This window comes from Haloferula helveola, from assembly GCF_037076345.1.
Taxonomy (GTDB): domain Bacteria; phylum Verrucomicrobiota; class Verrucomicrobiia; order Verrucomicrobiales; family Akkermansiaceae; genus Haloferula; species Haloferula helveola.
Genome location: NZ_AP024702.1, coordinates 115343 through 173013, shown reverse-complemented (window position 1 = coordinate 173013; position 57671 = coordinate 115343). Strand labels below are relative to the sequence as shown.

The following is a 57671-nucleotide window of genomic DNA, read 5'->3' as shown; positions in this document are numbered from 1 at the left end:
TGCTGGACTGGCTGAGCCGGGACTTCATGGACCACGGATGGAACGTGAAGCGGTTGCTGCGGATGATGGTGCTCTCCGCCACCTATCGCCAGAGCACCGAGGCAACTCCGGAGATGCGACACAAGGATCCCGAGAATCTCTATCTTGCCCGGAGCCACACGACCCGTCTTGCGGCGGAGATGATCCGCGACAATGCTCTCGCGGTCAGCGGGCTCCTCGTGGACAAGTGGGGCGGACCGACGGCCAAGCCCTATCAGGTCGAGGTGTCCTTCAAGCCGGTGAAGCCGGACAAGGGCGACGGGCTCTACCGCCGGAGCGTCTATACCTGGTGGAAACGCAATGCCGCGGCCCCAGTGCTGACCACCTTCGGCGCACCCAAGCGGGACGTCTGCACGGTCAAGCGGGAGGTCACTACGTCACCTCTCCAATCCCTCATCCTGCTGAATGATCCCCAGTTTCTCGAAGCTTCGCGCGTCCTCGCGGCCGATCTTTGCAAACGCCACGGAGAAGATGGGCGAGGGCTCGTTGCCGAGGCTTTCAGGCGCTTGACGAGTCGTCCCCCCACCGAGGAAGAGGGCAAGGTCCTGCTCGATCTCTTCAAGCTCCAACTGGAGAGCTATGCCTCCGATTCCGACGCCGCGCTGAAGCTGCTGCAGGTCGGCGCAGCACCCCGGGAGGAGAACATTCCGCTTCCCCGCTTGGCGGCGGCCACCTTGGTCGTCAACGCCATCATGAACCTCGACGAGTCCCTGATCGAACGATGAAGACACCCCTTTGCACCGGACACGCCAGCCCTGTCGGATTGAGCAGACGGGACTTCCTGAACTCCACCGGAGTCGGCCTCGGCGGGATCGCATTGGCCCACATGATGGGCCGCGCCGAGGCGGCGGGTCTCGATGGTGGCGCTCTCGAGGGACTGCACTTTCCTGCGAAGGTGAAGCGGGTCATCTATCTGTTCCAGTCAGGCGGGCCGTCGCAGATGGACCTCTTCGATCACAAGCCGCGGCTTGAGAAGGAGCACGGTCAGGAGCTTCCGGCATCGGTCCGTATGGGACAGCGGCTGACCGGGATGTCGACGAATCAGGCGAGTTTCCCGTTGGTCGGATCGCCCTTCAAGTTCGCACGACACGGTGACAGCGGAGCCACGGTTTCGGAACTGCTGCCGCACACGGCAGGGGTGGTCGACGACCTCTGCTTCATCAAGTCGATGTACACCGAGGCCATCAACCATGGTCCCGGGGTGACAATGATGCAGACGGGATCCCAGTTTCCCGGAAGACCGTCGATCGGTTCGTGGCTTTCTTATGGTCTGGGCACGATGAACAGCAATCTGCCGGATTTCGTGGTCCTGACGACGCATGGCGCTGGCGGCCAGCCGCTGACGTCCCGCTATTGGGGCAGCGGATTCCTGCCCGGGAAACATGACGGAGTCCGGTTCGCGCCGAACAAGGACGCGGTGCTCTATCTCAACAGTCCCGAAGGGGTAAGCCGGGCCAACCGCCGGGCGGTGATCGAGCACATTAACCGCCTCCACCAGCTCCAGCTCGAGAAGACGGCGGATCCGTATCTGGAGACCCAGATCGCCCAATACGAGATGGCGTTCCGGATGCAGGCTTCGGTTCCGGAGGTGACCGACATTCATACCGAGTCGAAGGCGACTCTCGAGATGTATGGCGACGATGTGACGACACCCGGAACGTATGCCCACAACTGCCTGCTCGCCCGGCGTCTTGCCGAACGTGGCGTCCGCTTCATCCAGCTCTATCACAAGGATTGGGACGCCCATGCCTCTCTGCCCGGTGCGATCCGGAACCAGTGCCGGCTTACCGACCAGCCGTCGGCCGCTCTGATCAAGGACCTCAAGTCCCGGGGGATGCTGGAAGATACGCTCGTCATCTGGGGTGGGGAGTTCGGGCGGACCAACTACTGCCAGGGCAAACTGACTCCGAACGGATTCGGTCGCGACCATCACCCGCGCTGCTTCACGATGTGGATGGCGGGCGGTGGAGTAAAAGGCGGCCTTACCCATGGCGAGACCGATGACTACAGCTACAATATCGTGAAGGATGGAGTGCACGTGCATGACCTGCACGCGACCATTCTCCATCTGCTGGGGATCGATCACGAACGCCTGACCTTCAAATACCAAGGGCGGCATTTCCGACTGACCGATGTGCATGGCAAGCTGGTGAAGGGGCTCCTCGCCTGAATGGGCAACCTCCGGGGGATTTCTGCATGGAGCACCCTCGTCCACACATTCCCCGTCCGACTTTCATGACCCGTATCCCACGACTCCTGATTCTGTTGCTGGTGCCCGCGTTTGCGGACGAACGTCCGAACGTCCTGTTCATCATGTCGGACGACCACACCCGGCAGGCGATCAGCGCATATGGATCCCGGTTGGCGGAAATCGCGCCGACTCCGACGATTGACCGGTTGGCGAAGGAGGGGATCATGTTTGAAAACGCCTGCTGCACCAACGCCATCTGCACGCCATCGAGAGCCTGCATCATTACCGGGCAGTACAACCACACGAATGGCGTGTTCGATCTGGGTGGGCGGATCGAGCCGTCGAGGCAAACGCTCGCGATCGAAATGGGGAAGGCCGGCTACGAGACCGCCATGATCGGCAAGTGGCACCTGAAGGCCGAGCCGGCTGCCTTTGACTACTACTGCGTGCTCCCGGGACAGGGCAGCTACTTCAATCCCGAGTTCCGGGTGCGGGGTGAGAAGCCATGGCCTGGCAATGTCGAGTCCGCCGAAGGCCACTCGACCGACATCATCACCGACCGCACGCTGGCGTGGCTGAAGAGCAGGAAGCACAAGGATCGGCCCTTCTTCCTGATGCACCACTACAAGGCGCCGCACGACTATTTCGAGAACGCCCCTCGGTATAAGAGCTATCTCTCCGACACGGACATTCCCGCTCCGGATACGCTATGGGATTCGCATCCCGAGGGATTCGGGTCGATCGCGACCCGGGGTGCCGATGATGAGCTCATCCCGCACATCGGCACTTCGATCGGCCTGCGCAACCCCCGACGAAACTACGTCCTCGACCTTTCCCGATTGTATCCGGACGAGTTCCCGGAGAACTACGATCCTGCCGATCACAGCGAGCGGGAGAACAAGCGTCTGGCCTACAACGCCTACCTCCGGAAATACCTGCGATGCGTCCGGGGTATCGACGACAATCTTGCTCGACTCTTCGCCTATCTCGAGGAGAGCGGACAGATGGACAATACGGTGATTCTCTATACCGGCGACCAGGGATTCATGCTTGGAGAGCATGACTACCAGGACAAACGGTGGATGTTTGACGAGACCCAGCGAATGCCGTTCCTGGTCCGATATCCCAAGTCAATCAGGGCGGGGACGGTCAGCGACGCGATCGTGGAGAATGTGGATTTCGGACCAACCATGCTTGCGTTCGCAGGGATCGGAACGCCCGGGTCGATGCAGGGAAAGTCGTTCAAAGAAATCTGTGAAACGGGCGAGGAACCGGCCGGTTGGAAGCAGGAGGCGTACTACCGGTACTGGATGCACATGGCCCACCACGACAATCCCGGCCAGGTCGGAATCCGGACCAAGACCCACAAGCTGATCTTCTACTACGGGGCCGACTACAAGGGTGGCTATCGGACGCCACCGGGATGGGAGCTTTATGATCTGGCCAAGGATCCGGAGGAAACGGTGAACCGCTATGGCGATCCTGCCTACGCCGCGGTTGCCAGCGAGTTGAAGACAAGGCTGGCGGCCCTTCGGAAAAGGGTGGGAGACGATGGCTCGCATTACCCTGAAACGGAGGCTGTGCTGCGGGAGTTCTGGGGCGACAGCGAGGCCAACCGGGCCGAGGCCGTCGAGATCTCGCACGAATTTCTCAAGCTTCGCGAAGCCGAGCTGAAGAAGGCGGCCGAGAAGCGAAAGCGGTAGAGTCCGTCCGATCAAGATACCCATGAAACCCATCCTCTGCCTCGCTCTGTTCCTCTGTAGCGCTACCCTTCCGGTGCTCGCGAAGGACGACCGACCGAACATCATCGTCATCATGGCCGACGACATGGGCTATGCGGATGCCGGTTTCACCGGGGCCACCGACATCAAGACTCCGCATCTCGATGCGCTTGCTGCATCGGGTGTGGTGTTCCGCCAGGGTTACGTCACCCATCCATTTTGCGGACCGAGTCGGGCCGGGCTGCTGTCGGGCCGCTACCAGCATCGCTTCGGCTTCGAGACGAACCCGGCCTACGATGCGTCCAACCCCTACATGGGAATCGACCCTGCCGAGGTGCTTTTCCCCAAGCACCTTCAGGATGCCGGCTACCGCACCGGCGTGATCGGGAAGTGGCATCTGGGCTCGGCACCCGCGTTTCATCCGAACCACCGCGGATTCGACTACTTCTACGGATTTCTCGGCGGTGGACATGACTACATCAGCATCGATCTCCGGAAACCGGTGGCCGAGGGCTATCTCCAGGCGCTCGAGCGCAACGGAATGCCAGCCGCCTTCGATGGCTACCTGACCACTGCGCTGAGCGAAGACGCGGCAGGGTTCGTCAGGGACTCCGGCGACCGGCCTTTCTTCCTCTATCTGGCCTACAACGCACCCCACGCGCCTCTGCAGGCGCCGAAGGAGGCGATCGGGAAGTATGCACACATCGAAGACCGGAACCGGCGCATCTATGCCGCGATGGTGGATGTGATGGATGCCGGGATCGGGAAGGTGGTTTCGGCCCTCGAGGATGCCGGCCACCGCGATAACACGCTCATCTTCTTCCTGAGCGACAACGGTGGTCCTCAGGCAGGTCCCGACTCGCCATCGAAGGGGAACGGATCATCGAACAAGCCGTTCCGGGGTGGCAAGGGTGACGTCTACGACGGAGGCATCCACGTGCCGTTCATCGCCAGTTGGCCGGCGAGGATTCCTGCGGGATCATCCTTCGAACATCCGGTGATCGCCCTCGACATCGCGAAGACCGCTCTGGCCTGCGCGGGCACGGGCAGGGGTGTCGGGTCAGGACTCGAAGGCGTCGACCTGGTTCCGCACCTGACCGGCGAGACCGATTCGCCTCCGCATGACATGCTGTTCTGGAAAAACGGTCCACGCTGGGCGGTGCTCTCTTCGAAAGGCGACAAGCTGCTATCGCAAGGCAAAGGAAAGGCCGAACTCTACCGGCTTCCCGAGGATGTTTCCGAAAGCCGGAACCTCGCCCGGGAGGAAACGGAGCAGGCGGACCGTCTCAAGACGGATTGGATGGGATGGAATGAAGGGAACGTCCCGTGCCGTCTGATGCCTTACAAGGCCTACCACCGGGATCGGGATGCTTTCTTCCTCGAAGCGATTCCGGGCGATGCCACCAAGGCGGGCTACCGGCCCGGGAAGGTTTCGACCTTCAAGTGATCAAACTCCACCCGACCGATCCATCTCGCTCCATGAAATCCCAATCCCGCCGGAAGAGGACCGGTATGCTGGCACTGCTCGTTGCAGGAGTTTCCGCACACGCCACACCGCCGGAGATCGCCGGAGAACTCAAGCAGTGGCACAAGGTGACCCTCACCTTCGAGGGGCCGCAGTCGGCCGAGACCGCGACACCCAATCCGTTTGCCGACTATCGCTTCGAGGTTCGCTTCAAGAATGGAAACACCGAGATGCGGGTCCCCGGCTACTTCGCCGCGGATGGCGACAGCGCCAATACATCCGCGGAGGCGGGCAATCGGTGGCGGGTTCACTTTTCACCGCCGTTCACCGGCGAGTGGACTTGGAAAGCATCGCTTAGAAAAGGGCCGGGAGTCGCGGTCGAAGCAGGGCCGGATGCCGGAATGCCGGGCGGACACTTCGACGGCGACACCGGCAGTTTGACGATCGGAGCGAGCGACAAGCATTCACCCGACATGCGGGCGCTTGGACGTCTCGCCTACGTCGGTGACCGTTATCCCCGGACCTTGGGTGACGGAAGGGTCTTCCTGAAAACCGGCGTGGATGCCCCGGAGAACCTCCTCGCTTACGCCGATTTCGATGGCGATTTCGCCTCCGACGGAATCAAGGACAAGTTGATCAAGACGTGGCAGCCCCACGTTCGGGATTGGCGTCAAGGTGATCCGGTCTGGAGCGGGGGGAAGGGCAAGGGGCTGATCGGTGCGGTCAACTACCTTGCTGGCAAGGGGCTGAACTCGATCTCCTTTCTTACGATGAATATCGGAGGGGACGACGCGAATGTCTTCCCTTACAGGAGTCCGGACGAACTCGACCGGATCGACGTCTCGCGAATGGACCAGTGGGAAGTGGTCTTCGCCCACGCGACGGCCAAGGGGATGTTCCTGCACTTCAAGACCCAGGAGAGCGAGAACGAGACCTTGTTGGACAAAGGGGATACGGGACCGTTGCGCAAGCTGTACTACCGGGAACTGGTGGCCCGCTTTTCGCATCATCCCGCCCTCAACTGGAACATGGGTGAGGAAAACGGGAAGTGGAAGAATCCGGCTCACCGGAAGCTGGCCCAGACGACCGGGCAGAGGCTGGAGATGGGGCGATTCATCCAGCGCATCGATCCCTATGATCATCCGATCGTGATCCACAACGGGCAATGGTTCGACGACGTTTATGGCGACAATTCTCCGTACTGCGGGGCGTCGCTTCAGACATCGAAGCCTGACTTTTCCCAGGTTCACAAAGCGACGCTCAATATCTTGCGAAGTAGCGCGCGAAAAGGAAAGCAGTGGATGGTGGCCTGTGATGAACCGGGCGACGCCGAGCATTCCTTGCTGCCCGATGCGGAGGATCCGGACCACGACAATGCGCGGCAGGGTGCGCTATGGGGGAATCTCCTGGCGGGCGGATGGGGAGTCGAGTGGTACTTCGGCTACAAGCACCCGCATTCCGATCTGACCTGTCAGGATTTCCGGAGTCGGGACCGCATGTGGGACCAGTGCCGGCACGCCCGAGACTTCTTCCGCATGATAGACGTGCCATTGACGGAAATGACGAACGAGGACGGTTTGCTTGCTGGAGCGGACGGCTACTGCCTCGCGAAACGCGGCGAGGTGTATCTGATTCTCCTTCGCGACGGATCAAGCGAACCCAGCCTCGATCTGACGGACTCCGACGACCGACTCGATGTCCGCTGGTTTGATCCGCGGCACGGAGGTGGTCTGAAGAAAGGCTCGGTTGAAAGCGTCAGTGGCCCGGGAGCGCAGTTGCTGGGCAAGCCACCGGGTTCAGCGGAAAAGGACTGGGTTGTGATCGTGCGGCACAACATCGATCCCTAATGGCTGCGAGGGTAGGACCGTCGTTCCCTACCCTTGTTGCCCTCTAGCTCCAAGAGACATCGGGAGATGGCTAACGTGGCGGCTGTCTGATCGGGATCAGCGGTGCGGTGTCGCGTTTGCGGCCTCTCCCGAGGGTGCCGATTCGGCGGCCAGATCACCGGCGGCAAACTGGATGCCGTCGAGGAGATGTTTGAGGATGCGTCCGTCCCAGAAGGTCGAGGCGTTGTGGCCGAAGTTGGTGTAGAAGATCCGGCCCTTGCCGAGTTGATGGATCCACGAGACCGGGTGGTGCCCGTCGGTTGTCGCGAACTGGCGGACGTTCGGATAGAGGTCGGGCGATGTGCTGTTCTCCGGTTCCCGCATGTCGAGGCTGACGAGCGTGCTGGAGCGCGATTCCGAGAAACTACCAGGCTGGTAGTAGTAGATTTCGTCGCGGTGCCGGAAGCCCAAGCCGCCGAAGGCGCTGTTGATCGGGTGTCCGGGTTCGTCGAGTTTGAACGCCCACGTTCCCTTCGGTGACCAAGGGTGACACTTGAACACGCCGCCCATGACGCCGATTCCTTCCTTCCATTCGCGGCAGCTGTCCGACGCGGCGTGGATGCCGACGACTCCTCCGCCGCGCTTGAGGTAGTCGAGCAATGCTGCCCGACCTTGCTCGCCGAGCGTGACGTCGTAACTGGTGGTATTGTTGAAAATGACAACGTCGAATTTGGAGAGGTTCTCCGGAGTGAAGTCGGCCGGGTCGTCGCTGAGCGTGACACGGTAGGCACCGGTAGAGTCCGCCATCCGTTCGAGGGCATGGTTGCCCGTGGCGATGCTGACGTGGGGATACTGACAGCGCCAGAAGAGGAGGGCCTCGGCGGGTTCGTCCGTCGTGACGGTTGCCTTTCGCGGTACCGCTTCCTCGATCCGCTGCTTGTCCGCCGGGGTCGGCGCAAAGATGCCGGTCAGGAGTTCGCGTTTCTCCGGCCACGGGAGTTTTGGCCAGTTGTTCGGAGGCCGGGGCGGGCTCATCACGCTGGGAGCGGGCGGCTCCGGAATGCGGTTGAGCGTGTAGTAGGCGGCGGGGTGCCAGAGGCTGCGACCTTCGGCAGAACGAAGCCCGGCGCAATCGAGCAGATGCACGTGCCCTTGAACCAGTCCGCGGACTTCCAATGTCAGAGTCTTGCCGTGGTCCGAGACGATGGCCCGGACGACTTCCGGGACGGTCTTGTCGACCTCGGGGCTGCCGTAGCTAGACTGGTAGATGTAGGTCCACGATTCCATCTTGTAGCTCGACAGGTCGGTCGCGGTTTCCGGGTCGAGAGCCTCGGTGAATTTCAACTCGAAGCCATTGTGGAGGGCCTTCATTCGGGTCGCCTCAAAGGGAGTCCGACCTGTCCATCGGATCCGTTCGAGACTGAAGCCGCGGGTGCCGCGCGAGCCCCAACCGCGATTGGTCCCACCCACGAACATGGTCCCGTCGGCTGCCATTTTGCCCGGCACGATTCCGCACTGGAAGTCCTTCAGAAAGTGCCACGCGGCTCCTTGGTAAACCCCGTCGACCTGCTCGGTGAAAACCCGCTGGATCTGGGAGTGGCTCTGTTCGCCGATGAACAGCGAGTCGGCGAAGGGTCCGAACTTTCCGCCGCTGTCGTCGAGGACGATCGCGGTCGGTGATGCACCCATCCTGCCGTGCGGCAGGATGACGGCAGGGGGAACCAGTGTCGGACTGCGCTTCAACTCGTCAGTGATCCGGCTTTCATTGACCGGGGTCGGGGGTGCATCGAGGCCGGGGATCCGGTCGTAGTGATGGAGACTGCTCGGCATGCCTTGAAAGGATCCCGGTTTCAGGTGCCGCAGGGAGGACGAGCCGTTCCATGTTCCCTGATTGTCGGTGCAGAATGCGTCGCCCTTGGCGTTGAATCCGAGCCCTCCCGGGGATCGCAAGCCCGAAGCCATCGGGAGTGTGGTTCCGTCGGGTTTCACCATGACGGCCCAACCGCGCCACTTGGATTTTCCTCCGAGCTCGCAGAGCGCAACCCAGACGTTGCCGTCGTGATCGGGATTGGAGCCGAAGGCGAACTGGTGGTAGTCTCCGTCGAATCCCCAGTCCTGGCTGATGACTTCGAAGCGGTCCGCCTCGCCGTCACCGTCGCGATCCTGGAGGCGGCTCAGATCCGTGCGCTGGGTGACATACAGCCATCCATCCTTCCAGAACATCCCGAAGGAGCTTTCCAGTCCGTAGGCGAAGCGGGTCCATCGGACTTTCGACAGGTCATCGGCAAAGGCACCTTCGGCAATCCAGATCTCGCCACGCCTTGTGGAAATGGCGAGACGTTGGTCGGGAAGCAGTGCGATGCTGCCGACCTCCGGCACGCTGTCGCCGGGTAGCGGAATCGACTCCCGGGTGTAGAACTCCTCGGCTGCCGGAAGCGGGACAATCAGCGCTGCCGCTGCGAGGAAGATGAGTTTCGAAATGGCGGGGAGGGTCATGGCTGGATCCAGCGGTATTCAATCGTGAAGCGGGAGGTCTCTGCTGGCAGCTTCAGCGGAAACATCAGTGTGCCGCCATGGAGTGCCGGAGGCACAGGGCCATCGATCCGGATCTCAAGTCCGTCCCCGAGGGTGAAACGGTTGGGTGCTTCCGTCGCCGTCGTACCGGTGGCGAGCCGCAGCCAAGGTGGGGGATCGGACTTGTCCGCCGGTGGGGTGACTTCGATTCGACGCTCAAGCGCCGGAGCTGTCGGGCTCTGGATTGTTTGGTCGACGAATCCATAGCCGAACGCCTCGTAGCGGAACGTCGGCCGGTTCGAATCGTCGAGGTCGTAGCCGACGAATCGGAAAGAGCCGTCCAGAAACGCTGCAGGCCACGCGTCGTCCGGGTTGGCGAGCAGTGTGACGGACGGGCCATTGAACAGGGTGACGATGTTCTCACCGGCCGGCGGTTCCTCACCGGCGCCGCGCATCGTCCAGTGGCGGCCCGCATTCATGAACTTGCCGGTCCAGACCCGTTCGAGTGCGGCCGTGGACGCGCTGAACGCGTAATTTACTCCACCTGCCAGACCGATTCCGATCGCGCGCGGGCTGACACCTTTGATGGTATTGCGATAGAGGGCGGCCTTGCCGTTCTCCGGAGACAACAGGATGTCCGGATACTCCTGGGCACCTGAGCCGCGTGTCACATCGGTAAACGCATGTTCGCCGCCAAGGCCGCCTCCGGCGCGCGAGAGAGCGATGCCTCCTCCGGGTTCATGCTGGGCGTACTCAAGGCGGAACCGGTTCATGCCCTTGTTCACCTTGAGCCGGACAACGGTCGTCCGAAAGTCATCGGCTTGGCCTTTGAGATGGGCGGCCTCGCGACCGTTGACCGTCAACCGGGCCTCGCCGACCGATGACAGCCAGAAGAGGTTGTCGAACTCGTCGGGAGACTCGAATTCTCCTTCCCAAACGACGGCGAAGTCTTCGCTCCTTCCGCCGGCGTGGCGCAGGCTGATCAGCCCCGGTTCCTTTTCCTCCGAGACCGGATCGAGTTCGGCGAAGTCGGGGAGGGTTTTCCAGCGTCCCTCGAATACTTTCGCAACCACGTTGCGGGCACTCCAGCGGTGTGCCTTGTCCGTAAAGGGAAGGGGATAGCGCCCGAGGATCTCGGAGGCCCGCCACGGTTTGCTGCGAGACGACGTCTCCGCGCGGATCGAGGCGACGAATGCTTCGTTGACCGCTTTCTCGCGGTTGCCCCAGTTCGAGCGGACGAACGTTGAGATCGAAGCGATCTGCGCATCGTTGAGCACGGCACCTTGGGGTGGCATCAGCAGGTTGTATGGTTTGCCCGAGACCGGGATCGGCCCCTCGAGTCCATGGAGGATCACCGCGGTCATCCGTGCTCCGTCGCCTTGGACCCAGTTGCTTCGGGCCAGCGGGGGAAAGGGCTGCCCGGCCGCTCCCTTGCCGTCAGCTCCGTGGCATGCGGAGCAATAGGTGGTGTAGAGTTCCTTGCCGGACGGCTCTGCCGCCGCGGAGGGCAGAATCGGGACGAGTAGCAGGGGCAGGACGCGGGTCATGGGTTCTGGCGTTCGGTCACGGACTTCGGAAGAGGGAAGCGTCGCCGTAGGCGCTCCTACTGCCGGTATCCGCGGAATTGACCTTTGCCGGACCGACTCAGGTTTGCGGTCGCCGCGATGGGTTGGGGCCGGCCAGGAAACCCAAAACCTGGCCGGCCCCTCGGTCGGTCGAAACGCGACCGGACTCTTCAACGCGGCACGGCTCCGATGGAGATGCGCCGATTCCGTAGTTCGCCCTAATGCTACGGAGCTTCTAGTGGTAGTAGGGGTTGATCGATAACGCGGGTCGACCGCGTCGGTAAGGAAAGTCTCATCCCGTACTGCCGCTGGATCGCGAATCTGGACGCGAATTCGGCGGGCCGTTGCAGTCGACGTTCGAAAGAAGGGTTTCCTGAGCAAGTGGGTCCGCTCATCCGTCCGGGCTGACAAAAAAAGTTGGCGAACATCCGGTCAAATCCCGACCCGGGCAGCAGTGATGTAACTGCAATGTATTTTGCGCCTTTTGCCAAAGGGGCTGCCCGTCCCCTGAAAACCCACTGCCCGTTTATGAATCGATCGGAAACCGTCCGTCGGCCGCATGGTCGTCCGGCCAAAAGCTCTCCTGCGGGATTCGCGCTGGTGATCACCGTCAGCCTGATGGTGCTGCTGTCGCTGCTTGCCGTCGGATTGCTCAGTCTCTCCACCGTCTCGCTCAGAGGCAGTCGCGCCCTCGGTGCCCAGGCGGAAGCCCGCTCGAATGCGCGGATGGCGCTCGTGATGGCCATTGGTGAGCTTCAGCGTGCCGCCGGTCCCGACCAGAAGATCACCGCGCCGGCCGGCATTCTTGCCGGCAATGGTGCGCAACCGCCGCACTACACGGGGGCTTGGGAAGCCCGGGGAAATCCGCGCGATTCGAATGCCTCCGACGGTCTCGGCCGGACACCCGGTTACGAGAGCTCCGCCTCGTTCGACCGTTGGCTGGTTTCGAACAGCAACTGGGAAGCGACCCGCGGCGAGAACTTCGCCGCGGCGGCAAACATCCAGGATCCGGTCAGGATCATCGATGACGGGACGGTCGGTGACAATCCGGAGGACGAGGTCGTTGCCGGTGGAATCGCGGTGGAGGGAAAGCAGGCCGATCAGCGCGGGCGGCTCGCGTGGTGGGTCGGGGAGAATGCGACGAAGGCCTCGGTGCGCGTGCGCGACGAGTCGATCCGGGATCGTGAGCCGACCCGTGCGGAGGCGCTGGCTTCGGCGGCCACGCCCGGGCCGTACGGGCTTGAGGCTCTCTCGGAACTTTCGGTTGAGGCGAACACCACCGATACCGACAAGGTGGTGAGTATTGAAGAGGCCGCTCTGCTCCCGACCCGTGATGGAGGCCTGATTCCCGCCGACGTTCTCGCGTCGCACTACCATGATCTGACCTCCGACGCCTCGTCCCTCCTCGTCAACGTGACCCAGGGTGGTCTCAGGAAGGATCTGAGTCTTTTCTTCGAGGGGGATCCCGAAGAGGGCAGTTGGGAAGGGAGCATCAAGAGTGGTGATGCTCCGGTCGGGCCGTACGGCGAAACCGCATTGAGTCCCCACAACGAATTCGACACCGGTGATTGGAAGCAGCTTCGCCAGCACTACGCGCTTCACAAGTTCCGCCGTTCGGACAGGGACGGGCTGCTTACCGGAACGATGGGTGATACCCTCAGGGCGGTCGACGACTACAATCCGCCGAGCCGTTTCCGTGCGCCTTATCCGAGCTGGAACTACCAGCGGACGCGGGTCAGTCCGGTGATCCTGCGTTTCGCCTTCGTGCTCTCGCTTGGAGTGGAGGACGCCAGCCGGGGTCGGGTGTCGGCCGACAAACTGAACCAGATCTCCCCGAAGACACGGACCTATGATCCGGAGCTCAACAAGTACATGGTCACCTTCCACGCCTATCCGGTGGCCGCCTTGTGGAATCCCTACAACCTCCCGATGGAGTGCCCGGGTTTCTCAATCGGGAGCATGGGGATGTCGATCGAGAACACCGTGACCATCGGCGGCAAGAGTCTCGACTATCAGTGGATCAACCACAACTACTCGACCGAAGGTGGCCAATGGCACGTTACCGGAATGACCGTGGACAACTCGTTCACCCTGGCACCGGGTGAGGTGAAGATGTTCTTCGGCTCGAAGGAAGTCCACCGTGACCAGGCCCAGTCGTACGCGAGAGGCAGTGTGGTCCGGAGCCTGCGCGACGTCTCGTTCGACGCCTCTCCGCTGGGAGGGGACTTCGGGGCGGGTGTCGTCAAAAACGGCGTGATGCCGAACACCTTCAATCCGGGTGACGGGAACTTCCCGGGCGACAAGCTGCTTTACGGCTTCTTCGCCAACCGCACTGACCAGATCCGTCTTTCGACCAACATCTTCACCCCCCAGGGTTCCCGTGCCGCCGGCCCCCGGGAAGACTTCAACGGCCTCATTTACTACGGCACCTATTCCTCATTCGACGTCCGGATGATCAGCCGATCCTTCGGCGGCGGCAACGGTTGGCGCTATCCGGCGTTGTGGTGGATCAACTGGGGCGGCGACCGCGCGAAGGCGTCCCAGGCGTCCAAGTGGTCGGGGAAAGTCGGCTGGCGCAATGACGATGAGAATCCGGTGAGGCTCAATCAGCCGATCAACGCCTTCTTCAATGTCGCGGACCTTGTCGGTGGCCGGCGCCAGCCGTTCATGGTGGTCGATCTGCGGCTGAAGTCGACCGAGGCGGACGACGACCAGCGGAACCCGAACGTCACGTGGCTGCACAACATTCCTGCCCACGGCTACGCGGGTTGCTCGGGCCAAGGAACGCCGGGTGTGCAGGTTTCCGGAGCGGGCAACGTGGTAACCGCCGCCCACTCGAATCCCTACACGATGCACTACGCGCCGGTCCAGTCGGCGGGTGCCGCGTGGAACGAGCTTCAGTTGGACTCGATCGACGGAGAGGTGCGGCCGTTCATGGGCAACAGCTACTATCCGGGCGGCCAGCACAAGGCTGTGGCCATGGAAATGCCGCTGGTGCCACTGCAGTCGATCGCCCAGTTGCAGCATGTGCCGCAGGTTCCGATCGATGCCACGCGGTGGTCGGGCCTCGGTATGCAGAACTACGCCATCGCCAATTCGTTCGCCAGCCCCCACCTGCCGAGTGACCAGATCACCTCGGAAGGGTGGCTCGTGTGGTTGGACAACCGGGTCGACAACGCCGATAGCCGGTCCAATCAGGAAGCGGATCTCGACGGCAAGAAGTGGTATGTGACGGTCAACGGAACGGGCCCGCCATCCGAGCACTTCAAGCCGACGCGACATCTCGACCGGAGCTACGTCGCGAACTCCCTGCTGTGGGATGACTTCTTCTTCTCCGGCCTGACCGAATACACCGGCGACTTCTATGCGAGGGCCGGGGGGCAGCGTCGGCGTCTCGATGACGTCGTGGACGGATTCTTTGGCGACGGTGAAACGCTCCCGAATTCCCGGCACCGGCCGAGTCTCGGTGGCAGGACTGCGGACGAGGTGTCCAGCGATGTGCTGAAGGCCGGTGGCTACCGCAGGGCCGCCGCCTACATCACAGTGGATGGCGGCTTCAACGTGAACTCCGTTTCGAAGCAGGCCTGGAAGGCTTTCCTCGCCAGCAATCTGCGGAAGAACCAGGTGGCCTTCGATTCACGCGGCCGGCTCAGGACCGAGGTCGAGAAGTCGGATCTCGAGGAGTACGTGATCAGCCGCTGCACGCTTGCGAATGGCGAGTCGTTCGAAGTCGGGGAGTCGTCCGGCGAGAAGTGGCTCGGTTACCGGGTCGTTTCCGAGGAGGACCTCGATGATCTTGCCGAAAAGATGGTCGAGGAAGTGAAGGAACGCGGCCCGTTCCGTTCGATCGGCGAGTTCGTCAACCGACGCCTCGAACCCGGTGGCGGTGATCTCTCGCTGCGGGGCGCGTTGCAGGCCGCGCTCGACCGCTCATCCGTCAATGCGGATCTGGCAAGCGACACGATCCGCTCGTCGGAGATCTTCGGGACCGACTATGCCAACGAATCCGCGGCCTTGCTTTCGCGCCACGCCGGCAGCCCGGAGTATGTGATGCAAGGCGATCTGCTCCAGTCGATCGGGCCACTCGTTCAGGTGCGCTCGGATACCTTTACGGTTCGCGCTTACGGCGAGTCGTCTGACGGTTCCGCCCAAGCGTGGTGCGAGGCGACCGTGCAACGGGTCGCCGACTGGGTCGACCCGGGTGACGATCCGGCCGGGGAGTTCGTGGACCTGACGGATGTCAGCCAGTCCTTCGGTCGTCGTCTGGAAATCGTCGCCTTCCGCTGGCTCACGCCGTCGGAAGTGTAAGTGAGAGTTTCGCACGACCAAGCTTCCGCAACTCTTACGATCATGACTCTTCCCGACCGCATCATTCGAACGCTCTCCGCTGTTCCGCTGGGAGCTTTGCTCGCGATGGGCTGGCTGACCGCGCAGGAATCGCCATCCGCCACCTACAGGATCACCTCGTTCGGGACAGGAGAGGCCGCCGAACACCGCTACTCGAACACGCCGGGAGGTGATGCGGTGGAGGTTTTCCGGGCCCATGTGAGCAATCCGGTGAAGGCGAAACTGCGCGAGGGCGAGTTTCTTGATTTCTTCGAAGAGGGTGGCGAGGAGCCCGTGTTTTCACTGAGTGTTCCGGCAGGGAACCGCAGCGATCTTCTCGTGCTTCTGATCGAGGAGGAAGGAAAGGTGAAGCCGGTGCTGCTTGATCTGAAGGAGCTGCGCCTCGAGCCGGGCGGGCAGTTCGTCTACAACCTGCTGTCGGTTCCCGTCGCGGTCCAATGTGGTGAGAAATCCCGACCGGTCTTCGTTCGCCCGGGCAAGTCCGCGAGCATCCCTCCGCCGAAGGAGGACAAGGTGGTCCAGTCGGTCTTTTACGAGGGATCCGAAGGCAAGCCGGTCGAGTTCAGCAGCAGTCTCTATTTCAAGGACGAGGGCGCGCGACACCTGCTCTTCTGCCACGGCAAGGCGGGCGACAAGCGTCCGAAGCTGACTCCTGTGGCGATCTATCAGCAGCAGGAGGAGAAGAACGATGGTCGCTGAGGCCGGCCGTCACCTGAGATAGGAGGGCGTCGGGTAACGGGCGTTGACCTTCTCGGGTTGATATCTCCCGCCACGGTCTTTCTCGAATTTCTCGTAGGTGGCCGAGCGATACGTCGTTCGGTCAGGAACGCTGGTCCGGAATGAGTCCTTGCGGAGGCCGATCCTGTCGAAGGGTATCGGCGCGAAACCTTCCATGGGCGAGAAGCCCGCGGCGAACCTGAAGTCGAGTGCTTCAATATCGCGGAAGGCATCGAGCGTGATCGGGTGGGGGAGTTCGAACACCCCTTCCTTCGGAAGGTCGGCGAAGGTGCCTGTCCGTTTGTCTTCCATGCCGCGGACCGTTCCGTCGCCGCCGTGGATGTGGAACGGTTCGCGGCAGCCGGAGGCGTAGTTGCGTTCGACGCAGCACAGCGTCTGCGCGAAAGGATTCGAGCGGATGAATCGCCGTAGTTCGGGGTACTGGTCCTGCCACGGGCTGCGGTTCCATGCGTCCTCGCCGATCCGGCTTTCGAGGTTATGGAGGAAGTCTCCTTTGTCGCCTTTCGGCAGGTCGCGGCCGAAGCGTGCGAGGTCGTCCCACTCCCGGCTGACACCGGCCTCGGTGATCGGCCGCTTGAGGGTCCACCAGAACACCGGTGCTTCCAGTGAGATGTTGTTCTGCAGCGTGTTCGCCGGTCCGTGGAACTGGGCGGCGCAGCGGCCGGCCCGGTAGAAGACATTTCCGAAGATCTTCAGTCCGGCGCCGCCATCGTCGTTGCGGAACGGACAGACCGGGTGGCCCCCGGGTTCGAGCAAGTGGTGGACAAAGTTGTAGCGCAGCACGTTGCCCATCGTGTGCCACTGGGCTCCGGTGTAGGCCACGTTGAAGTCGCCCATCTCGTAACCGATGTTGAAGAACTCGTTGTACTCCATCAGGAGGTCCGCCGTCTTGAACGAGACCGCGCCGTTCATGTCGTGCAGCAGGTTGTGCGCGAAACGGAGGCCGACGCCGTCCAGTCCGACCACGCCGTAGCCCCGGAGCCGGCAATCATGGATCCGGTTGTTGGTGGCGAAGTGATAGCAGCGCTCGAGGGACTTGAAATCGCCGCCGCGGATCGAGAACGCGCTGAACAGGTCGTGAAAGTCGCATCCGGTGATTCCGTTCCGGGTGCCGCCTTCGATGCGGACTCCCCGGCCGAGACCGTTGCGGATCGTCGAAGCCGCGATGAGATTCTGATGGCCTCCGTCAATCGTGATGGCGACATCCCCGGTATTTTCGAAGGTGAGGTCTCTGAGTGTGAGATGGCTCGTATTCCGAAGTGCCACAAGCGGTGGGCCTTCTGGAATCGTGACGCGGGACTTCGAGGGGTCAAAGCCGGGTGTCGGCCAGACGATCAAGCGTCCGCCCTTCTCGTCGAAGTACCATTCTCCGGGTTGGTCGAGTTCGGCGAGAACGTTCACCAACCGGACGCGGCGGGGCATCGACTTGATGTGGTCTTCAACGCAGTAGCGGGTATGGCGGAGCAGCTGGACGGTGCCATCCTCGATTCGTCCCACCGGTTCGCGCTGGAAATACCAATCGTTGTGCGGATAGCCCTCGACCCACATGCGGCCGGTCCGGAGGAATTCATCGTTCACCGCGGTTGAGAGAGTCTCCCGGAACCGGAAGCGACCTCCGGTTGGATTCTCGCGGCTGTACTCCGGCGGTTTCTTGCCGGGCGGGAGGTGACGGGTCGCCGGTCCGGGGTCGAGGATCTCGCCGATGTGGTGGTAGCCGGTGTTCGGCCAGCGGGCGACGCCGAGCATGTGGCCGTCCATCGAGATGAAACGGCTCTTTCCATCCGTGGAGCGAAGATCGTCGCCGGCTTTGCCGGTCACCACGATCGACCAAAGTTTTCCCCGTGCATCAGGGTGGAGTTGCGGGTCGAGTTCGGCTGAGTCCGCCTTTTGGAAATCTGTTGAATCGAGCAGGGTGCCGCCGCTCAAGATCACCTTGGAGCGATCGGCTCCACGCCAGACGATCGGCGCCTCTCTTGTTCCCGAATCCTCCGGTCCAAAGGTAAGTGACTTCGAAAGCCGATAGATCCCGGGGCCGATACGGACTTCGATCCCGCCTGAAGGAAGCTTGCCGTGGTGAAGTCGGACCGCGTCACGCGCCGCGTCGAGACTTCTCAAGGGCGCGTCAGCCGTGCCGGGATTGCTGTCCTTCCCGCTTTCCGCCGACACGTGAATCACTTTGCCCGGCGCGACCAGCGGGGTCATCGAACCGCGAACGAAACGGGAACTGTAGCCCGGCTTGGCGTAATCGGCATCCTCGAGCCGTTGTGCCAATGAGGTCGAAGGGAGCAGGGAACCAATCAGGGCAATGGAGAAGTGGATACGGGCAACAAACATGGATGGAATCGCGCCTACACGGGTTTGCATGGCGGCACGCTCCGGATTACTGCCGATCCACCGTTTGATGACCGGTTGGAGCCGCGCTTTGTGCAGGAATGTCGAGCTTCGCGAAGTATCGGGCGGCCACCTTCCGACCCCATTCCTTCCCGCCCGCCTGCCGATCAATTCCGGGCCCGGCGGCAGTATCCTCCACAGCCCATGATTTTCCGCTGTCTGCCCGTTCTCCTGTTCGCGGCGGGCCCGGCCTTTGCCGGGTCCGGGATTAGCTTCAATTACGACGTGCGGCCGATCCTTTCGGCCAACTGCATCGGCTGCCACGGCCCGGACGAGGAGGAAAGGGGCGGGGATTTCCGCGTCGATACCTTCGAGGGCGCAACCGAGCTTCGTGACGGCGCGGCGGGCATTGTTCCGGGCGATCCGGATTCGAGCGAGGTGATGAAACGGATCACCAGTGACGATCCGGAGTTCAGGATGCCACCGGCCGACCATGGCCATTCCCTGAACGACAAGCAGATCGGGATCCTGCGCAAGTGGATCCAGGAAGGCGCGGAGTATGAGACCCACTGGGCTTTCGTCCCTCCGGTCATGCCGGAGGTTCCGGAGGTCGAGGATGCGGGTCGTGTCCGCAGCCCGATTGATGCCTTCGTTGCGACGCGCTTGCGGACCCTCGGCCTCCAGCTCTCTGCGGATGCCGATCCGCGAATTCTCGTGCGCCGGGTCGCGCTCGATCTCACCGGGCTGCCGCCTTCGGCGGAAATGGTCGACCGTTTTGCGACGGATCCGAGCGACCGGAACTTCGAGCAGATTGTCGACGAACTTCTGGCATCGCCCGCCTACGGCGAACGCTGGGCGGCCGTGTGGCTCGATGTCGCGCGCTACGCCGATACGATCGGCTACGCGGTCGACGGGCATCGTGACATCTGGCCGTGGCGGGACTGGGTGATCGATGCCTACAACCGGAACCTGCCGTTCGACCGATTCACCATCGAGCAGCTCGCCGGTGACCTGCTTCCCGATGCGACCGAGTCCCAGATCCTGGCGACCGCTTTCCATCGCAACACGCCGTCGAATACCGAAGGCGGAACCAATGACGAGGAATTCCGGACGATTGCCGTCAAGGACCGTGCCGGTGTCACCTTCAATGCCTGGATGGGCGTGACGATGCGCTGCGCCGAGTGCCACACGCACAAGTACGATCCGATCAGCCACACCGAGTACTACGCCTTCCTCGATTTCTTCAACCAGACTGCCGACCGGGACGCGCAGGACGATTCCCCGCACATGCAGTGGAAGGCTCAGGACGGAAAGACCCGGAAAGTGCCCGTGATGGTCGCGCTTCCGGAGAGCAAGCGTCGCGAGACGCACATCAACATTCGCGGCAACTTCATGCAGCTGGGCGACCGGGTCACGGCGGGTGTCCCGGAGGCGTTCAACCCGTTTCCGGAGGATCTGCCGCGGAACCGGCTCGGTGTTGCGAAGTGGCTGATGGCCGATGACAACCCGCTGACGGCGCGTGTCACCGTCAACCGCTTCTGGGGGCGCCTGTTCGGTCTCGGAATCGTCGAGACCGAGGAGGATTTCGGCATTCAGGGCACGCTGCCGAGCCATCCGGAGCTGCTCGACTGGCTCGCCCTTCGATTCCGGGACAGCGGTTGGGACCAGAAGGCGTTGCTGAAGACGATTGTCCTGTCTTCGACCTACCGGCAGTCATCGGTGGCCGATTCGGAGCGGCTCGAGAAAGATCCTCGCAACCAGTTCCTTTCGCGGGGATCGCGCTTCCGCCTCAGCGCCGAGATGGTGCGCGATCAGGCGCTGGCCGTGTCGGGACTCCTCGATCGGAAGCTCCACGGGCCGCCGGTTTACCCGCCGAACCCGATCAAGGAGTTTGTCGCGGCCTTCACCGCGCCGGTCGTTTGGAAGGAAAGCGCGGGTGGCGATCGCTACCGGCGGGCGATTTACACCTACATGCGACGGACCCAGCCGCATCCCTTGTTCGACACCTTCGACACTGCGACCCGTGAGGTCACGAGCCTGCGTCGTTTCCGGACCAATACGCCGCTGCAGTCGTTCATGACCCTCAACGATCCAGCCTTCATCGAGGCCGCGCAGGCCTTGGCGGTCGAGATGCTCCGGAACGGCGACGATGATGCCTCGCGCATCGCTTACGGCTACCGCCGGGTCATGCTTCGCGATGCCAGCCGCGAGCAAATCGAGACCTTTGCGGGTCTGCTCGACGACACGCTCGCGGAATACCGCGCGTCTCCGGAAACAGCGAAGAAGATGGCAGGCGCGTTCGGTCGCGATGGAATCGCGCCACCGCCCGATGATGCCACCGTGGCGGCCTTCGCAGTGGTCGCGAACGTGATGCTCAACCTCGACGGATTCCTGACCAAGTCCTGACCCCATGGCCCGAATTCCACTTCAAGACGAGCTTCGGCTCCGCCAGGCACAGACGATCACCCGCCGCCATTTCCTGCGCCGCTGCAATGCCGGTCTCGGCGGTCTTGCATTGGCCCAGCTCTCGGGTGGCGTCGCGTCAGGCGCGTCCGGTTTCCCGCAGATCGGGTCCGACCCGATGTCGCCCCGCGCTTCGATGGTCGCACCCAAGGCGAAGCGGGTGATCTACATGCACATGGCGGGCTCGCCGCCGCAGCACGAGCTGTTCGATCACAAGCCGAAACTCAAGGAGTTTCACATGAAGGAGTGCCCGCAGGAACTGCTCGAGGGCAAGACCTTCGCCTTCATCAAGGGGACGCCGAAGCTCTTGGGCTCGGTGCACGAACTCCGGCAGCACGGCCACTCCGGTGCCTGGATCGGAGATACGCTGCCGGAGCTGGCGAAGCATGCCGACGACCTGTGCTTCATCAAGTCGATGACGACCGACCAGTTCAATCACGCGCCCGCACAACTCCTGCTGCACACCGGCAACCAGCAGTTCGGTGGCGCGTCGATGGGAGCTTGGGTGACTTACGGCCTCGGTTCGCCGAACTCGGATCTGCCAGGCTACATGGTCATGGTTTCCGGCGGGAAGATGCCGTCGGGCGGCAAGTCGCTGTGGGGGAGCTCGTTCCTTCCTTCGATCTACCAAGGCGTCCAGTGCCGGGCGAAAGGGGATCCGATCCTTTATGTGAGCAATCCCGACGGCATGTCGCGGAGCATCCGCCGCCGCAGTCTCGATGCGCTGAACCAACTCAACCGCATGGAGCTTGAACAGTTCCGCGATCCCGAAACCGAGACCCGGATCTCGCAGTATGAGCTGGCCTTCCGCATGCAAACGGCGGTGCCGGGCGTGATGGATATCTCGAAGGAACCGCAGGCGGTGCTGGAGGAATACGGCGCCAAGCCGGGCGAGGCATCGTTCGCGAACAACTGCCTGCTCGCGCGTCGGCTGGCCGAGCAGGGCGTGCGCTTCATCCAGCTCTTTGATTGGGGCTGGGACATGCACGGAACTTCGGCGGAGAACGACATGGAGGCAGGGCTGCCGGCGAAGTGTCGTGAGATCGATCGGCCGATTTCCGCGCTGCTCACGGATCTGAAGCGGCGCGGCATGCTAGAGGATACCCTTGTCGTGTGGGGTGGGGAATTTGGTCGCACCCCTATGAACGAGGCTCGCAACGGCTCGAAGTTCCTGGGTCGCGATCATCACCCGGACTGCTTCACGGTGTGGATGGCCGGTGGAGGAGTGAAGCCCGGACTGAGCTACGGAACGACCGACGAGCTCGGCTACCGGGTCGTTGAGAATCCGGTGACGGTCCGGGATTTCCAGGCCACCCTGATGCAGGCCCTGGGGATCGAGCCGCACCGCTTCAGCTTTCCCTATCAGGGGCTGAACCAGCGGTTGATCGGGCCGGCCAACCACCCGAAGGTAATGCACGATCTCTTTGCCTGATCCAGTGAGGCAAGACCCATGAAGCCGATCTCCAACCGTCGATCCTTTCTCCAGACCGCCGCACTCGGAGCGGGTGTGTTTCTCGGTTCACCTGGCCGGGTTGCCGCCGCCACCGACCCCTATGTGCGACCAGGTGGCAGCCGGCTCCGCTTGAGTCTGGCGGCTTACTCGTTCCTCAAGTATTTCCCGGCGGTTCGCGGGAAGCCAAATGCGAAGGTGCCGGAGGAGATGGCGATGGACTTCCCGAAGTTCATCCGCCTCTGCGCGGAGAATGGCTGCGATGCCGAACTGACGAGCTACGTTTTCGACGACGACGTGCCCGACCGGGAGCTGGCGGATTGCCGTTTGCTTGGACATCAGATGGCCGTGGAAGTTTCCGGTACTTCGATCGGGAACAATTTCACCTTCGCCAAAGGCACTCCCGAGCGGGACGAGCAGATGGCCTACACCAAGCAGTGGATCGACCGTGCGATGGTGATGGGGGCTCCCCATATCCGTGTCTTCGCTGGCGTGCAGCCGAAAGGGATGAGCCTCGATGAGGCGGAGCGGAATGTCTGCGAAGCCTTGGAAGAGGCGGCCGACTATGGAGCGAGCCGCGGCGTGATGCTCGGAGTCGAGAATCACGACGAACTGAGCAGCACCGCGGAACGCCTCCTGCGAGTGGTAAAGGCGGTCAAGAGTCCGTGGCTCGGAGTGAATCTGGATACCGCGAACTTCCGGGTCGATGACCCTTATCCCGAGATCGAGGCCTGTGTGCCCTACGCGCTCAATGTGCAGGTTAAGGCTTTCATGCGGCACGGTGGTAGGCGCGAGACCGACTTCGCCAAGTTCGGCAAGATCCTCCGCGACGGAGGTTACCGTGGATACGTGGTTCTCGAATACGAGGAGAAGGAAGACCCCTACGTCGAGGTCCCGAAGCTGCTCAATCGCCTGCGCGAGCTTTGAAGCTCTCGGCGTCTCATCGGCCGCCGTCGAGCGCCCGCTGGGAGAGGTAGCGGTCGTGGAGGCGTTTCAACTCGTCCGGGTGCTTTTTCGCGAGGTCGTTCTGTTCCTTGGGATCGTCCGAAAGCCGGAACAATTTCCAGTCCGATGGCTGTTTCGGTTCTCCGTGGCCGTAGCGGACGATCTTCCATTCACCGTCGCTGAGCGCGCGACGGTTGATCGTGGGATGCCAGGTCCAGTAGAAGTCCCTCTCCGGTAACCGCTCCCGATCCAGCAAAAGCGAGGAGAGGTCCCGGCCGTCCGGCCTTTCCGGTGGGACTCCTCCGGTGATGGTGGCGAGCGTCGGAAACCAGTCGACGATGTGGACGGGCGTTTCTTCGCGACGCGGCTTCAGTCGGGCGGGCCAATGCATGAATCCGGGGACATGGATGCCGCCCTCCCAGACATCGAGCTTGCGGCCTTTCATGGGAATCGGCTGGTTGAAATCCGTGAGCTTGAGGTCGCTCGGGTAGGCGTTGCCGCCCCAGCTGCCTTGAGGCCCGTTGTCGGAGGAAAAGAGGATCAGGGTGTTGTCGAAGTGTCCGGTCTCCCGCAGTGCGGTTACCACCTCGCCGACGGCATGATCGACATGGTGCACGGCTGCGAGCAACAGGCGCTTCTCGGGATCGGGCTCGCGCTGGATCACGCCTTTCGGGTCGTTGAACCACTTGATCTTGTTCTCATTCAGCCACCGCTTCGGGTTGTCGGGGTCGAGCTGCGTCGGCGTGTCGACAAAGGGACCGCGTTCGTCGAGCGGCGTGTGGGGCGCATGGAAGGCGAGATAGAGGAAGAACGGGCGTTCGTGCTCGCGGCGAATGAAGTGGGTCGCATCGGCCGCCACGAGATCCGTCGCATGGGTGCCGTTCTCGTAGCCGGGAATGATGGCGTGGTCCCGGTGCCAGGTGACCGAATAGGGAGACTTCGTGCTGTACCGGTGGTCATACATGCCCACCGCGCCGGCGAGCGAGCCGTAGCTGCTGTCGAAACCGAAGTGGTTCGGGCCGTGATCGGGTGATGAACCGAGATGCCATTTCCCGCTCAGGTGGGTCGTGTAGCCGGCTTCCTTCAGCATGCTGGCAAGCGTGGGCGTGCCATGGGGGAACGCCGGCTCGTTGGATGCTTCGAGGGGGACGGTGCCGAACCTTCCGGGATAGCGGCCGGTCATTGCCGCCACCCGCGTCGGGGTGCACTGCGGCATGACGTAGTGGCGGGTCAGCGTTACCCCGTTGGCCGCCAAACGGTCGAGATGGGGAGTGTAGGCCCTCCCGGGGTTATTGTAGCCGATGTCGGCCCAACCTTGGTCATCGGTGATGATGACGATGATGTTCGGCTTCTCTTCGGCAGCGAGGAGCCGGAACGAAATAACGAGAAGAAAGGTGAGAAACGGCAGGACCTGATGTGGGCGGTGGGGATGCATGTTGGGGGAGTGGAACGACTACTCCACTTTCCGGGTGCCTCCGTTCAATCCTCTTCCAACCGGATGACGAAGAACCGGCGATGGAACAGGTCCGCGACGGGAGAAAAGGGAACGGTGTAGCTGGATGAGTAACTTTGGGTGGCGACCTGTCGGTAGAGCACGGTCCACTGATCGGTCGGCAGCGCGAGGTCGGTGCTGGTGAGGACCGAATAGGTCGCGCCGGGGGTCGAGTACCAGCGGAGGACCGTCCGTCCGTCGGGTGTCATCTCCGCCGTCGGTGTCGGATCGGGTGTCGGCTGGAAGGAAGTCGGCACCGGGTTGCCCGCGAGGCCGCCGAGGTGGATGTCGCGGATCTGGACAGGGCTGAGGATTCCCCGGAACAGGGCAAGGTCATCGAGTTGCCCGTCCATTTCCCGGCCATTGCAGCAGGGGTCGTCTCCGATCTGCCACGGGTTGTCGAAGGCGGTGAAGACTTCCGAGAGTCCGGTGGCGGTGGAGAGCAAGACTCCGTCGACATACGCTTGGGCGGTTCCTGCAAGTCCGTTCCAGGTGATGACGACGTGCTGCCAGGTGCCGGTCACGAAGGTGTTAGGGGGCACGCTGACGCCGCCATTGTCGGTCGCGATGCGGTAGTCGCTGCCGCCCGGGTAGTTGGGTGCCACCGAGATGCCCCAAACGTTGCCGTTGCTGTCGTCACGATGGTTGATGATGCCTTCCTTGCTCGTGCTGAAGCTGCCCGAGCGGACCCACACGCTAATCGAGAATGCTTCGTCCCCGGCGGTGAAGGGCGTCACTGCTTCGAGGCTGGTGAACCCGTCGAGATCGAGCGAGGCCGCGCCGATCAGCGGGGTTGTGGTATTCCAGCCGACGGATCCCTGGACCCGGGTCGCCGTTTCTGGGCTGCCGAGAAGGGCGGTGTCCGCGGCGTTGTTCCCGCTGCCTTCGTCGAAGCTGTAGTAGGAGACCAGTTCAGCCGGAGGCGACGGTGGTGATGCGGCGACCGGAAGCGGTGAGTTGATCGTCAGCACGAATGGCAGGGAACGGATCGACTGGGTGACCGGCAGTCCGCGCAGTCCGCCCTGTTGGATCTGATGGATCTCTTCGCCCGAGAGGACCCGTTCGAAGACGGCGAGGTCATCGAGCCGGCCGTTCATTTCGCGTCCGCTGCAGCATGGATCGTCACCGATCTGCCACGGTCGGTCGAAGGCGGTGAAGATGTCGTAGACCCCGGTCGCCGACGCGAGGAGCTTGCCGTCGACGTAGGTGTGCGCTTCCCGTGTGTCGCCGTCCCAGGTAGCGACCACGTGCTGCCACTTGCCGGTTACGAAGGTGCTGGCGGGCACCGAGACGCCGCCGTTGCTTCCATTGATGCGGAAGTCGCTGCCGCCGGGGATCTCCGGATTGATCGCGATGCCCCAGAAGTTCTGATTGGAGGCGTCGCGATGGTTGAAAATGCCCTCACGTGGTGCGTTGAAGGAGTCCGACTTCACCCACACGCTGATCGAGAACTGACGGGTGGCAACGGTCAGCGGCGTGTTCGCCTGAAGGCTGGTGCTGCCGTTCAGGTCCAGCGATGCGTTTCCGATCAGCGGAGCGGCCGTATCCCACAGCACCGTGCCTTGCACCCGGCTCGCGGTTTCCGGCGCTCCGAGCGGAGCGGTGTCGGTCGCGTTGTTGCCCGTGCCTTCGTCGAAGTTGTAGTAGGAAACCAGACCGGGCGGGGGATTGTAGGGAGGAGTGATCGTGCCGAGTGCGGGGTCGCTGCCGATGTAGACCTCGGCTGAGTCCGAGAAACCGTCACCGTCCGAGTCAGTCAGCGACGGGTTGCTGCCGAAACGATGGACCTCATCGCCGTCGGATAGCCCGTCACCATCGGTGTCCGGGTTGCCGGGATCACCTCCAAAGAGTGCTTCGTCGGCGTCCGAGAGGCCGTCGCCATCCGCGTCCGGTTCTACCGCCAGCAGATCGGCGGTGAGGGACGGATTCGTGAGTGCCTGGCCATCGCTCACGGAGCTTGCGAGCAGTTCGATCTGCACAGGACCGAGGCCGCTCGGGATGAGGTCCACGTAGTAAACACCCGCCAATTCGCGCAGGTTGGTGACGGTCGCGTTGGTGACGACAAAGTCCGAGGTCTCAAGGCCGGTGACCGCCTCGCCGAATCCGACACCGAGGGCAAGGGTTCCGGAGAACCGGCCGTCAGGCGGGAGTCCGACCCAGCCGGGCTCGGGAGGCTGGTCATCCACGTACGGGATATTCAGTAGCACGGACGAGCTGTTGGGATTGCCGGAGGTGCCGCTGGTAACGCGATTGGCAGGAAGTCGCACGCTCACCGGGTCAGCCGTCGGGCGGATCTTTGCGGCGTAGTAATAGGAGCTGCCCTCAAGCCGGAGGACCGTTCCATTGGTGACGTCGAGGTCGGCGGCTTCGAACCCGTTCACCTCCTCGTCGAAGACGATCGTGACGAAGAAATCGCCGCTGGTGTCGCTCTGGGCGCTGATGACCGGGCGGACGTGGGTCGGCAGTGCGGGAAAGTCCGCGGGGCTGAGATCGTTGGTGATCCAGTCCGCCAGCAATTGCACCGCCTCGTCATCGACCACGTTTTTCGCCAGCGGCGGCATCGCGGCGTTGTCCGGAAGGGCATGGTTCATCCGGTAGTGGAAGATCGAGTTCGCGACATCCATCGGTTTGACGTAGCGGCCGTCGGGCGCAAGGTCCTGAAAGCGATCGGGCTTGGCATTGATGACGTTCTGCCGCAGGAGCGGTGTCGCGAGTCGGGCATCGAAGTTGCCTCCGGGAGCACCCGGTTGGTGGCAATGCGAGCAGTTCGCATCGAGGTAGGAACGGACCCGGTGTTCGGCGGGTGCTTCGGGTTCGTCGATCGGCCGCGACTGGATGAAATTCGCCACCTGTTCGGCATTCAGCGTGACGTCGAGCATCCCGCGTTCGCTCCACGTCAGCAGCTGATTGGCTAGCAGTCCGGTATCAGGATGCGGGATGAAGCCATTGAGCTGGTGGGTGCGCACGCCGAGGGCCTGGCCCGAGCTGGCATTGTGGCACTGGAGGCAGTCGCTGCGTCCGGGGAACACCCAGGTCTGCAGGCGGCTTCCGCCACCGGCTTCGGAGATCGTGTAGTCGCCGGTCTCCGAGTTCGTCAGAAGCACGGCATCGCTCTGGTCCGGAAGCCAGCGGTAGGTCAGGCCGTACTTGCCGCCGCCTTCGGTGCAGACGATGAATCGCGTCTCGAGCCTGACGGTCGTGTCCGGGTTGGTGTCATCGACCGGCAGTTCGAAGTGCTTCATCAGCACCGTGCCCGCCGGGAACTCCCAGTTGCCGCTCTCGCTGAACTCGATTCGCTCTGCCGGCGTATCGTGGCCGCCATCGTTCGGCAGCGCGATCCAGCGGTCCTTGACGGCGGCGTCGGACCACAAAGGCGACAGGACTCCGTATGGCAGGAAAGCGGGATTCGTCGTGAGCGTGGGGAGGTCGAGGAAAGCGTGAGTCTGCGACAGCAGGGGCGGGGCGTCGGATGTCGTGCCCACTGCGGCGAGTTTCTGGATCGTGCCGTCGTTGTCCTCGATGTCGGTGGTATCGTTGAATCCGCCGAGGTCGGTCATGAAGACCTCGCCGTTCGGTCCCCGGCAAAAGTTGCCGAGCCCCTCTTTGAATCCGGTCCGGGGAAAATCGCAGAGAAATTCCCGGACCGGCGGCTGGCCCTCCGTGTAGCTAAGGGTCTCCACCTTCCCCGTGACGTGGTCGCCGAAGAGGAGCTTGCCCTCGAGGTTGGGAAACTCGGCGTCGCGATAGATGTAGCCGCCGATGATCGCCCGGTACTCGGTGACGGTCAGGATTGCCGGATCGTTGGTGCCCGTGAGCGGGTTGGGCTGTGCCTGCCCGCCACCGTTGGTGTAATCCCATCCGGAATTGTCGCCCTTGTCGACGAGGTGGATTTCCTCGTCGCTGCCGCCGACATCCCCGACCCAGACCCGGCCGGTCACGCGGTCGAAGTGCATGGTGTGCGGGCTGCGCAGGCCGATCGACCAGAACTCCTCGAGGATTCCGCTGCCGGGTGATGGATCGACCCACGGGTTGTCACTGGGAATGTAGTAGTTTCCGCTGAAGCTCGGCGGCCAGGTGACCGGGGTTTCGGGCGGCGACGGGGGCTCGAGGCCTCCCTTGTTGAATCCCGAGTCGTCCGGATGGCGGCGGATCGGGTGGCTCACCGCTCCACCGGTCATGTCGACGTCGATCCGCAGAATTCCGCCCATGAGCGCGGTGTCGAGGCGTTGCGACATCCGTTCCGAAGGTGAATTCGAGTAGGCGAAGCCGCCGTCGCCGGTGGAGATGTAGAGGAAGCCGTCGTCGCCGAAAAACATCGCCCCTCCCGAGTGGTTCCGGTCCTGGTCGTGCTGGTCGATCAGCACCAGCTCCGACGCGGGATCCATCACCGGACCGTCCACGGGATCCTCGATCACCGTGAACCTCGAGACCCGGACGTAGGTGTATTTCTCGTTGTCGGCACCGGGCAGGTCGGGAAGGTGGACGTAGCAGGCGTAGACGTGGTCCTCACCGGTCATTCCCGCCTGTCCGAAGTTCGGGTGGAAGGTGAGGTTGTAGAAGGCGATGTCGGGCGCGCTCGGAACGGAAGGGACTTTCCCGGTGATCACGGCGGGTTCGAAGTTGGCGTCCGGCAGGACCTCGCCAGGGAGGTAGACGCCGTCGCCATACTTCGAAAGGTTCAGCATCAGCTTCACCTCGGACGGGAGCACGTCGGGGCGGTTCGGAAACCGCCAGACGTGTCCGGCCTTGCCGACGACCACGAGGTCCTTCACCGCCGGGTCGGGGTCGCTTCCGGGACCGGGGTAGGTGGTGATCCACAGCGGTCCGATGAAGCGAAGGTTCGGGAACGCGTTGACCGTCGTGAATCCCGTCGCCGAGCCTGGCGGTTCCTCGGGAAAGGCACCGTTGAGGAATGCCCCGACCGGCACCGGTCCGCCGGCCACGGCGGGCGCGATGAGGGCAAGCAGCGAGGCGAGAACCGCGAGCGGCCTGGCGCTGCTGCGTCGGATGGGCTTTTGAGCGGCAGGGATCATTGTTTGGTGAAGCGGACGCAGGCTCCGCCTCCCGGTGCGAGGGTAAGCGTGAGCGTGTCATCCGCCCGGACCTCCGCCTTGCGGCTTCGGTACGATTCCTTCCGGGTTTCGAAGTGGGTGTCAGGCTTGTCTTCGAAGATGGTCGCCGAGTAGGTCCCGGATTCGAGGAAGGAGAGGGGAACCTCAACGGTTCGGCCTTTTTCGTTGGTGGTGGCACCGAGCAGGATGGTGCCGTCACTCGCGGTCCTCCGCATGACGATGAATTCGCCGATCGCACCGTCGAGGGTCTCGCTCTCGCGCCATGGCTGCTTCTGCGCGGTGAGGAATGAGAAGAGCTCCGGGTGGGCCGCGAAGGACTCGGGAGCATCGAGGACGATCGCCTGTCCGCTGAACGCGATCAGGGTGCGCGCGCACTCGCCGACGATGGTCGACGGGATTGGCTGGAACACCCGCGGACGTGCCTTGTGCGCGTCGGCCAGTCCGAACATGCCGTTGTTCATGTCGATCGGGCCGCTGATCATGTTGACGAAGACCGAGGTGTTGAAGGTCGTGGGAGAGAACGACTTCTTGGCGTCGGCCTGAGCGTGGCAGAACTCGACGGTCATGCAGTTCGGCCAGGTGCGGTGGAGCCCGCCGGGCGGCATGGGACCGTCGTGGAAATTGCACATCAGCCGGTATTTCGCGCAGAGTTCGATGATCTCGCGGGTCTTGGTGACCTTTTGCCTGCGGCTGTTCGCCTTCATGAAGCCGTATTTGATCCCGGCGGCGCCCCATTCACGGTAGGTCGCGAGTGTCTTTTCGAAGTCGTAGCGGATCCGGGCCTTGTCGTTGATGTAGAGAAAAATGCCGACCCCGCGCTCCTTGGCGTAGGTGATCAGGGCGGGCACATCGATCGGTTCCTTCCAATCTTCGGGCGCGGGTTCGCGGACGACTTCGCCCGACGGGAGCTGCTTGACGAGATGGTCGCGGCTGACGGTCGGGTCAGAGGCCGGATCGAACTCGGGCCCGTACCAGTTCGCGTCGAGCAACAGGTGAGGAACGCCGGTCTCCGAAGCGTAGTCGATGAAGCGTTTCCAAGAAGCCATGTCGAGGCCGTAGCTGAAGCCGTCCGGCGCCTCGTATCCCCAGGTCCGCCAGTCCCAGAAAGTGACTCCGGGTCGGATCCACGAAGGGTCATCGATCGCGCAGGGCGGATTGAGGTTTTCCAACAGGTCGGCGTCGACGAGGCAGCCCGGGGTGTCACCGATGACGAGGACTCGCCACGGGGAACGGAAGGGGAGTTCGATAGGGGTGGTTTCGATGCTGCTGGTGAATGATGCTGAACCACCGGCTGCCTTGAGTTCCAACCAGCCGAAGTTGTCGAGGTCGGCTTCGGCGATCGAAACATAGGTCTTCTCGTCAAGACGGGCGGTCAGCGGGAGTCGGCGGGTTCCGCTGGCCGCGCCCAGCGGTTCCGGACCCTTGTTCGGGTTTTCGCCGTTGTAGGACCAGCACGTTCCGTCCTTGGCGAAATGAAACTCGGCGAGATCCTCAAGCAATCGGACGGAGCGTGACTCGCCGCCGGCGTCGGCCAGTTCATAGCGGAAGGCGAGTCCTTCGTCGTAGAGCCGGAACACTACGGTCAGGGGGGTCGCGGTGTCGTCAGGCAGGGTCACGGTGGCCCGCGCCTCGGAGTAGTGATCCCGGACTTCCTCCCGTTTGCCCCAGACCGGCTTCCAGCGGGAGTCATGGGTGGAGGTTTCGATCTGGAGGTCCGACCATCGGGGTGCCGCGTCGTGCCATCGGATTCCTGCCTTGCTCAGGTTGGTGAGAGGCGTGTCGTCGCGGTCGAGCGAGTAACAGAGGAGGCCATCCTTGAGTTCGAGGTCGAGGTGCAGGCGGCCGTCCGGGGAACGGAGGGTTTCGCCAAGGGCAGGGGTTTCGCCGAGACCCAGATGGAGGGCGATTGCGGCAGGCAGGATGGCGGAACCGGAAGGTCGGAAGAGGAAAGGCATTGTGGATCAGGGCTTGGGTCGTTCGGTCATATGGCACGGTTTGGCACGGATGCCGACAGCCCCGATCTACTGCCGCCGCCACGAAGTTTGGACGTCCCGCATGGGAATCGTTCCCTGTTTTTCCGGGGGATTTCCGGCGGATTGGCAAGGAATCCGGAAAAAACCGGGAGAAATCGAGGATTCGCCGGGGAGATTCCCTGTGCTTCGGTAGTGAAAAAGACAGCGAATGGAGAATCAGCCCGAGATCCCGAAAATCGAAGACCTGCCGTCGGACGCCGCCGGGCGGCGTGAGGCGTTGTTCGTACCCCTTTTCACCTCGAGCGAGCGTCGGCTCCGGTCCTTCGTTTTCGGCATGGTTCCGAGCCAGCAGGACGTCGACGAGATCATGCAGGAGGTGTCGATCGTACTGTGGAAGAAGTTCGACCAGTACGAGCCGGGCACCGAGTTCATCCGCTGGGCCTATGTGGTGGCCCGCTACGAGGTGCTGCTCTACCGCCGCAAGAAGGCGCGCGACCGTCTGTGCTTCAGCGAGAAGATGCTGGAGCTGCTCGGAGAGGAGTACGAGGACGACGAGGACGTGCTCGAAAGGGAGCGGACCGCGCTCGACCGCTGCCTGAAGAAGCTTCCGGAATCGGATCGGGAAACCCTGATCACGATCTACTCGAAGGATATGAAGATCAACGAGCTGGCGGAGGCCACGGGGCGGACCGCCACTTCGCTCTACAAACGATTGAACCGGATGCGTGCCAAACTGCTGACATGCGTCGAGTCCCAACTGAAGACCGTATGAATCCCACCCGGCAGAACGCCGAGCCCGGCGACCGTGGAGAGCTGACCGAGTTGATCGAGCGCTGGTGCAACCGGCAGGCCGACGAAGCGGATGTCGCGCGCCTGGAGGAGTTGCTGTGGCAGGGGCGGGAGATCCGCACCTTTTACCGCCGCTACATGAACCTGCACGCCGCCCTCCACAGCTGGTGCGAGGGAAGTCTGGCGCCGTCAGACGAGGATCGGACGCGCGAGCGGAAAGTGATTCCGTGGATGAGCTGGGGCGGATGGGCGGTCGCGGCCGCGGTGGCGCTGGTCTTTTCGATGCTTCATATTCTCGGGCCGGAGCCCGAGCCGGTCGTTCTGATCGAGCCGGCACCGGCCGGTGACCATGAGGAGGCGCTCGGCGTGATGGTCAACCAGAGCGGGGCCGAATTCCGTGGTATGTCCGACGAATCTCCCTTCGGTCTTGTCGCGGGTGACTATGAACTGGCGAAGGGGATCGTGCACTTCCGGCTGACGAACGGAGTGGACGTCGTCATGCGCGGACCGGCGAACTTCCAACTGGTGAACCCTCTGGACATGCGTCTCCAACGCGGCGTGGTGCGGGCGATCGTGCCCGAAAGCGGGCAGGGATTCACGATCGCTTCACCCGAAATGCTTTTCGAGGACCTCGGAACCGAGTTCGGTCTTTCGGTCGGCGAAGGTGAGAGCGAGATGTATGTCTTCACCGGCCAGGTCGATGTGCGGCGTGTCGGCGAAGAGGGCGAGGTGTCCTCGGTCTTCGAGGGCGAGTCGCTGCGCCAGCAGGGTACGGATGTGAAGATCGGCCGGACCGTGCCTGAGATCAGTTTCCCGACGCCGGAGGACGTGGGCTACGAGGGCTGGGTGGTGAACCAGCCGCCGCTTACTTTGCCAGACGGTCTGATCGGTTATTTCCCGTTCGAGCCGGATCCGGAGAAGCCGAACGTGCTGCGCAACGTCGTTGCCGGAAAGGAAGGCGCGAGCCGGGTCAGTGATGGTCTTATCCGTGGAGCCCGTTGGGTTTCGGGCCGTTGGTCGGAGAAGCAGGCGCTGCTGTTCGACCGGGTCGGGGATGCCGTGCAACTGGAGGTGGCCGGAGAGTTTGATGAGATTTCGATGTCCGCGTGGATCTATGTCGACCGTCTCGACTACGCGGTGAACGCGATTTTCGTCAGCAACGGGTGGGCGCCGGGTGATCTGCACTGGCAGATTCTACGGACACAGGACCCGATCCTTGCGGTGCACGCGATTGACGAACGCGGCGCCTTGCTTGAGCGCCCGATCCGTTTCGGTCGCTGGGTTCACGTGGCGGCAGTGCTGTCGAAGAGCGAAGGGCGAACCCGCTACTACGTCGACGGCCAACTCGCCCAAGTGAACAAGCTTCCGGCGGAGTCCCTGATTACTCCCGGCTTGTCTCAGCTTGGCGATTGGGTTCAGGAGGCGGCTGACCCGTATCCGCTGCGCGGATTCCGTGGAAAGATGGATGAGTTCGCTATCTGGGATCGCGCGCTGACCGAAGAGGAAGTTGTGGAGATGACCCGCCGCGGTGTTCCATCCCTCCTTCAACTGGCGGACCGTCTCAAGCCTGTGACACCGGAGGCTAGGGCCTTCTTCAAGCGCTCGAAGAAGATGGCAACAGAGGCGCGCGAGCAAGACTCCGATCGTTGATCGAGTTGCTGCTCCGTTTACCTGTCACAGTTCCGTGCGTAGCGAATTTCATCGGAGGTCCCGATTCGGGTCAGCCTGTTGGGTTGCATGCTCGCTGTGGAGCGCGGCGAGCGCTGCGGAGATCCATCTCGCCGCCGATGGTCGGGACGATGCGGATGGTTTGGCGGACTCGCCGGTGCGGAGCCTCGCCGTCGCGGCCGAGAGGGTGCTGGCCGCGAAGCCCGGGTCGGAGCCGGTGACGGTTTGGATTCATGGAGGACGCTACCCGGTGACGGAGACCGTGCGTTTCGGAAAGGAGTTCTCGGGGAATGCCGATGCCCCGATTCGGTTCCGGGCCGTTGAGGGAGAGGTGCCGGTCTTTGACTCCGGTCTGGCGGTCGGCCTGTCGAAGGCACTCCCGGTTTCGGAGTCGGACGGCCTTGAGCGATTGGCCGAGTCCGTCCGCGGTCAGGTTCTGTCGCTGAAGATTGACGACAAGGACGCCCGCGATGCTCTGGCGAATCCGTCGGTCCGTTGCAGCATCGACGGCCGGACCCTATCTCTGGCTGGCTACCCTAATGTCGGCTTCGGGCACATCGATCGAATCGTGAATCCGGGAGCGGTCTATGCGGAAGGAAGAACCCTAGGGCCCCGGCCGTCGTGGTCGATCGACAAGCCTGTCGGCGGAAGCTTTACGCTTCGCGACAAGGACACCGCGGCTTGGGAGCGGGAGTATGAGACCGCGAAGCTGGCGACTGTTACCGGGTATCTCGCCAACGATTGGTATTTGCAGAGTCACCCGCTGGCTTCGATCAAAGATGGTGTGCTCCGTCTGGCCGACTCGAGCCGTTACGGGATCAAGAACAACGAAAAGATTCCCCGTCGGCTCAAGGTGACCAACCTCCTGTGCGAGTTGGATGCGCCTGGCGAGTTCTACTTCGATCGTGCCGACTCCCGCCTGTTCTTCATTCCGTTTCCCGGTCAGGAACGGAACGGGACTCTGAGCATCTGGGGTGGCCCCGGGCTTCTTGAAGTCGATGGTGCCTCGCATCTGGCTTTCGAGGGCCTGGTAGCGGAAGGGGTGAGCACCGGTAAGGCCGTGGTGTCGGTTTCGAATTCAAGTCACGTGGTGCTTGCCGGATGCACGGTGAGGAACTCGACGCGTCCGGGTGTGGTCATCGAGGGAGGGAACGACTGCGGCTTGCGGTCATGCGATCTTTACGACCTGAGGCACCATCTGACCCTGACGGGTGGTGATGTCAGGACGCTGAGGCCGGCCGGCAACTTCGCCGTCAACTGCCACTTCACCCAGGTGTCCGCGTCCGACTTCTACGGTCGGGTGCAGATCCGGGGCGTCGGCCAGATTTTCCGGAACAACCTGCTCCACAATTTCCCCGGACAGGTGCTGGTGTTCGGCGACTGCGATCATCGCATCGAACGCAACGAACTCTTCAATATCGGCTTCGAGGAAGGGGATGGCGGAGCGATCTACAGCGGGGCTTCGAGGTGGAGCTGGGGCAATGTGCTGCGACACAATTTCCTCCATCATCTGATGTGCCTCCCGCAGGCGCACCCGCGGGGTGGGATCTATCCGGATGATGGTGACCAGGGCGAGACGATCGAAGGGAATGTGTTCTACAAGGCCGCGCATCGGGCCGTCCTCATCAACGGCGGTGCGGGGCATGCGGTGAGGGATAACCTGTTTCTTGAGGGCTATATCGGGATTTACAACACCGAGGCCAGCGCCGAGAAAGCCTACGCGAGAATCGCGAAATACGAGTCGGGCGAGCTGAAGCGCGGCGACAAGGACGACCAGATCTGGCGGACGGAACAGGTGGTCGGTAAAGAGGGGTGGAACCGGGAGCCGTGGAGAAGCCGCTATCCGACGTTCCGGAAAATCATGAACCAGGAGCGGATGCGCTTCTATCCGATCGAGTGCGAGTACAAGGGAAACCGGTTCTCGGGCAACTGGCGGAACATCGAGCACCGGGTCGGTGGAGGAGAGAACGGGGTGAAGGACATCGGTCAGGTCCCTTTCATCCGGAGCACGGACAATGTGGACATCAGGATGTCGGTATTCGCCGACCCCGATGCGCTGGATTTCCGGGTGCGTCGCGGAGCGCCGCCTCCTGCGATGCCCGCGATTCCGTTTGCGAAGATCGGGCTGTATCAGGATATCTACCGGGCCCGTTTGCCGGAGAAGGATGGTTATCGCCGCGCGGTACGCTCCCGGTTCGACGGGAAGCGCAGCTTTGATCCCAAGGCGAAGTACGATCCACGCCGTATCAATGGCGAGATCTACTTCAACACCGGTCTGCTTCTCCGGGACATGGGCGGAATGCTTCACGGGGTGCCGGACTCCCGCCGCCCGCATACGGAACTCGACTGATCCCTGCCATCCCATGAACCGCCCGACCCTCGCAGCTATCGCTCTTCTGGGCCTTCTGACAGCGGCCGGTCCTGCCGGGGCGATCGTTTGGCAGAAGGGAGCGGAGCCGCAGAAGGTCCAGGAGGGCGAGATGAAGAACGCGGGGAAACTCCTCTATTCGCCGCTTCGCGTGCTCGGTGGAAGTTGCGTGGCGCTCGGGGGGCGATGGGCGCTCACCAGCCGCCACGGTACGGACGAGTGGAAGCCGGAGATGCTGGCGGTCAGTTTTCCGGCCATCTCGGACGCGGTCTACCGGGTCAAGGCCGTCCATTTTCCCGCTGCAGGGGATCTGGCTTTGCTGGAACTGGACAAGAAGGTCGACGGGGCCGCCGAACTCGAACTCGATACCGTCGAGGACCGCACCGGGAAGCGCGCCTGGCTCGGTGGATTCGGATTTTCCGGGGAAGCGGGATCGATTGGCGGAGCCAAGGGGTTTGTAGGTGGCTTCAATCGCGTCGAGGCCTACAGGAAAGGAAAGCTTTCGATCCGACTCAGCAAGGAAGGAGAGGGTGAGACGCCCGAGGTCCTGCCGGCCCGGATGGATAGCGGATCACCCTTGTTCGTAGAGGTGGAGGGCAAGTGGCGGCTGGCGGGAATCGCCTCGACCGTCACCAATTCCCGGAATCCGGGAACCGGCGACTGGGGAAATTATACGCGAATTTCCCCGGTCGAGGGGTGGATCCGGAAGCTCACGAAATAGGGGAGCGTCCGAGATTCGACCGACCCGGTATCACCGACTCGACCGGAAGAAACCCTTTTGCCTTGGGCGTTCCGGGCGATGAGCCCTCTTGGGATCCGGGTTTCCCGGAGACACATGTCATACAATTTTCAAATTGAGTGGGGCAATGTGCAGCAGTGGGGGCAGTAGAGACATTACCAAGAACGTCCGTTCCCCTCGTATTTTTGCCTCCCGGTCCAGCAGCAGTGGCTGCGGCCGTCCCGGGCATCAGACGTGGGGGATGGGCACAAATCCCATCACCGCCGGGTGAACCGCCGAAGATTCCGATCGGGGCGGATCCGATGGCCACGAAAACCCCACAAAATCCGCAATATCCATGCATCCAAAACAAAAACTCATTCTTGGCGCCACGACCTTGCTGGTCGCCATTCCCCCGGCCACCGGCCAAACGCTTGAGGCGATCGCCGACACGATCATGCTCTCGAACTCCGGAGCACCTAGCTTAGGGGACACCCGAGACTGTGAGGACAACTTCGGAGCAAGAAGCGAAGTGATCCTCGGTGGGAACGGATCCACCAACAATCCTCGCCATGGACTGTTTCGATTCGACGTCAGTTCACTGATCGGTCCGATCACCGAGGGCGCGACCCTCAACTCGGCGACGCTTACCCTTTTCGAGCGGGCGGCGCGCGACGGGAACAACGGAACCCTCAGTCAGACCTTTGACGCGTTTCCGCTGGTGGCGGGCAATGCGGGATGGGTGGAAGGAACGAAGACCGGAGGCTCTGCAGGCTACTCAGCAGAAGCGGGCTCCGTATCGTATCTCTATCTGGCCGCTCCGGCGGCGCTCGGAGGAACCGACGGCACCCAGTGGTTCAGCCAGGGCGGTGGATCGACTCCGGCCGGCGCCCTGCCATCCCCTTCCTTGTTCCAATTCGGAACGGATACCGGCGCTTCTCTCGGCAGCGGTACCGTTAACTTCGCAACTGGTGTTTCCGACACGCTTTCAATCACTCTTGATGCGGTAACCTTGCAATCCATCCTGCCCCAGTGGTTGGCTGACGGCACTCAGAATGCAGGCATTGCGGTCGAGTCGGGCGGAACCAACCAGCTCTTCTTCGACTCCCTTCAGGGCGATGGCAACGGCGCCGAACTCGCGCTGACGTTCGACCCGTTCCCTGGCGACGCTGATTACGATGGTATCCAGGACACGGACGAGACCAATACCGGCACTTACGTCAGCCCGTCCGACACCGGCACCGATCCGGCGCTTTACGACACCGATGGTGACGGCATTTCCGACGGCGACGAGATCGATACCGGCAAGGGCTCTGCGTTCTTCTCCGATCCGAACAAGGCCGACACGGACAACGACGGAATGGACGACAAGTACGAGATCGACAACGGACTCGATCCGAACGACGCGACCGGTGACAACGGCGCGGCAGGTGACCCGGATGGCGACAATGTTTCGAACATCGACGAGATGAACGGACTGGCGGGCTACGGTCCGACCGACCCGCAGGATTCCGACAGTGACGACGACTTCCTGACTGATGGTGAGGAAACCAGCGGCTCGCTCAACGTGGCGTTCTTCAATGATCCGACCGATCCGAACGACAACGACAGCGATGATGACGGTTTGTTCGACGATCAGGAAATCGACGGCACGTTCAACGTGTGGACCGCGGGACTTGAGACCGGCGCGCCGGGTGATCCGACCGACCCGAACAGCGCGGACAGCGATGGTGATGGCCTCACGGACCCGCAGGAGATCGACAATCTCCTCGATCCGAACGTCGATGGCAGCGTGGGCGAAACCAGCGGTGGTGCCGGTGACGGTCCCCAGGGTGCGCTTGGCGATCCGGACTCGGACGGTCTGACCAATGAGGACGAGATCGTTACCTATCTGACCGATCCCCGTGATCCTGACACCGACTTCGACAACCTGACCGATGGTGAGGAAGTCAACGGTTCGCTGAACCCGTTCGGTGGTGAGGCTACTGATCCGAATGATGACGACAGCGACAACGACGGTCTCCTCGATGGCGAGGAAGTGACCGGTGTGGAGAACCCTTGGTTGAGCGGAGCGCTCCGCGATCCCTACAATTCGGGAAGCGATCCGGCAGGTGATCCGACCAACCCGAATGCGGCCGACACCGACAGCGATGACATTGATGACCTCGACGAGATCACCGGCGATGCCAACCCGTGGAGCGGGGGAGTGCTGGGCTCGCCTCCGGGTGAATCCACCGACCCGAACAACGGTGACACCGACGGTGACCTGACCTTCGATGGTGCCGAGATCGCGACCGGATTCGATCCGAGCGATGCCGCGAGCTTCCCGGACTTCTTCCAGCACTGCATCGGCTACTGGCCGCTGGACAGGGCCACGGGCATCACCGATCCCAATGCGATCGTGACCGCAGGTGTCGACGATGCTGTCTTCGCCGACGGTGGCGGCAACGGGCTCACGTGGGCTCTTGGTGGCACCTACGGAAGCGGTGGAGGGATCTGCGGCTATGCCGAAACCGACAACTCGAACCTCGCTTACTTCGAGATTGATGAGATTCCGGGACTGGTGAGCGCTACTCCGAAGTTCACGATCATGGGCTGGGTTAGGCGCAACAGCACCGGCTACCGCGGTATCTTCTTCAGTCGTGACGTGGACGATGTCCAGAACGGCTCGGCGGGAACCAACCAGAACTACGGACTCGCGCTCGACGCCACCCATGTCGAAGGCCGTTACTCGGGCAATGCAATCGATCCGCCGGGCGGAGTGGGCGAACTCGCTTCAACCGCGGAGTGGTATCACGTCGCCATGACATACGATGGCACGACCGGCAGGACCTATCTGAACGGCGAAGAGGTTGGTTCCGCCAATCCACTGGTGACGGAGATCACCCGGGCAGGAAAGTTCTTCATGGGTGACGATCCGGCTTTGAGCAACCGTCAGTTCAACGGCGCGCTCGACGACTTCGCCGTGTTCAAGACGAACCTTCCCGGTTCCGTGATCAACAGCGTTTACACCAACGGTCTCGCGGGTCAGCCGATGCCGACTGCGTTCCCCAACGCACCGCTGGCACTGCAGAATCCCGACTCCGACGGTGACGAGATCTGCGACCAATGGGAGATCGATCTCTACGGCAGCATCAATGGGGACGACGACGGTGACGGGATTGAGGATGCCCGGGAAGAGTTCATTCTTCTCACCGATCCTTTCAACGACGACACCGACGGCGACGGGATCCTCGACGGTGAGGAGATCGAACTCGGCGCGGACGGCTTCATCACGGATCCGACCGATCCCGATTCCGACAATGACGGTGTTTCGGACGGCCAGGAAATCCTCGACGGAACCGATCCGACCGATGCCGGAAGTGTGATTCCTCCGACCATTGCCGGTGCGCTCTGCGCCTACTACACCTTCGACGAAACCTCGGGCATCACCGCCGCCGACAGCGCGACGGGTGACGGCGCGCAGGACTTCACGCAGGTTGCCGGCGGTGTCGCATGGGCGCCGGGCCTGATTGACGGCGCGATCGTCCTGACCGCTGATGTGATGACGAGTGTTAGCCCGCTGCCGAACGGGACGACATCGTTCACCATCTCGGCCTGGGTAGCGGAAGCTCCGGGAGAGTCGGGCTACAAGGGCATCTACACGACCGGTGCGGCCGGTGGTAGCGAGAACTGGGGTCTGAACGTCGAGGGCAGCCGCCAGTTCGATATGCGTATCGCCAGCAACGGCGGTGGCAGCCAGGGCCTCGATATGCCCGGCGCGACTCAGAACGAGTGGCACCACATCGCGATGTCCTGGACTTCGGATGGTGTGGCTGCAACGGCCAAGACGTACCTCGACGGCGAATTGGTCGTCACCAAGACCGAGGCTGACAACATCGCGCTGGCCTTCAACGCCGGTCCCCAGACTTGGTATCTCGGTCGCGACCGTCTGACGGACAGCCGCCGCTTCACCGGCGCGATGGATGACATGGCGGTGTTCAAGAGCGTCATCAGCGACGATGACATCAAGGACATCTACTATGCCGGCCTTGCCGGGATTCCGGTGACCGACCTGATCGTGGAAGGACCGCTCAAGGTGATCAGCATCGAAGCCGGCGTTCCGAACCCGAACGACATCACGATCACGTGGGATTCGTCGGGAGGTGCCGCGACCTACAAGGTTGTGTCGAGCGCTGACCTTTCGACCGCGGTGACCACCTGGCCGACCGTGCCGGGAGGATCCGGCATTCCAAATGCGGGAGCCACAACTTCGGCGGTCATCACCGATGCGCTCCTGAGCGGACCGAAGCAGTTCTACGCGATTGCCGAGGAGTAACGGTCGCCCGAACCATTTGCAGATGGAGGTCTGCAGTGCACAACTCCCCGGGCCGTTCACTCGGTCCGGGGAGTTTCGTTTTTACCCGGGGTCAGAATTCGGAAGGCAGGGGCGGTCGGGGGGAATATCCAATATCCAACAAGGCATTCCCAATTTTCAAGTGGGTGATGGAGAGAGGCCGCCTTTGCTGCGAGCAAAGGAGGACAGGCAGGCGTGTGGACGGTGGAACGCTGCGCGCTCGCGGGCGTAGAGCGGGGGAATGGTGCGCGGACTTCAGTCCGCATTTCGCTCGGCCGGGGTTCCGGGGCGGACTGAAGTCCGCGCACCATTTCAAGAGACGGATCCTTTGCGGTCGATTTTCAGATCCCGCGTTGCCGCGACCGTGGCGCCTTGACGGACTGGTCTGCTCCAGAGTCCTAGCTCGCCGGAGTCTTCTATTCCTTCTCGATCGAAAGTCGCGTCACGACCCAGTTCGGGTCCTTTCCGCCTTGATCGGAGAACTCGAGATCAAGCGTGCCGTCCCTCACTTCGACGGTGCCGGTGACATAGGGAAACTTCCCTGCTCCTGCTGAGACGCGATCACCCAGAAGCGTTCCTTCCGCCCGGACCTGCATGGCGTCGTGGGGGTCGTCGAGATCACCCATGTTGAGAGTGATCTTCCAGCGTCCGTTGGTGAGCTTGTGCCGGAGAATCGTGGTGTCCGGGCCGAAAACGAAGTCACGGTTGATGTCGTTGACGCCGTTCTTGCGTCCCCGTTCACGGGCATCCGGAGGGCTGCCGTTTCCGAAGATCCATTCGATGTCGCCGCGGGTCTTCGGAGTGATCGCGATCCAATCGTTCTGCACCGGGGATCCCGAGGGTCCGAGGTCGTAATGGTAAGAGTTTCGAGAAAGATCGACGACGGAAGGGCCCTCGACGGTGACGTAGACCGCACCCCAGTCCTTCCTGCCGGTGGCATCAACCACGCTGTAGTGGAAGAAGTCTCGCCCGGTGAATGCCTCCGGGGGAGTGTAGACGACTTCATTCCTGCGGCCCGGCCCTGTGCCGGTGGAAAGCGCGATGGAGCCGCCTTTGAAGCTGACCGTGTCGAGCAGTTGCACATCGAGCACGTCGTTGTTGCAGTCGTAGTCGTTGGCGATGACGTCGAGTGTCACCGGCTTCCCCGTCTCGGTGGTCGCCAGATCGCGATAGCCGAAGGGGCGGATCGGACCCGGGTCCTTGACGGGATCGCCGAAGCGTCGTCTGGCCTGTCTCGCGCGGAACACGCAATCGGCTTCCTCGGTGGCGAGTCGCCCGATGTTGTGGTTGCCGCCGCCATGCATGATGCTCACGTGGTAGTCGTTTCCTCCGGGCTTCCCGGCGCCGTCATTGCTCCTCGGCCTCGCTTCGTAGAAGAAGCCCGACTTGTTGTTGTGCTGGAGGTTCCACGAATGTCCGAACTCGTGGACGATCGTGCCATTGGCCCAACTCGTTGCGCCCCGTCCACATGAAAGTGCGTAGCGGTTGCCGCCGCCGACGGTATTGACGTAGGCGATTCCGGAGGGCGGGTAGTAGACGTGGTAAACGGCGAGGTCATGGGTCTTGCCGACTTTGTCCGGGTTCTTGTTCCAATAGTCGCGGAAAGCATTCAGCCCGCCGACGTCTCCCTTGTGGATACGGTCCCGTAGCGGATCGGTTTTTGAGTCCGTACGGATGATCACCGTGCCAAGCCGGTGTTTGATGCCCGCGGAGTGGAGAAACCGCGCATCCAGATTTCCGACCAGAGATTGCGCAGACGCCTGGGCCATCTCCATCTTGCCCTTGTAAGCGGAGTCGGCGAGAAATGCCTTCGAGCTGATCTCGGCTCCGATCTCGAATTCGAGCACATCCATCACCCGGGTTGGTGGCAGCGTTGCGGTCGATTTGGGTGCCGCAGCACCAGCCACCGGAGCGAGGACGGTGGTGATGGGCCCAGTCGAAGCCTCAATTTCAGGGGGCAGAATCGCAGCAGGCTGCGATGTCGCTTCGTGATCACCGCTACTGCCCTCGCAGATCAGGTGGACGCCTCCACCACCCGGCGCAGGTTCGACGAGAATGGGTTCTCTCCCGGGGCGGACGACCGTTGCCAGCATTCCCATTTCCGTGAGGACGGCGCTGACGGCAAATTCAGGGTGCCCGATCACGTGGCCGAGATAGCTGCCGTCTTCCTGCAGCTCGATTTCCTTCAAATTCCCCGAACCATCATCCACGAGGCATCTTGAGTTGGGTCCGAGAACCTGGCTTTTCGCCAGATTCAGCAGGAGGGATTCGTTCCCGATGTCGATCGCCGTGGTGAAGCTTTGGGGAAGCCCGGCCGGCAACCGCAGCGCGCGGGCCTTGATCTCATGAACATCGCGCTTTTCCGGGCTGGCGTGAGGTCCGGGTGTGGGAACCGGTAGTGCATGGTCGTGGGACTCGTGGCAGTAGCCGAATGGTGCGATCGTGAGGAGAGGAATGGAGGCGATTCTCATGGAGATTCTTCGGCAGGAAGGCCGACTCCGTGTTTACAGCCGTCGAAGAACCAAATCGGACGAACTATTTCGGGGGGCTCATGTGGACTCCCGGCCTGTTCGGTTGACGCCCCGAGCACTTCGTTCGATTCACTGCAAAACACACGGACTCCCGCCGCCCGATCGGACGAGGAGGAAGCTGTACAGCGCGGGAAGCTCGGGCTTGCCAATCAACGGGGCGGCTCGACCGCATCATCGTAGCCACAGGTCGTGAAGGGGCCTACGGGCATGCCGTCGATGTTGTAGAGGAGGTGGCCGAGAGGCTGGGTGGTGTAGGCGTAGCGCACCGCGTCGGGCTTTTCCACGCCGTCCGCCGAGACGACCAGCTCGGAGCCTTCGATCTTGCCGTCGGCCCAATGCCATTGGCCGCTGGCGTCGCGAATCGACAACCACTGCAGCTTGGCGTCGGGGGTCGGAACGGGCGGGAGGAATCCGTCCGGCAGGGCTTCCGCTTTCTTCGCGATCATCAGGCCGTTGTCGGCGTTCTTGGAGAACGAAACACGGATCGTGTTGCCCTCGACTTCGTGGCTTTTGTAGAGCGGGCAGGCGCTGATGCTCTCGAGGCCATACACCTTGTTGAGGACCGAGCGGGCCAACCGAACGCCGGTGTCGTATTTGTTGGGTGGGTGCTCACCTTTGGTGCCGACGTCGATGGTGACCGCCATGCCGGTATCCTCCACGGCCAAGGTGTCGACGTAGGCCTGCCGGATTTCGGCCCTGCCGTCTCCGCCAGCGGGGTTGTCGGAGCCCGACTCCCGAATGCCGGGAAGCTGGACGAAGTGGACCGGGAAGGAACCTTGTCCCCATGACTTCCGCCAGCCTTCGATCAGCGACTTGAGCTTCGGGTGGTAGTCCCGGCCGCCCTTCTCGTTGCTTTCCCCTTGGTACCAAATGGCGCCGCGGATCCCGTAGCCGACCAAAGGTTCCAGGAGCTCTTGGTAATGTTTGCCCACCGGGTGGGGTGGTTGGTTCAGCCAGCTTTCGATTTTCGAGCCGCCTACCGCCGTGACCATCAGGCCGACCGGAACAAGGGCGTCCTGTTGAAGGCGGCGGGCGAAGAAGAAGGCCACCTTGTTGAAGGCGGGGGCGGTCTCCGGCGAGCAAACCAGCCAGCCTTCTCCACCCAGCAGTCGGAGCGCGGGATAGTCTGCCTTCTGGATCGAGTCCTCGGGATGGTGGCGGGAGGTGCCGGTCTTCATGCGACCGGCCATGTTGGATTGGCCGGCGCACAGCCACACATCTCCGACGAGAAGGTTGCGGATCTCCTTGCGGGCTTGCTTGCCATCCTTCTCGCAGACGACGGTGAGGATTTTGCCCGCGGGCGCATCGTTGACCGACTTGAGTGGAACCGCAGTCATGGGATCCAGCAACGCACGCCATTTTCCCTCGGCATCCGCCGTGACGGTCTTCGACTGGCCGTCAAAACTGACCATGACCTCGGCGCCGGGCAGTGACTGACCCCAGACGGGCAGTTCCATGTTCTGCTGCAGGACCGCGTTGTCCTGGAAAGGCAGGGGCATGACGGGTTCCAAGGTCGGTGCTGGTTCAGCTCGAGACGGGCTGACTGCCATGCAGACGCTGGCGAGGGCGGAAGTGACGGTGAGGATGTAGGGATGGGTCATGAGTGTCCGGCCGGTAATCGGAATGAATACGGCGTTCGGGCGGTTCTGTTTCGTGCCGGGGGACGGATCGGGCAGGTGTTCGAGGCGAGTCCGCCCGATCGTGATCCCGGCGACAGAACTGGGTCGACAGCATGGCACCGGAGATATAGTCATCGTTCCGTGAAAAAGATCCTCCCTTGCCTCATTCCGTTGTTTTTTGCCGGTTGCGCTACTGAGCCGGCTTCGCTGGAGACCCGATTCAACGCCGCTGATACGGACGGCGACGGTCTGGTATCGCGCAAGGCCGCGACCGATCTTTTCATCGCCGACGCATTCGCGCGCTATGATGCCAACGGGGACGGAATCGTCGACGAGGCGGAATTCACTGCCGGAGGAGGGGATCAGGCGAAGTTCCGTGAGATGACGAAGGCTTCGGGTGGCAAGATGTCGCTCGCGGACGCCCAGAACACTCCGGCGATCGTGGAGACCATGGGTGTCTCATTCGACGAGGCGGACACCAATGGCGACGGCATGGTATCCTTGGCCGAAGCGAAGGCTCACGAAGCCGCCGTCAATGCGGCGGTGCGCTGACGGTCGGGTCGTCGAGGCCCGAGCCGGTCGATGAACTACTTTCCGTTGCGTTCTTCTTCCGCGGCTGCCGAGAGGCAGTGACAGATCCAGAGTGCGCGCGGGTGGTGGAAGAAGGATTTCCACAGGTTGCCTTTGAGCGTGCTTGAAGGTGATCCGTCCTGCTGGAGATATCCGAACCATTCGCCGTGCTCCGGATCGGCGAAGCGGGAGAAGGACCACGTCCGGCACTTTTCGTGCATGACGAGGTAGCGGTCTTCTCCGGTGAGACGGTGGGCCATCAGGGTCGCGATCAGGGTCTCGTCGTGCGGCCACCAGAATTTCATGTGGTGCCAGTACTCCTGCACCGGGTGGTGGTGGACGTCGCGGAAGTAGTAGATGCCGCCATGCTCCTGATCCCAGCCCCGCTCCCACATCCAGTCGAGCATGTCGCAGCCCAGCTTCGTCAGCCGTGAATCGTTCCGTCGCCGCGCTTCCTCGAGAATGAACCAGGCGCCCTCGATGGCGTGGCCGGGGTTGAGCGTCCGGCCGTCGAAGTGGTCCGAGATCGAGCCGTCTGGCTCCACCACTTCCATCACGACTTTCCGGTCGGGTTTCACGAAGTAGCGCTCGATCTCCTCGATGCAGCGGTCGATCCACGCAGTCGTCGCGTCCGACTTGCCGAGGCGGAGTTCGAGTTCCTGGGCAGTCACCAGCGTGATCATCCGAGGAGCGAGCCCGACCATGGGCCGTGCGTCGGTGAACTTCGGCGGGATCTTTCCCGGCGTGAAATTCCAGTCGGTGAATCGTTCGAAGAGTTCCCGCGCCTTCGAGGCGGACCGGTCGGAGCCGGTCGCGGCGGCATGGGCGGCGAAGGCGATCGACGCGAAGCTCTCGGAGTAGGCGTAGCGACGCTTGCGGATCGGGGTGCCGTCGCGGGCCACGTGGAACCACATGCGGCCGTCCGAAGGATCGATGCACTTTTCTTCGAGGAATCGGAGCCCGGATTCGGCCCACTCCAGCCACTCCGGCCGTTGTTCCAGTTCGAGGTAAAGGACGAGCAGCATCCAGCTCATCCGTCCTTGGGCCCAGACGGACTTGTCGGTATCGACGAGCGAGCCGTCACGATCAAAGCAGTGCAGGAAACCGCCGTGTTCCACATCGACCGATCGGGGAAACCAGAACGGCAGGCAGTCGTCGCGGAGCTGCCTGAGGTAGAACTCGCCAAGATCCTCGGTCACGATTGCAGAACCGGAGGATGGAGCTTTTCGCGTAGGGCGTCGAGCTGTGCCGGGGTCGGATTCGAAATCGGCAGCCGTGCCGGACCGACCGGCACGCCCTGCCAGCCCATCACCGCCTTGGCGGCGCCAAGGTAGCCGATCGCGGCGAGGGTATCGATCAGGTCGATCGCCTGCTGCTGAAGCTTCCGTGCGGTGTCGATGTCGCCGGCCTCGTAGGCATCGATCAGATCGCGATAAAGCGGGGCCGCGAAGTTGTAGGACGAGCCGACCGCACCGGTCGCACCCGTCTGGAGCGCGTCGAGGAGCTTCTCGTCGATGCCCCAGGGTAGATCGAAGTCACCGACCGAACGGGCGACCTGAAATTCGTCGAGGTCGTCGTTGGTGAACTTGATTCCGACCAGATTGGGGATCTGCCCCGTTGCCGATTTGAGGAAGTCCGACATCGGGAACCGGACACCGGTAAGCACCGGGATGTCGTAGTAGTAGAAGGGAAGGGATGGGGCGGCCGAGGCGATCGCACCGCAGCATTCCACGAGATCCTCGATGCTGGCCGGTTTGTAGTAGCTGGGAGCGAGAGCGGAGATGGCGTCGAGTCCGAGATCCGCAGCGGCGGCAGCGAAAGCCTTCGCGTCCTCGATGCAGTTCGATCCGACATGCGCGACGACCTTGATGTCGTGCTCGGGACCGGCCTTGGCCCACGCGGTGAACATCGCAAGGCGCTCGTCGCGGGTCAGCGAGTGGGCTTCACCGGTCGAACCGGTGATGAACACGCTGCGGATGCCCTGTTCGGCAAGATGCGCGGCCTGGACCGGCACGACTTCCGAAGCGAGCGATCCGTCGGGATGGAAAGGGGTGTGGGTGGCGGCGACGAGGCCGTTAAGTTGGAACTTCATGATGGATTTCGAAGGGAAAGCGTGGAGTCGCCGTGGCCGGGAAGCACGAGGCTGGCGATCCAGCCGACGAGGAAGCAGCTGGAGAAGCCGATGAAGGCGTAGAGCAGACCGGTCACAGGAGCGCCGGTGAGATGGAGAATGAGCACCGTCACGAGTCCGGTGACCGCGCCGATGATCGCGCCGGTGCCGTGGCTGCGCCGGGTGAAGACCCCGAGGGCGAACAGTCCGCCAAGCGAGCCGGCGGTCAGGCCGACCATCGAGTTGAAGGTCTTGAAGGCGGACTCGATGTTGGCTTGGGCCATGGTCACCGCGATGCCGATACCGATCACTCCTGCGATGATCACCGCGGCTTGGGCGGAGCGGAGGTAGCTGTGGTCCGAACGTCCCGGGCGGAACAGGCGGGAGTCGAAGTCCTTCACGAAGGCAGTTGCCACGCTGTTGAGCGAGGAGGAGACCGTGGATTGCGCGGCGGCGAAAATGGCCGCGATTACCAATCCGGAGATGCCCACCGGAAGCTCGCGGACGATGTAGAAGGGAAGGATCGAGTCGCCTGCGGTGAGGGTCGGATCGAGTCTTGCCGGGTGGGTTTTGTAGAAGGCGTAGATCGCGGTGCCCAACAGGAAGAAGACAAGCGATCCGAACACCGACATCCACATCGTGACCTTCAGCGACTTGCGTGCGGCAGGAAGGTCGGGGGTGGTGACGTAGCGTTGCACGACATCCTGGCTGGAGGTGTAGGGGACGAAGGAGTTGAAGAAGAATGCGATGAAGAGGATCACGACCGACGTGGTGCCGTCGGCGATGTCGAACGAATCCCAGCGGAGATTCTCGAACAGCTTGTGATCCTGACTCGCGATCTCGAACAAGCCGGCCGGGCCACCGTCGACACGGAAAGCCGCGAGCCCGAAGCAGAGCAGGGCGCCCGCCATCAGCACGAGGGCCTGGATGGCATCGGTCCAGACGACCGCCTCGATCCCGCCGATCACGGTGTAGATCAGGCACAGCACGCCGATGACGATGATGGCGGTGGTGACATTGATATCGGAGACCGCCGCGAGCGCGAGGGCCGGGAGGTAGAGGACGATCGCGATCCGTCCGAGGTGGAAAGCGGTGAAGGACAGCGAGGCGAACACCCGGCACGCGAGTGAGAATCGTCGCTCGAGGTATTCGTAGGCCGAAGTGAGGTCGAGCTTGCGGAAGAACGGGAGGTAGCAGGCCGCGACCAGCGGAACGATGAGCAGGATCGGCAGTTGGCCGAGATACCACGAGATGTCGGTGCGGTAGGCTCTTGCGGGAATCCCCATGAAGGTCAGCGCGCTGAGCATCGTGGCGAAGATCGAGAGGCCGGCGACCCACGAGGGAATGCGTTGGCCGCCCCGGAAGTAGGCTTCGGTCGAACCTGCCGCCTCCCGTTTCATGAAGAACACGCCGATGCCGATCATGCCGGCGAGGTAGATGCCGACGATCGACCAGTTGATGGCCCCGAAGGCGGACTTGTTGGCTTGTGGCTTGAGGGCGATGACCTGGGGCGAACGGACCGCAGGTCTCACTTCACCGCTGGCAATCACGAAGTTGCCGTTCCACTCCGTGACCGGAGCCGTGACCGGCGGGCGCACGGCGGAAGGCAACTCGACCGTCGGAGTCCAGGTGTCGGTGATGGTGTCGTAGGCGAGGATCTCGTGGAGAAATCCCGGATGTTCGGACTTCGGTTGGAAATCGGCCAGGGAGCCGTCGTCGCCGCCGATCACGACGAGATGGGATGCACCGATGGCGGGAGCGGGCGAGGGCGCGGCGACCGCGGCGCGGGGTATGTCGGCAAGCTGGACCCAATTACCAGATGCATCGTATTTCCAAGCGTCACGCAGGTAGGTGCGGACCGGCTTGCCGTCACTGTCAGGAGCCAGCGAGGCGCCTGAGAAGACAAAGAACGATCCGTCCCTCGTGGCGGCAACGGGGAGAATCCGGCCATCGGTCGGAAGAGGTGCGAGTTCGGTCCACTGGTCTCCCGCGAAAGCAAAGTGGCGGTTCGAGGCTGTCGTGGCGTCAGGCGAATCCGTTCCGCCGATGATGTGGACCGCACCATTGACAAGAGCGCCCGCCATATTCGCCAAGGGCACGGGCAGGGGAGGAAGCGTCTCGGTTACGATCTTCGAGCCGCCCCATGTCAGTCGGAACACATCCGCGTAGTGACGGTCGGCATCCGACCCACCGATACAAACCAAGCCGGCGCCGGTGGTCACCGACACACCATAGGCCAGCGGGCGGGGGAGGCGTCCGGCTTCGGTCCAGGCGCCGTCGGTTTTTGTCAGAACGAAGACCCGGTCATGCCAAACCTTGCTGCCGCCATCCCAAGGCGCCGCGTCCGGGAAGTTCGCTCCGCCTCCAACGATCAGGGCATCAGCGGACACGCCGGCGAAGGCTCCGGCGAAGCCCGTGGGGTCGGGCAGGGCCGGCAGGTCGGTCCAGTCGAGGCTGGCCCGCGCGGTTGGAAGATGCACGAGCAAGAGGATGGCGGTGAGGATTCGGATCACTTCGAAAGACTCTGAATGCTAGATGGGGGGGCTGCCCAGAGCGTTGCTCGGAAAGTGGTCGGGTGAGCCGTCCAGTTCGGCCCACCCGCTCACCGATTCCTGGTCAGGGAACCACCAAACGGAGACGTGCGAATTTCGCGGAAGCCCCGGCCTTCGGGATCGTGACGGTGACGAGATCGGTGCTGCCGTTGTCGACAACGGTGACTCCGGGGCCGGAGGTTTCGCCGACCGTAATCTGGTCCTCGACCGGCCACGTCGACAGGTCGGTGCTGGTTTCGACGATCACGTCGAGGACTCCGATTGCCTGGTCGTCGCGGGTGAACTCCAGAACGAGGTCGCCTGCGGTGGTGGAGACATCGGGAAGGGCCACGTCGTTCGGAGCCGTGGGATTGCCGCCAAGCAGCATCTCGAGGGCGTTGCCGATGCCGTCCTTGTCCGGGTCGGCGTCAGTGCCGATGATCAGCGGGTCGCTTTCGCCTGGATAGAATCCGTCGATCCACAGAGCGAATCCGGTCAGTCCGGCACCGGGAGCGTAGACGAGCTCAAGGTCGTTGCCGTTCTGCTGGATCGTCCACGTCCCGGTCGCGCCTGTGGCGGTGGCGAAGGCGCTGTCATCGATCTCGAAGAGATCGGAGTCGAAGCCGGTGATGCCATTTCCGGACTGGGCGATGACGAAGGTCATGGCCGATTCGGTGAAGTCGCCGATCGAGTCCGGAAGGATCGCGATCGTGACCGGTGCCAGCGGTGTGGCGGTGAGGTCGATCTGGATCTCGTCCGCGACAAGCAGGTCGGAGTCGGTGCCGGGGATGCCGCCCGACCATTGGGTGAGTTCCCAAGCATAGGTCGAGTTCCCGAAGAGATAGATCCAGTTGGTGGTGGTGAAGGTGCCGGTGCTGTTGCCCGGTGCCAGTGTGCCTTCGAGATTGATGTCGGAGGCGGTCTGCCCGCCGCCTCCGACAGTGGCCCCGGGAAGAACCTCAAGGAGGCTCAGGGGGCCGGGAGATTGGCTGCCGTGCAGGCCGTTGATGAGCAGCGTGCCGGCACGAACCGTGGTGTCGCCGGTGTTGGTCGCGGATCCGGTGAGGTCGACGACCTGATCGGGAGTGTCGCTGTCGAGTCCGACGAAGAGCTCGCCGTCACCGGTGATCGTGTTGGCCACGGTGTGGCTGTCGGTGCGCGAGAAGGTGAGTGAGCCGTTGTTGACGATGGCTGCGGTGCCGAGCGATCCCGCGGCATCCGGGCCGTTCTGCGTCACATTGGTATCGCCGGGGACCCCGCCGACACGGACCGGAACGCCACTGTCGATCGTGATGGTGCCGTCGGCCGTGTTCTCGCCGGTGAGGATGTAGCCGAGCTGGTTGTCGGTCATGGAGCTGTTCGGGTCTTCGAAGGTGAGGCCGCCTGAGCCGGAGATGACACCCTGCAGCTTGAGCTGACGTGCGAAGGCGGCGGACGAGCGGTTGCGGATCGCGTTGTCGGTGCCGACGAGCACGATGTCGTTGGTCCATGTCCAGCTGCCGTTGTATTGCGAAAGGGCACCGCTGGAGCTCCCGTCGCCGAGGGTGACCGGGCCGGAGCCCATCGCCGTGCGTCCGTTGCGCAGGGTTTGGAGTTCGGAGCCTCCGATCACAGTGACGCCTCCGCTCAGAGCGCTCCACGAGGAAGCCTCGTCGAAGCCGATGCCCGTGCCTGGGTTGACGATCACCGTCCCGCCGCCGTCGATGGTAACCGACCCGTCGCCATCGATCTGCTTGAGTTGGGCGCTGCCCGAGTAGTCGACGGTGTCGGAGCGGGAGACGACAAGCGATGCGCCCGTGGCGATGGTGGTGACGCCCGCTGGCGCGTCTCCGACTGTGGCACCGTCACCGATTACCAAGATGCCGCCGTCGATCTGGGTGCTTCCCGTGCGGGACACAGGTCCGGCGAAAGTGAGGGTTGAGGTTCCGGACTTCAGAAGCGTCCCGGTTCCGCCCAGCGTGCCACCGGAAAGGGTGTAATCCACGCTGCTTGCGGAAACGGTGATCCCGTCCGGTTGGACCGTGCCAGTGATCGAGATCAGGCCGGTGGCACCGTCTTCGTCGAAGGTCACATCATCGCCATCGGTGAAGAGAATCGGTGAGTCGTCGGCGTCGAGTTTCCAGTTTCCCGCAGTGGTCGCATCCCAATTTCCGTCGGTTCCACCGGTCCACGTGATGGCGTTGCCTCCGGCGACGGCCGGTGCCGTCAGGAAATTGACCGGGTCGAGGGCGCCCGTGCTGATGCGGTAGCGGTCCTGCAGGCCGTCGAAGTAGCTTGAGGAGGTTCCATTGTAGGCGCCGAGGTAGAAGTCACCGGTCGCACTGACCATGGTGCCGAGCGTTCCGATGTCCGCGTCGGTGTTGGTGTGCTTGAGGACCCCGTCGAGATATGAACGAATCTCTCCCGCGGTGGCGTCGTAGACGACCGAAACGACATGCCACTCGCCATCCGCCTTGGCGGCGGAGATGTCGATGGTGCTGGTGAAGAGGTTGGCGTTGGCGCCGCCGCTGACGAAGGCGTAGTTGAGGAAGCCGCCGGACTCGCGGATCCATATTTCGTTGCCGCCGACCTGTCCCATCAGGCCGTTGACGGCCTGGGCGGTGAAGTTCCAGTTCACCACGGCCTCGAAGGTGTAGCTCTGGGTTCCGTCGAAGGAGAAGTAGGGTGATACCGAGGTGGTCGGCCCGTCCCACTCCTCGGGGATTCCCCCGAGTCCGTCGCGCAGGAACACCTTGCCGACCCGGTCGCCCGACGTGTCGATGCCGGTGCCGGAGCCCGCGGTCACGACCGGCACGTTGCTGTTCGTGGCTCCCCAGAAGCCGTGGTAGCCGTTGCCGGAAACTTCCTCGATGCGATCACCGTCATCGAGGCCGTCGGGATCACCGACGAGCGGGGCGAGGTGGGCGAAGTCGACATCGACGATGGCGGTGGCCATCGCATTTCCCGCCACAAACGTGATCGGTAGCAGGTGACGGAGGGTTTTGATGGTGGGCATGTTTCTCATGGTGGTGGTGTTTTCCGCGTCGAAGATGCGATGCGGTTTCGCCCACCCGGAAGTGCCGGCGTTTGGTTCTTAAAAAGACCAGGTCTCGCGGAGCCGCGGATCAGGGAAGCTCGCGCAGTTCGTAACGGAAGAATCCCCGTGCGGGCGTGCCTGCGGGGAAGTCGATGCGGTCGGTGCGCTCCCAGATGCCGTCATCAAGAGCGGCAAGGCTCACGGATGACCCGGCATCCGACCAAGTACGAAGGTCATCGGAGATGGTGAGTTGCAATCCGAGCCAGTCGGGCAGCAGCCGTTGGCGCGTGCTGACCTCCACCGAGGTGCCCAGGTGGGCGACTGTCAGTGCGGGAGCATCCGGAACGGTCGGGTCGGTTGCCAGAGCGAACTCGAGCAGGTCGGATGTGGTGTCGAGGTCGAGGTCGCCCGGTCCCATCGGTGCGAGCGATCCCGACTCCTCGCGCTCGAAGCTGTCCGGGATGCTGTCGTCGTCGGCGTCGAACTGGGTCTTCTTGCCGCAGAAATCCTCCGGGGCGAGGGCAGCCGGGGTGATCCGGACGAAGTCGATGTCGCCCGTGAGCTCTCGGCCGGAGGCGTTGAAGCGGCCGATCCACAGGGTCTGGGTGTTGGCGAGGCTGCCAGTCGTCGAATCGGTAGTCTCGCCGGCGGGCGCACCGTTGATGTAGAGTCGGAGTTCGCGCGATGCGGGATCGGAGACGTCACGGACGGCGGCGATGTGATGCCACTCACCGTCGTTCACGTTGGCAGTCGAAGTAAGGAACGCTTCGGTGGCGTTGTCGCTGACGAGGAAGCGGAGCTTTCCGTTCTCGAGGCGCAGCCACCACGAGGGTGAGGTCGGCCCGAGGTCCTTGGCGACGATGGCGTCGGTCGCGGTGTGACCGGACGGAATGCGGCATACCGCCTCGATGGTGAACGAGTCGTTCGCTCCGTAGTCGAAGCGGTTGTCGCTTTCGCCATCGGTGAGGCGCAATCCGCCGTCGTTTTGGAACGAGAGCGCGCGGCCGTTTCCGAAGTCCGCAGCGCCGGCTGTGGAGGCAAAGGCTGTGGTGGCGGTGAGGTGGAGACCGTTCTCTTCAGGGTGGACGTCGAGGATCGCCTCATCCGTGGTCGGGCAGGTCTGTCCGGGTTCCGTTTCCTCGAGATTCCACAGTGCGGATCCGGGATTCTCGGCAGGCGGCGGAGGAGTATCGATCCACGCCTCGTTGGCGCGGATGAAGTTGATCGTCTGGTAGGCGGCGGAGCTGGTGCCCGTTTCGAACAGCACACCGAGGTGGTCGTCCGCGGTGCGGACCATGTCGGAGTAGGCGTAGGCTCCGGCATGGATCGGCTTCGGCTGGCTCCATGTGGCCGCTTCGTCGGTGGAGACCCAGATCGCTCCATTCGAACGTGATCCTCCGTTCGGACTGGAGAAGAGGATGCGGCTCACGCTGTCTCCGTCATCGGTCGAACTGTAGCGCAGGAGCGCGCCTTGGCAGACAGGCGTGACAAAGTGCGGGTTGCCATCGAAAGGTCCCGAGTAGCTGGTGCCGCCGTCCTCGGACCATGCTTCGGAACGGTTGCCGGGATCGCTGCCGTAGTCGCGGGAGTTGATGTAAACGCGGGAGCCGCCCGTGGCGGATGGAGCCAGTTCGACCAGCGTGGTTTCGTTCGGTGCTGCGCCGTTGCCGGCCTCGAACACCGCGTCCATGTGCCAAGTCGCACCGTGGTCGTCGGAGTAGAGGATCTGTGAACCGAAAGCCCCGGAGTCCGAGCCATCCGGGCCGATGCGGTGGTTTGCGGGAATCACGAGGCGGCCTGCCTGCTCACCGCGGGCGAGCTGCACGCCATGCACAGGACCCGTCGCATACCAACCCCAACTCTCCTGTTTGACGTTGTCCGTGATTTCGGTGCGACTCGACCAGGTGAGCCCGTCGTCGGTGGAGACGGTGTGGAACACGGTGTCGTTCTCCCGGCAGAACAGCAGATGGATGTGGCCTGTGGAGCGGTCGACCACCGGTGCCGGATTGCCGATGGTGATGCCGGCGGTGCCTCCCTCTTCGTGGACCAGAATGACCGGTCCCCAAGTGACACCGTTGTCGGTGGAGCGTTTGAGAACGAGATCGATGTTGCCACCGTCGCCATAGCCCGCGCGGCCCTCGCAGAAGGCGAGCAGGGTGTTCGCATTCGATCGGACGATGGCCGGGATGCGGAACACCGGGTAGCCGTCGGCCTCGTTGGCGAACACGGTCGTTTCAGTCAGCGATGGTTCTTCGGCGAGACCGATGCTGGAGAGAAAGAGGGCGGACAAGGCGAGGACGTGCCGTGGATCCGGGATTTGAAGCTTTGGATTCATCGGAGGCAAAATACGCCTGCGAAAGGCAGCTTGGATCTGTCAGTCATTGGTCCTTTTCCGGACCAGTTGCCCTTCTCATGGTCTGGCCATCGAGCAGCTTGGGGATGATGGAGGAGGAGGGTGGATTGCCGCCTTCGGCGAGGGTTTTTACCGCCGCCACCAAGCGCCGGATGAGCGCGGGACCGGACTCGTAGCGCAATGGCAGTGGAGAGAGTCGCTCGGCCGACGGGTCGTTGCTGAGATAGACGAGGGAGAGCTGCTCCGGCAACCGGATGCCGCGATGCAAGAGGTGCGACTGCACGGTGAGGAGGTGGTGGTGATTGGCCACGATCAAAGCGTCGCAGGCATCCGGGTTGTCGAGGAACTCGCGGTCGAGAGCATCCATCAGGCGCGCGCGATTCGAGTCGTGACGCATGACTTTGGGAGCAGGCGAACCTTGCCGGGTGAGCACGGCGGAAACGGCGCTGACCGTTTTCTCGTCACCTGCCAGCGGAGTGCGGTGAATCAGCAGTCCGATGCGTCGACAGCCCCGGGCGAGACAAAGACCGGCTGCGTGATGGGCGGCGGCACGGAAGTCGACATCCACGCTGGGCAGAGAAACTTCCGGAAACGCCGAGCCGAAGATGACGGTGGGCAGGCCATTCGCTTGAAACCAACGCTGCACCGACTCCGGCATCTTGTGCAGGACCCACATCGCGTCCGGGTGGCGGGCAACGATGCGGCGCAGGTGGGCGGAAGGGTCGCGGCGGTCGACCAGCGATGCGCTCTCTTCCGATGCGACCTTGATCCCGGCTTGGGTGAACAGGCCTCTCATCGTCGCGATCTGCTCGGTGAGCAGAGGAGAGACGTGGAGTGTCGGCGTCAGAAAGCAGACCTCGCGGTGGGTGGGCGCGGTACGACGTGCCTTGGACTTCCGGATCGCGCGCAGGGTGCAGCGTGCCGACGGAG

30 protein-coding genes (2 of these 30 running past the window's edge) are annotated in these 57671 nt (G+C 62.8%); 16 read left to right on the top strand and 14 right to left on the bottom strand.

Going from position 1 to position 57671, the window contains the following annotated elements; genetic code table 11:
- The 5 genes from HAHE_RS00535 to HAHE_RS00515 form a co-directional block, all read left to right on the top strand.
- Nucleotides 1-764, top strand: partial view of a DUF1553 domain-containing protein gene (locus HAHE_RS00535; RefSeq protein ID WP_338687590.1) — the final stretch only. It extends 2404 nt beyond the left edge of the window; the window shows 764 of its 3168 coding nt (coding positions 2405-3168); its start codon lies off the left edge, out of view; its stop codon occupies nucleotides 762-764.
- Nucleotides 761-2209 (top strand): DUF1501 domain-containing protein, encoded by a 1449-nt coding sequence (locus HAHE_RS00530; protein ID WP_338687588.1) that lies wholly within the window; start codon nucleotides 761-763, stop codon nucleotides 2207-2209. Before HAHE_RS00535 ends, HAHE_RS00530 begins: the two co-directional genes overlap by 4 nt.
- A gap of 65 nt (nucleotides 2210-2274) precedes the next feature.
- Nucleotides 2275-3933 (top strand): sulfatase, encoded by a 1659-nt coding sequence (locus tag HAHE_RS00525; RefSeq protein ID WP_338687586.1) that lies wholly within the window; start codon nucleotides 2275-2277, stop codon nucleotides 3931-3933.
- Nucleotides 3934-3955: 22 nt separating this feature from the next.
- Nucleotides 3956-5398, top strand: coding sequence for a sulfatase-like hydrolase/transferase (locus HAHE_RS00520; protein ID WP_338687584.1), 1443 nt, complete (start codon nucleotides 3956-3958; stop codon nucleotides 5396-5398).
- 32 nt (nucleotides 5399-5430) lie between these two features.
- Nucleotides 5431-7263 (top strand): DUF5060 domain-containing protein, encoded by a 1833-nt coding sequence (locus HAHE_RS00515; protein WP_338687583.1) that lies wholly within the window; start codon nucleotides 5431-5433, stop codon nucleotides 7261-7263.
- Nucleotides 7264-7359: 96 nt separating this feature from the next.
- Here HAHE_RS00515 and HAHE_RS00510 read toward each other — a convergent pair whose 3' ends face one another.
- Both HAHE_RS00510 and HAHE_RS00505 read right to left on the bottom strand, forming a co-directional pair.
- On the bottom strand, nucleotides 7360-9738 hold the full coding sequence (locus HAHE_RS00510; RefSeq protein ID WP_338687582.1) for a ThuA domain-containing protein: 2379 nt from the start codon (nucleotides 9736-9738) through the stop codon (nucleotides 7360-7362).
- Nucleotides 9735-11303 (bottom strand): cytochrome c, encoded by a 1569-nt coding sequence (locus tag HAHE_RS00505; RefSeq protein WP_338687581.1) that lies wholly within the window; start codon nucleotides 11301-11303, stop codon nucleotides 9735-9737. The genes HAHE_RS00510 and HAHE_RS00505 overlap by 4 nt, the downstream gene beginning before the upstream one ends.
- A 546-nt stretch (nucleotides 11304-11849) precedes the next feature.
- Between HAHE_RS00505 and HAHE_RS00500 the strand changes: the two genes are divergently transcribed.
- Both HAHE_RS00500 and HAHE_RS00495 read left to right on the top strand, forming a co-directional pair.
- Nucleotides 11850-15629, top strand: a complete 3780-nt coding sequence (locus HAHE_RS00500; protein WP_338687579.1) for a hypothetical protein — start codon at nucleotides 11850-11852, stop codon at nucleotides 15627-15629.
- Nucleotides 15630-15671: 42 nt separating this feature from the next.
- Nucleotides 15672-16367 (top strand): hypothetical protein, encoded by a 696-nt coding sequence (locus HAHE_RS00495; RefSeq protein ID WP_338687578.1) that lies wholly within the window; start codon nucleotides 15672-15674, stop codon nucleotides 16365-16367.
- A gap of 9 nt (nucleotides 16368-16376) precedes the next feature.
- On the opposite strand, the gene HAHE_RS00490 is transcribed toward HAHE_RS00495, so the two are convergent.
- On the bottom strand, nucleotides 16377-18740 hold the full coding sequence (locus HAHE_RS00490; RefSeq protein ID WP_338687577.1) for a right-handed parallel beta-helix repeat-containing protein: 2364 nt from the start codon (nucleotides 18738-18740) through the stop codon (nucleotides 16377-16379).
- Nucleotides 18741-18941: 201 nt separating this feature from the next.
- Between HAHE_RS00490 and HAHE_RS00485 the strand changes: the two genes are divergently transcribed.
- The 3 genes from HAHE_RS00485 to HAHE_RS00475 are packed head-to-tail and all read left to right on the top strand — an operon-like array spanning nucleotide 18942 to nucleotide 23577.
- Nucleotides 18942-21143: a PSD1 and planctomycete cytochrome C domain-containing protein gene (locus HAHE_RS00485; protein WP_338687576.1), complete on the top strand. Its 2202-nt coding sequence runs from the start codon at nucleotides 18942-18944 to the stop codon at nucleotides 21141-21143.
- 4 nt (nucleotides 21144-21147) lie between these two features.
- On the top strand, nucleotides 21148-22632 hold the full coding sequence (locus tag HAHE_RS00480) for a DUF1501 domain-containing protein (protein ID WP_338687575.1): 1485 nt from the start codon (nucleotides 21148-21150) through the stop codon (nucleotides 22630-22632).
- Nucleotides 22633-22650: 18 nt separating this feature from the next.
- Nucleotides 22651-23577 carry a sugar phosphate isomerase/epimerase family protein gene (locus tag HAHE_RS00475; protein WP_338687573.1) on the top strand — a complete coding sequence of 309 codons (927 nt, stop codon included), beginning with the start codon at nucleotides 22651-22653 and terminating at the stop codon, nucleotides 23575-23577.
- A 13-nt stretch (nucleotides 23578-23590) separates the two neighbouring features.
- Here HAHE_RS00475 and HAHE_RS00470 read toward each other — a convergent pair whose 3' ends face one another.
- The 3 genes from HAHE_RS00470 to HAHE_RS00460 are packed head-to-tail and all read right to left on the bottom strand — an operon-like array spanning nucleotide 23591 to nucleotide 32114.
- Nucleotides 23591-25030, bottom strand: coding sequence for a sulfatase family protein (locus HAHE_RS00470; protein ID WP_338687571.1), 1440 nt, complete (start codon nucleotides 25028-25030; stop codon nucleotides 23591-23593).
- A 44-nt stretch (nucleotides 25031-25074) separates the two neighbouring features.
- A complete protein-coding gene (locus tag HAHE_RS00465) occupies nucleotides 25075-30120 on the bottom strand; it encodes a LamG-like jellyroll fold domain-containing protein (RefSeq protein WP_338687569.1) in 5046 nt (1681 codons plus the stop codon).
- Complete coding sequence (locus HAHE_RS00460; protein WP_338687567.1) at nucleotides 30117-32114, bottom strand: glycoside hydrolase family 97 protein; 1998 nt, start codon at nucleotides 32112-32114, stop codon at nucleotides 30117-30119. Before HAHE_RS00460 ends, HAHE_RS00465 begins: the two co-directional genes overlap by 4 nt.
- Nucleotides 32115-32340: 226 nt before the next feature.
- Here HAHE_RS00460 and HAHE_RS00455 point away from each other — a divergent pair, with 226 nt between their 5' ends.
- From HAHE_RS00455 to HAHE_RS00435, 5 genes are all read left to right on the top strand, one after another.
- Nucleotides 32341-32904 (top strand): sigma-70 family RNA polymerase sigma factor, encoded by a 564-nt coding sequence (locus tag HAHE_RS00455; RefSeq protein ID WP_338687566.1) that lies wholly within the window; start codon nucleotides 32341-32343, stop codon nucleotides 32902-32904.
- Nucleotides 32901-34571: a LamG-like jellyroll fold domain-containing protein gene (locus HAHE_RS00450; RefSeq protein WP_338687564.1), complete on the top strand. Its 1671-nt coding sequence runs from the start codon at nucleotides 32901-32903 to the stop codon at nucleotides 34569-34571. Before HAHE_RS00455 ends, HAHE_RS00450 begins: the two co-directional genes overlap by 4 nt.
- Before the next feature lie 34 nt (nucleotides 34572-34605).
- Nucleotides 34606-36939 (top strand): right-handed parallel beta-helix repeat-containing protein, encoded by a 2334-nt coding sequence (locus HAHE_RS00445; RefSeq protein ID WP_338687562.1) that lies wholly within the window; start codon nucleotides 34606-34608, stop codon nucleotides 36937-36939.
- A gap of 13 nt (nucleotides 36940-36952) precedes the next feature.
- The gene (locus tag HAHE_RS00440) at nucleotides 36953-37678 is read left to right on the top strand and encodes a hypothetical protein (RefSeq protein WP_338687561.1); all 726 of its coding nucleotides are present in this window, start codon (nucleotides 36953-36955) and stop codon (nucleotides 37676-37678) included.
- Nucleotides 37679-38033: 355 nt separating this feature from the next.
- Entirely contained in the window at nucleotides 38034-41993 is a 3960-nt protein-coding gene (locus tag HAHE_RS00435; RefSeq protein WP_338687560.1) for a LamG-like jellyroll fold domain-containing protein, read from the top strand.
- A gap of 434 nt (nucleotides 41994-42427) precedes the next feature.
- Here HAHE_RS00435 and HAHE_RS00430 read toward each other — a convergent pair whose 3' ends face one another.
- The gene (locus HAHE_RS00430) at nucleotides 42428-44482 is read right to left on the bottom strand and encodes an Ig-like domain-containing protein (RefSeq protein ID WP_338687559.1); all 2055 of its coding nucleotides are present in this window, start codon (nucleotides 44480-44482) and stop codon (nucleotides 42428-42430) included.
- Nucleotides 44483-44691: 209 nt separating this feature from the next.
- Nucleotides 44692-46143: a sialate O-acetylesterase gene (locus HAHE_RS00425; protein ID WP_338687557.1), complete on the bottom strand. Its 1452-nt coding sequence runs from the start codon at nucleotides 46141-46143 to the stop codon at nucleotides 44692-44694.
- A gap of 159 nt (nucleotides 46144-46302) precedes the next feature.
- On the opposite strand from HAHE_RS00425, the gene HAHE_RS00420 reads away from it, so the two are divergent.
- On the top strand, nucleotides 46303-46713 hold the full coding sequence (locus tag HAHE_RS00420; protein WP_338687556.1) for a hypothetical protein: 411 nt from the start codon (nucleotides 46303-46305) through the stop codon (nucleotides 46711-46713).
- A 35-nt stretch (nucleotides 46714-46748) separates the two neighbouring features.
- Here the strand turns inward: HAHE_RS00420 and HAHE_RS00415 are convergent, their stop codons facing one another.
- The 6 genes from HAHE_RS00415 to HAHE_RS00390 all read right to left on the bottom strand — a co-directional run.
- Nucleotides 46749-47930: an AGE family epimerase/isomerase gene (locus HAHE_RS00415; protein ID WP_338687555.1), complete on the bottom strand. Its 1182-nt coding sequence runs from the start codon at nucleotides 47928-47930 to the stop codon at nucleotides 46749-46751.
- Nucleotides 47927-48823 (bottom strand): dihydrodipicolinate synthase family protein, encoded by an 897-nt coding sequence (locus tag HAHE_RS00410; protein WP_338687554.1) that lies wholly within the window; start codon nucleotides 48821-48823, stop codon nucleotides 47927-47929. Before HAHE_RS00410 ends, HAHE_RS00415 begins: the two co-directional genes overlap by 4 nt.
- On the bottom strand, nucleotides 48820-51354 hold the full coding sequence (locus tag HAHE_RS00405) for a sodium:solute symporter family transporter (protein WP_338687553.1): 2535 nt from the start codon (nucleotides 51352-51354) through the stop codon (nucleotides 48820-48822). Before HAHE_RS00405 ends, HAHE_RS00410 begins: the two co-directional genes overlap by 4 nt.
- A gap of 103 nt (nucleotides 51355-51457) precedes the next feature.
- Nucleotides 51458-54367: a hypothetical protein gene (locus HAHE_RS00400; protein ID WP_338687552.1), complete on the bottom strand. Its 2910-nt coding sequence runs from the start codon at nucleotides 54365-54367 to the stop codon at nucleotides 51458-51460.
- Nucleotides 54368-54476: 109 nt separating this feature from the next.
- Nucleotides 54477-56723, bottom strand: a complete 2247-nt coding sequence (locus tag HAHE_RS00395; RefSeq protein ID WP_338687551.1) for a sialidase family protein — start codon at nucleotides 56721-56723, stop codon at nucleotides 54477-54479.
- A 43-nt stretch (nucleotides 56724-56766) separates the two neighbouring features.
- Nucleotides 56767-57671, bottom strand: the 3' portion of a protein-coding gene (locus HAHE_RS00390; protein ID WP_338687550.1) for a GntR family transcriptional regulator. Its footprint extends 181 nt past the window's final position; the window shows 905 of its 1086 coding nt (coding positions 182-1086); the start codon falls outside the window, past its right edge — the gene reads right to left on this strand; its stop codon occupies nucleotides 56767-56769.

Coding starts and splice junctions, on each gene's coding strand:
- HAHE_RS00530 (WP_338687588.1), top strand. CDS start 761: ATGAAGACACCCCTTTGCACCGGACACGCCAGCCCTGTCGGATTGAGC.
- HAHE_RS00525 (WP_338687586.1), top strand. CDS start 2,275: ATGACCCGTATCCCACGACTCCTGATTCTGTTGCTGGTGCCCGCGTTT.
- HAHE_RS00520 (WP_338687584.1), top strand. CDS start 3,956: ATGAAACCCATCCTCTGCCTCGCTCTGTTCCTCTGTAGCGCTACCCTT.
- HAHE_RS00515 (WP_338687583.1), top strand. CDS start 5,431: ATGAAATCCCAATCCCGCCGGAAGAGGACCGGTATGCTGGCACTGCTC.
- HAHE_RS00510 (WP_338687582.1), bottom strand. CDS start 9,738: ATGACCCTCCCCGCCATTTCGAAACTCATCTTCCTCGCAGCGGCAGCG.
- HAHE_RS00505 (WP_338687581.1), bottom strand. CDS start 11,303: ATGACCCGCGTCCTGCCCCTGCTACTCGTCCCGATTCTGCCCTCCGCG.
- HAHE_RS00500 (WP_338687579.1), top strand. CDS start 11,850: ATGAATCGATCGGAAACCGTCCGTCGGCCGCATGGTCGTCCGGCCAAA.
- HAHE_RS00495 (WP_338687578.1), top strand. CDS start 15,672: ATGACTCTTCCCGACCGCATCATTCGAACGCTCTCCGCTGTTCCGCTG.
- HAHE_RS00490 (WP_338687577.1), bottom strand. CDS start 18,740: ATGTTTGTTGCCCGTATCCACTTCTCCATTGCCCTGATTGGTTCCCTG.
- HAHE_RS00485 (WP_338687576.1), top strand. CDS start 18,942: ATGATTTTCCGCTGTCTGCCCGTTCTCCTGTTCGCGGCGGGCCCGGCC.
- HAHE_RS00480 (WP_338687575.1), top strand. CDS start 21,148: ATGGCCCGAATTCCACTTCAAGACGAGCTTCGGCTCCGCCAGGCACAG.
- HAHE_RS00475 (WP_338687573.1), top strand. CDS start 22,651: ATGAAGCCGATCTCCAACCGTCGATCCTTTCTCCAGACCGCCGCACTC.
- HAHE_RS00470 (WP_338687571.1), bottom strand. CDS start 25,030: ATGCATCCCCACCGCCCACATCAGGTCCTGCCGTTTCTCACCTTTCTT.
- HAHE_RS00465 (WP_338687569.1), bottom strand. CDS start 30,120: ATGATCCCTGCCGCTCAAAAGCCCATCCGACGCAGCAGCGCCAGGCCG.
- HAHE_RS00460 (WP_338687567.1), bottom strand. CDS start 32,114: ATGCCTTTCCTCTTCCGACCTTCCGGTTCCGCCATCCTGCCTGCCGCA.
- HAHE_RS00455 (WP_338687566.1), top strand. CDS start 32,341: ATGGAGAATCAGCCCGAGATCCCGAAAATCGAAGACCTGCCGTCGGAC.
- HAHE_RS00450 (WP_338687564.1), top strand. CDS start 32,901: ATGAATCCCACCCGGCAGAACGCCGAGCCCGGCGACCGTGGAGAGCTG.
- HAHE_RS00440 (WP_338687561.1), top strand. CDS start 36,953: ATGAACCGCCCGACCCTCGCAGCTATCGCTCTTCTGGGCCTTCTGACA.
- HAHE_RS00435 (WP_338687560.1), top strand. CDS start 38,034: ATGCATCCAAAACAAAAACTCATTCTTGGCGCCACGACCTTGCTGGTC.
- HAHE_RS00430 (WP_338687559.1), bottom strand. CDS start 44,482: ATGAGAATCGCCTCCATTCCTCTCCTCACGATCGCACCATTCGGCTAC.
- HAHE_RS00425 (WP_338687557.1), bottom strand. CDS start 46,143: ATGACCCATCCCTACATCCTCACCGTCACTTCCGCCCTCGCCAGCGTC.
- HAHE_RS00410 (WP_338687554.1), bottom strand. CDS start 48,823: ATGAAGTTCCAACTTAACGGCCTCGTCGCCGCCACCCACACCCCTTTC.
- HAHE_RS00400 (WP_338687552.1), bottom strand. CDS start 54,367: ATGCCCACCATCAAAACCCTCCGTCACCTGCTACCGATCACGTTTGTG.
- HAHE_RS00395 (WP_338687551.1), bottom strand. CDS start 56,723: ATGAATCCAAAGCTTCAAATCCCGGATCCACGGCACGTCCTCGCCTTG.